At 57.1% G+C, this 57,671-nt stretch carries 54 protein-coding genes (2 of these 54 cut by a window edge); 27 read left to right on the top strand and 27 right to left on the bottom strand.

Annotated features, from left to right (window positions below; translation table 11 throughout):
- The 3 genes from AC2D8U_RS04215 to AC2D8U_RS04205 all read left to right on the top strand — a co-directional run.
- On the top strand, window positions 1–68 hold the final stretch of the coding sequence (locus AC2D8U_RS04215) for a pyrimidine 5'-nucleotidase (RefSeq protein WP_484617800.1). Its footprint begins 586 nt before the window's first position; 68 of the gene's 654 nt are visible here — the last part of the coding sequence; its start codon lies off the left edge, out of view; its stop codon occupies window positions 66–68.
- A gap of 134 nt (window positions 69–202) precedes the next feature.
- Window positions 203–763 (top strand): hypothetical protein, encoded by a 561-nt coding sequence (locus AC2D8U_RS04210; protein WP_484617799.1) that lies wholly within the window; start codon window positions 203–205, stop codon window positions 761–763.
- A 330-nt stretch (window positions 764–1,093) separates the two neighbouring features.
- Window positions 1,094–1,534, top strand: coding sequence for a YtoQ family protein (locus AC2D8U_RS04205; RefSeq protein ID WP_484617798.1), 441 nt, complete (start codon window positions 1,094–1,096; stop codon window positions 1,532–1,534).
- Between the two features lie 93 nt (window positions 1,535–1,627).
- Here the strand turns inward: AC2D8U_RS04205 and AC2D8U_RS04200 are convergent, their stop codons facing one another.
- The 7 genes from AC2D8U_RS04200 to folD all read right to left on the bottom strand — a co-directional run bounded on the left by AC2D8U_RS04200 (window position 1,628) and on the right by folD (window position 9,021).
- The gene (locus tag AC2D8U_RS04200) at window positions 1,628–1,948 is read right to left on the bottom strand and encodes a cytochrome C oxidase subunit IV family protein (RefSeq protein ID WP_484617797.1); all 321 of its coding nucleotides are present in this window, start codon (window positions 1,946–1,948) and stop codon (window positions 1,628–1,630) included.
- Between the two features lie 10 nt (window positions 1,949–1,958).
- Entirely contained in the window at window positions 1,959–2,624 is a 666-nt protein-coding gene (locus tag AC2D8U_RS04195; RefSeq protein ID WP_484617796.1) for a heme-copper oxidase subunit III family protein, read from the bottom strand.
- A gap of 13 nt (window positions 2,625–2,637) precedes the next feature.
- The gene (locus AC2D8U_RS04190) at window positions 2,638–3,303 is read right to left on the bottom strand and encodes a cytochrome c oxidase subunit 3 (RefSeq protein WP_484617795.1); all 666 of its coding nucleotides are present in this window, start codon (window positions 3,301–3,303) and stop codon (window positions 2,638–2,640) included.
- Window positions 3,300–5,102, bottom strand: coding sequence for a cytochrome c oxidase subunit I (gene ctaD, locus AC2D8U_RS04185; RefSeq protein ID WP_484617794.1), 1,803 nt, complete (start codon window positions 5,100–5,102; stop codon window positions 3,300–3,302). The genes AC2D8U_RS04190 and ctaD overlap by 4 nt, the downstream gene beginning before the upstream one ends.
- Entirely contained in the window at window positions 5,102–6,574 is a 1,473-nt protein-coding gene (locus tag AC2D8U_RS04180; protein ID WP_484617793.1) for a c-type cytochrome, read from the bottom strand. The genes ctaD and AC2D8U_RS04180 overlap by 1 nt, the downstream gene beginning before the upstream one ends.
- Before the next feature lie 208 nt (window positions 6,575–6,782).
- Window positions 6,783–7,871 (bottom strand): hypothetical protein, encoded by a 1,089-nt coding sequence (locus AC2D8U_RS04175; protein ID WP_484617792.1) that lies wholly within the window; start codon window positions 7,869–7,871, stop codon window positions 6,783–6,785.
- Between the two features lie 280 nt (window positions 7,872–8,151).
- Window positions 8,152–9,021, bottom strand: a complete 870-nt coding sequence (folD, locus tag AC2D8U_RS04170; RefSeq protein ID WP_484617791.1) for a bifunctional methylenetetrahydrofolate dehydrogenase/methenyltetrahydrofolate cyclohydrolase FolD — start codon at window positions 9,019–9,021, stop codon at window positions 8,152–8,154.
- A 158-nt stretch (window positions 9,022–9,179) separates the two neighbouring features.
- Between folD and AC2D8U_RS04165 the strand changes: the two genes are divergently transcribed.
- From AC2D8U_RS04165 to AC2D8U_RS04155, 3 genes are read left to right on the top strand one after another with little or no spacing between them, the layout of a single operon-like run.
- Window positions 9,180–10,958, top strand: coding sequence for an ABC transporter ATP-binding protein (locus tag AC2D8U_RS04165; RefSeq protein ID WP_484617790.1), 1,779 nt, complete (start codon window positions 9,180–9,182; stop codon window positions 10,956–10,958).
- Window positions 10,955–12,721 (top strand): ABC transporter ATP-binding protein, encoded by a 1,767-nt coding sequence (locus tag AC2D8U_RS04160; RefSeq protein WP_484617789.1) that lies wholly within the window; start codon window positions 10,955–10,957, stop codon window positions 12,719–12,721. Before AC2D8U_RS04165 ends, AC2D8U_RS04160 begins: the two co-directional genes overlap by 4 nt.
- Window positions 12,718–13,098 (top strand): nuclear transport factor 2 family protein, encoded by a 381-nt coding sequence (locus tag AC2D8U_RS04155; RefSeq protein WP_484617788.1) that lies wholly within the window; start codon window positions 12,718–12,720, stop codon window positions 13,096–13,098. The genes AC2D8U_RS04160 and AC2D8U_RS04155 overlap by 4 nt, the downstream gene beginning before the upstream one ends.
- Before the next feature lie 259 nt (window positions 13,099–13,357).
- On the opposite strand, the gene AC2D8U_RS04150 is transcribed toward AC2D8U_RS04155, so the two are convergent.
- From AC2D8U_RS04150 to AC2D8U_RS04135, 4 genes are all read right to left on the bottom strand, one after another.
- Window positions 13,358–13,918 carry a hypothetical protein gene (locus AC2D8U_RS04150; protein WP_484617787.1) on the bottom strand — a complete coding sequence of 187 codons (561 nt, stop codon included), beginning with the start codon at window positions 13,916–13,918 and terminating at the stop codon, window positions 13,358–13,360.
- Window positions 13,919–14,251: 333 nt separating this feature from the next.
- Window positions 14,252–15,544, bottom strand: a complete 1,293-nt coding sequence (locus AC2D8U_RS04145; protein ID WP_484617786.1) for an MBL fold metallo-hydrolase — start codon at window positions 15,542–15,544, stop codon at window positions 14,252–14,254.
- Window positions 15,541–16,395 carry a hypothetical protein gene (locus tag AC2D8U_RS04140; RefSeq protein WP_484617785.1) on the bottom strand — a complete coding sequence of 285 codons (855 nt, stop codon included), beginning with the start codon at window positions 16,393–16,395 and terminating at the stop codon, window positions 15,541–15,543. Before AC2D8U_RS04140 ends, AC2D8U_RS04145 begins: the two co-directional genes overlap by 4 nt.
- 104 nt (window positions 16,396–16,499) lie before the next feature.
- Window positions 16,500–17,132: a metallophosphoesterase family protein gene (locus AC2D8U_RS04135; protein ID WP_484617784.1), complete on the bottom strand. Its 633-nt coding sequence runs from the start codon at window positions 17,130–17,132 to the stop codon at window positions 16,500–16,502.
- A gap of 416 nt (window positions 17,133–17,548) precedes the next feature.
- Here AC2D8U_RS04135 and pabB point away from each other — a divergent pair, with 416 nt between their 5' ends.
- The 10 genes from pabB (at window position 17,549) to AC2D8U_RS04085 (ending at window position 30,586) form a co-directional block, all read left to right on the top strand.
- Entirely contained in the window at window positions 17,549–18,973 is a 1,425-nt protein-coding gene (gene pabB, locus AC2D8U_RS04130; RefSeq protein ID WP_484617783.1) for an aminodeoxychorismate synthase component I, read from the top strand.
- Between the two features lie 112 nt (window positions 18,974–19,085).
- Window positions 19,086–19,544 carry a TlpA family protein disulfide reductase gene (locus AC2D8U_RS04125; protein WP_484617782.1) on the top strand — a complete coding sequence of 153 codons (459 nt, stop codon included), beginning with the start codon at window positions 19,086–19,088 and terminating at the stop codon, window positions 19,542–19,544.
- Between the two features lie 35 nt (window positions 19,545–19,579).
- On the top strand, window positions 19,580–19,795 hold the full coding sequence (locus AC2D8U_RS04120; protein ID WP_484617781.1) for a DUF4266 domain-containing protein: 216 nt from the start codon (window positions 19,580–19,582) through the stop codon (window positions 19,793–19,795).
- On the top strand, window positions 19,786–21,117 hold the full coding sequence (locus tag AC2D8U_RS04115) for a DUF3570 domain-containing protein (protein ID WP_484617780.1): 1,332 nt from the start codon (window positions 19,786–19,788) through the stop codon (window positions 21,115–21,117). Before AC2D8U_RS04120 ends, AC2D8U_RS04115 begins: the two co-directional genes overlap by 10 nt.
- Before the next feature lies 1 nt (window position 21,118).
- Entirely contained in the window at window positions 21,119–22,015 is an 897-nt protein-coding gene (locus AC2D8U_RS04110; RefSeq protein ID WP_484617779.1) for an FAD:protein FMN transferase, read from the top strand.
- 184 nt (window positions 22,016–22,199) lie between these two features.
- The gene (locus AC2D8U_RS04105) at window positions 22,200–22,589 is read left to right on the top strand and encodes a hypothetical protein (RefSeq protein ID WP_484617778.1); all 390 of its coding nucleotides are present in this window, start codon (window positions 22,200–22,202) and stop codon (window positions 22,587–22,589) included.
- Between the two features lie 110 nt (window positions 22,590–22,699).
- On the top strand, window positions 22,700–23,296 hold the full coding sequence (locus tag AC2D8U_RS04100) for an NUDIX hydrolase (protein ID WP_484617777.1): 597 nt from the start codon (window positions 22,700–22,702) through the stop codon (window positions 23,294–23,296).
- 100 nt (window positions 23,297–23,396) lie between these two features.
- Complete coding sequence (asnS, locus tag AC2D8U_RS04095; RefSeq protein ID WP_484617776.1) at window positions 23,397–24,797, top strand: asparagine--tRNA ligase; 1,401 nt, start codon at window positions 23,397–23,399, stop codon at window positions 24,795–24,797.
- Between the two features lie 1,077 nt (window positions 24,798–25,874).
- Complete coding sequence (locus AC2D8U_RS04090; protein ID WP_484617775.1) at window positions 25,875–29,675, top strand: hypothetical protein; 3,801 nt, start codon at window positions 25,875–25,877, stop codon at window positions 29,673–29,675.
- Window positions 29,676–30,046: 371 nt separating this feature from the next.
- Complete coding sequence (locus tag AC2D8U_RS04085; RefSeq protein ID WP_484617774.1) at window positions 30,047–30,586, top strand: murein L,D-transpeptidase catalytic domain family protein; 540 nt, start codon at window positions 30,047–30,049, stop codon at window positions 30,584–30,586.
- A 22-nt stretch (window positions 30,587–30,608) separates the two neighbouring features.
- On the opposite strand, the gene AC2D8U_RS04080 is transcribed toward AC2D8U_RS04085, so the two are convergent.
- The 5 genes from AC2D8U_RS04080 to AC2D8U_RS04060 all read right to left on the bottom strand — a co-directional run bounded on the left by AC2D8U_RS04080 (window position 30,609) and on the right by AC2D8U_RS04060 (window position 35,172).
- The gene (locus tag AC2D8U_RS04080; RefSeq protein WP_484617773.1) at window positions 30,609–31,463 is read right to left on the bottom strand and encodes a hypothetical protein; all 855 of its coding nucleotides are present in this window, start codon (window positions 31,461–31,463) and stop codon (window positions 30,609–30,611) included.
- A gap of 66 nt (window positions 31,464–31,529) precedes the next feature.
- Window positions 31,530–32,030, bottom strand: a complete 501-nt coding sequence (ilvN, locus tag AC2D8U_RS04075) for an acetolactate synthase small subunit (protein WP_484617772.1) — start codon at window positions 32,028–32,030, stop codon at window positions 31,530–31,532.
- A 2-nt stretch (window positions 32,031–32,032) separates the two neighbouring features.
- Entirely contained in the window at window positions 32,033–33,751 is a 1,719-nt protein-coding gene (locus AC2D8U_RS04070; RefSeq protein ID WP_484617771.1) for an acetolactate synthase 3 large subunit, read from the bottom strand.
- Between the two features lie 291 nt (window positions 33,752–34,042).
- On the bottom strand, window positions 34,043–34,498 hold the full coding sequence (locus AC2D8U_RS04065) for a hypothetical protein (RefSeq protein ID WP_484617770.1): 456 nt from the start codon (window positions 34,496–34,498) through the stop codon (window positions 34,043–34,045).
- A gap of 35 nt (window positions 34,499–34,533) precedes the next feature.
- Window positions 34,534–35,172, bottom strand: coding sequence for a hypothetical protein (locus AC2D8U_RS04060; RefSeq protein WP_484617769.1), 639 nt, complete (start codon window positions 35,170–35,172; stop codon window positions 34,534–34,536).
- A gap of 122 nt (window positions 35,173–35,294) precedes the next feature.
- Between AC2D8U_RS04060 and AC2D8U_RS04055 the strand changes: the two genes are divergently transcribed.
- Window positions 35,295–35,939 carry a nitroreductase family protein gene (locus AC2D8U_RS04055; RefSeq protein WP_484617768.1) on the top strand — a complete coding sequence of 215 codons (645 nt, stop codon included), beginning with the start codon at window positions 35,295–35,297 and terminating at the stop codon, window positions 35,937–35,939.
- A gap of 30 nt (window positions 35,940–35,969) precedes the next feature.
- Here AC2D8U_RS04055 and AC2D8U_RS04050 read toward each other — a convergent pair whose 3' ends face one another.
- Window positions 35,970–37,073, bottom strand: a complete 1,104-nt coding sequence (locus AC2D8U_RS04050) for a hypothetical protein (protein WP_484617767.1) — start codon at window positions 37,071–37,073, stop codon at window positions 35,970–35,972.
- A 202-nt stretch (window positions 37,074–37,275) separates the two neighbouring features.
- On the opposite strand from AC2D8U_RS04050, the gene speB reads away from it, so the two are divergent.
- Complete coding sequence (gene speB, locus AC2D8U_RS04045) at window positions 37,276–38,199, top strand: agmatinase (protein ID WP_484617766.1); 924 nt, start codon at window positions 37,276–37,278, stop codon at window positions 38,197–38,199.
- A gap of 66 nt (window positions 38,200–38,265) precedes the next feature.
- On the opposite strand, the gene AC2D8U_RS04040 is transcribed toward speB, so the two are convergent.
- Window positions 38,266–38,604 (bottom strand): Grx4 family monothiol glutaredoxin, encoded by a 339-nt coding sequence (locus AC2D8U_RS04040; protein ID WP_484617765.1) that lies wholly within the window; start codon window positions 38,602–38,604, stop codon window positions 38,266–38,268.
- 200 nt (window positions 38,605–38,804) lie between these two features.
- Here AC2D8U_RS04040 and sodB point away from each other — a divergent pair, with 200 nt between their 5' ends.
- The 4 genes from sodB (at window position 38,805) to AC2D8U_RS04020 (ending at window position 44,530) form a co-directional block, all read left to right on the top strand.
- Window positions 38,805–39,386 carry a superoxide dismutase [Fe] gene (gene sodB / locus AC2D8U_RS04035; protein ID WP_484617764.1) on the top strand — a complete coding sequence of 194 codons (582 nt, stop codon included), beginning with the start codon at window positions 38,805–38,807 and terminating at the stop codon, window positions 39,384–39,386.
- Window positions 39,387–39,780: 394 nt separating this feature from the next.
- Window positions 39,781–41,715, top strand: coding sequence for a PrkA family serine protein kinase (locus tag AC2D8U_RS04030; protein WP_484617763.1), 1,935 nt, complete (start codon window positions 39,781–39,783; stop codon window positions 41,713–41,715).
- A gap of 20 nt (window positions 41,716–41,735) precedes the next feature.
- Window positions 41,736–43,007 carry a YeaH/YhbH family protein gene (locus AC2D8U_RS04025; RefSeq protein ID WP_484617762.1) on the top strand — a complete coding sequence of 424 codons (1,272 nt, stop codon included), beginning with the start codon at window positions 41,736–41,738 and terminating at the stop codon, window positions 43,005–43,007.
- 20 nt (window positions 43,008–43,027) lie between these two features.
- Window positions 43,028–44,530, top strand: a complete 1,503-nt coding sequence (locus AC2D8U_RS04020; RefSeq protein WP_484617761.1) for a SpoVR family protein — start codon at window positions 43,028–43,030, stop codon at window positions 44,528–44,530.
- 8 nt (window positions 44,531–44,538) lie between these two features.
- Here the strand turns inward: AC2D8U_RS04020 and fadR are convergent, their stop codons facing one another.
- Complete coding sequence (gene fadR / locus AC2D8U_RS04015) at window positions 44,539–45,258, bottom strand: fatty acid metabolism transcriptional regulator FadR (protein WP_484617760.1); 720 nt, start codon at window positions 45,256–45,258, stop codon at window positions 44,539–44,541.
- 276 nt (window positions 45,259–45,534) lie between these two features.
- Between fadR and nhaB the strand changes: the two genes are divergently transcribed.
- Together nhaB and dsbB are read left to right on the top strand one after the other, a co-directional pair.
- On the top strand, window positions 45,535–47,115 hold the full coding sequence (gene nhaB / locus AC2D8U_RS04010) for a sodium/proton antiporter NhaB (protein ID WP_484617759.1): 1,581 nt from the start codon (window positions 45,535–45,537) through the stop codon (window positions 47,113–47,115).
- A 49-nt stretch (window positions 47,116–47,164) separates the two neighbouring features.
- Window positions 47,165–47,689 carry a disulfide bond formation protein DsbB gene (dsbB, locus tag AC2D8U_RS04005; protein WP_484617758.1) on the top strand — a complete coding sequence of 175 codons (525 nt, stop codon included), beginning with the start codon at window positions 47,165–47,167 and terminating at the stop codon, window positions 47,687–47,689.
- A 265-nt stretch (window positions 47,690–47,954) separates the two neighbouring features.
- On the opposite strand, the gene AC2D8U_RS04000 is transcribed toward dsbB, so the two are convergent.
- The 3 genes from AC2D8U_RS04000 to AC2D8U_RS03990 form a co-directional block, all read right to left on the bottom strand.
- Complete coding sequence (locus AC2D8U_RS04000; RefSeq protein WP_484617757.1) at window positions 47,955–48,416, bottom strand: YcgN family cysteine cluster protein; 462 nt, start codon at window positions 48,414–48,416, stop codon at window positions 47,955–47,957.
- A 65-nt stretch (window positions 48,417–48,481) separates the two neighbouring features.
- Complete coding sequence (locus AC2D8U_RS03995) at window positions 48,482–49,456, bottom strand: lytic murein transglycosylase (protein ID WP_484617756.1); 975 nt, start codon at window positions 49,454–49,456, stop codon at window positions 48,482–48,484.
- 13 nt (window positions 49,457–49,469) lie between these two features.
- The gene (locus AC2D8U_RS03990; protein WP_484617755.1) at window positions 49,470–49,760 is read right to left on the bottom strand and encodes a YcgL domain-containing protein; all 291 of its coding nucleotides are present in this window, start codon (window positions 49,758–49,760) and stop codon (window positions 49,470–49,472) included.
- A 127-nt stretch (window positions 49,761–49,887) separates the two neighbouring features.
- Here AC2D8U_RS03990 and minC point away from each other — a divergent pair, with 127 nt between their 5' ends.
- Genes minC through minE form a run of 3 tightly spaced genes read left to right on the top strand, consistent with a single transcriptional unit; the run spans window position 49,888 to window position 51,636 of the window.
- The gene (gene minC / locus AC2D8U_RS03985) at window positions 49,888–50,562 is read left to right on the top strand and encodes a septum site-determining protein MinC (protein WP_484617754.1); all 675 of its coding nucleotides are present in this window, start codon (window positions 49,888–49,890) and stop codon (window positions 50,560–50,562) included.
- 4 nt (window positions 50,563–50,566) lie between these two features.
- Entirely contained in the window at window positions 50,567–51,376 is an 810-nt protein-coding gene (gene minD / locus AC2D8U_RS03980; protein ID WP_484617753.1) for a septum site-determining protein MinD, read from the top strand.
- A 2-nt stretch (window positions 51,377–51,378) separates the two neighbouring features.
- Complete coding sequence (minE, locus tag AC2D8U_RS03975; protein WP_484617752.1) at window positions 51,379–51,636, top strand: cell division topological specificity factor MinE; 258 nt, start codon at window positions 51,379–51,381, stop codon at window positions 51,634–51,636.
- A 225-nt stretch (window positions 51,637–51,861) separates the two neighbouring features.
- On the opposite strand, the gene fadD (AC2D8U_RS03970) is transcribed toward minE, so the two are convergent.
- From fadD (AC2D8U_RS03970) to AC2D8U_RS03950, 5 genes are all read right to left on the bottom strand, one after another.
- Window positions 51,862–53,532 (bottom strand): long-chain-fatty-acid--CoA ligase FadD, encoded by a 1,671-nt coding sequence (gene fadD / locus AC2D8U_RS03970; RefSeq protein ID WP_484617751.1) that lies wholly within the window; start codon window positions 53,530–53,532, stop codon window positions 51,862–51,864.
- Between the two features lie 244 nt (window positions 53,533–53,776).
- Complete coding sequence (rnd, locus tag AC2D8U_RS03965; RefSeq protein WP_484617750.1) at window positions 53,777–54,904, bottom strand: ribonuclease D; 1,128 nt, start codon at window positions 54,902–54,904, stop codon at window positions 53,777–53,779.
- Entirely contained in the window at window positions 54,904–56,577 is a 1,674-nt protein-coding gene (gene fadD, locus AC2D8U_RS03960) for a long-chain-fatty-acid--CoA ligase FadD (RefSeq protein WP_484617749.1), read from the bottom strand. Before fadD (AC2D8U_RS03960) ends, rnd begins: the two co-directional genes overlap by 1 nt.
- A 91-nt stretch (window positions 56,578–56,668) precedes the next feature.
- Window positions 56,669–57,538, bottom strand: coding sequence for an alpha/beta fold hydrolase (locus AC2D8U_RS03955; RefSeq protein ID WP_484617748.1), 870 nt, complete (start codon window positions 57,536–57,538; stop codon window positions 56,669–56,671).
- A gap of 75 nt (window positions 57,539–57,613) precedes the next feature.
- Window positions 57,614–57,671: the 3' portion of a class I SAM-dependent methyltransferase gene (locus tag AC2D8U_RS03950; protein WP_484617747.1), read on the bottom strand. Its footprint extends 767 nt past the window's final position; the window shows 58 of its 825 coding nt (coding positions 768–825); its start codon lies beyond the right edge, outside the window; it ends in the stop codon at window positions 57,614–57,616.

Genomic DNA, 57,671 nt, shown 5'->3' with positions numbered 1-57,671 from the left:
CTTCAGCCTGTTACAAAACTGAGCAGCTGGCCAGCTTCGTCGGCCAACTCAATCAGTTAAATCCCTAGTTCCCAGCCAACGGCAAAGCCGCCAGCCTGATATATACTGACAAGGTTTTAAATCCGAGCGAACGAGTCGGCTTTCTACCCGTTTGGGCGAGATTCTCCCGGCTCCCGGCCACTCTAGGAAGCCTTCTGTGGGGATGCATATGGTTCGGCACTACTATCTGAGCAATAGCCTCTGGGAGTTGGAGCTTGTCGAGCGACAGCTGGAGAAGCGTGGCCTGTCACCGGCCCAGATCCATGTGCTGAGCCAGAAACCCAGCCTGGCGGCCCGCTTCAAACTGCTCCCCCTCTCAGAGTTCTGGCTGTACGATCTGCCCCACTACCTCTGGCGGGGTCTGGCTCTGGGCCTGCTGTTATCCGCTGCCGTTCTGGCTGGGGTCGCCTATTCCGGCTGGGCCGAGGCGGTAGGCAGCTGGCTACCCTTCGTCATGCTGGCGCTGATGGTGCTGGGGTTTTGTACCTGGGAAGGCGGCCTGATCGGCTTGAACTCTCCCCATCACGATCTCGGCCGTTTTCACCAGGCGATCGATCGAGGCCAGCATCTGTTGCTGGTGGATGTCGACCCCCAGCAGGAGGCCAAACTGGCAGCCGTGATGGCCGAGCACCCCATGCTTGCCGATAAAGGCACCAGCGAAGGGGCCTGGCCGCCGCTGGTGAAAGTACAGCATTGGTGGCTCAGACGACGCCGTTCGCCATAACCCCATGATTGGCCCCATCTGAGGTCCCTGGGGCCAAGGCATTAAACGCTCTCCTCTTCGAAACCTTCCCATGCTCAAAACATTGTCCCGATTATCACCGGCACGTCAGACTGTAGCCCTTGTTTTTTCAAAAACTTATTTAAGACCAGCCCAGGGTTGGACACAGGCTGCAGGGCACTGGCAGACTGGGCGGCAGGGTTGAAACGGGCGCACTCCCGCACGACGCCAACAAAGGCTCACGCATTCGAAGAGATGCGACGAGACGCAGTGCAGACCGAGTAAATTCAACAACCGAATTGACGACAAAAATGATGAATACAGGTGGTGGTTATGGAATTAAATATCTATCTCTCCGGTGAGATCCATACGGACTGGCGTGAGCAGATCATTCGCGGGTGCCAAGAGCAGGGGCTACAGGTGACTTTCTCATCCGCGGTAACCGATCACGAAACCTCTGACAGTGCCGGCGATCTGCTGGGTACCCCAGAAACAGGCTTCTGGCGGGATCATAAGTCTGCCAAGGTGAACGCCATGCGGACCAAAACCCAGATCGAGAAGTGTGACATTGCCGTCGTCCGCTTTGGTGATCAATACAAGCAGTGGAACGCGGCTTTCGACGCCGGCTACTGCGCTGCCCTGGGCAAGCCCTACATCACCCTGCACAGCGAAGCGCTGATCCACCCTCTCAAGGAGGTGGATGCCGCAGCCCAGGCCTGGGCCGAGACCCCGGAGCAGGTGGTGGCGATGATCAAGTACATTGCCACGGCGTAATCCCTGGCAGCAACGCAAACAGGCCCCCGGCTCAGGGGGCCTGTTTGCGTCCAGAACAGCAATCTCCTTCCAGCCGAAGCGCCCGCCGCAGATCTAGCCTGCACCAAAGGCCAGGTGTGCCAAGCGGTTACCAAAGATGTAATGGCCCTCCAAGGCAAGGAGCATCACCAAAACCAGCAGCACTAACGGGGGCAGCAAGATGGCGTAGATCAAGGCCATCCGTTCCCACATCATGTGCATGAAGACCGACACGATAAGGCCCGCCTTCAGCACCATAAACAGGATGATCAAGGACCAGCGCAACATGCCCTGAACCTGCAGATAATCCACCATGTAGGACATGGCGCTGAGCAAAAACAGCAGGGACCAGATCTTGAAATAGAGTCCCAGCGGATGTTGTTGAGCCTGTTCCATAACGGACTCCTTACCAGAGGTAGAAGAAGGCAAAGATGAAGACCCAGACCAGATCGACGAAGTGCCAATAGAGTCCCACGGTTTCGACGATCCCGTAATCCCCCCCTTCGTAGTCTCCCCGCGCCACCTTCCTGGCAAAGATCAGCAACAACAGGACGCCGATGGAGACATGCAAACCATGAAACCCGGTGATCATAAAGAAGGACGCCCCGAACTGGGCGGCCCCCATTGGGTTGCCCCAGGGACGTACCCCCTCCTCGATCAACTTGGACCACTCAAACGCCTGCATCCCCACGAAGGATGCACCGAGGATGGCGGTGGCGATCATCAACCAGGCCGCCACCTTGCGGTTGCGCCGATAGCCATAGTTTACCGCCAGGGCCATGGTGCCGCTGGAGGTGATCAGGATAAAGGTCATGATGGCAATGAGCAGCAAGGGAACGGTGTGACCGGCGACGGTCAAGGAGAACACCTCTGCCGTCAGGGGCCAGGGCTCCACCGCCGCCAGCCTGGCACTCATGTAGCCCACCAGGAAGGTGGCGAAGATGAAGGTGTCGCTGAGCAGGAAGATCCACATCATCGCCTTGCCCCAGGACACCTTGAAGGTTTCCCTGTCGTGGGACCAATCCTGGATCACACCGGTCCACCCCGGCTTGCCTTCGGTTTTACTACTCATAACCGATCCCTCTCTAGGGTTTGATCTCGACACCACACAAAGCCGCCAGGGCCTGGTAGGTGCCGGGAGAGCTGGTAAGTAGCGCAAAAAGCACCAGCCACAATAACAGCAGGAAGTGCCAGTAGCGCAGCAGCAGGGAGAGGCTTTGCCTCGCCCGCGTCAGATCTTTATGCCACAGGGCATAGGCACTGCGAGGCCAAAAGAGCAGGCCCGCCAGCAGATGCAGGCCATGCAGGCCGGTCAACAGGTAGAAGAAGCTCGCCGCGACACTGCTGTCGACGCCGTAGTCCCGGGCAGCAAACTCTTGCCAAACCTGGAATTGGCCCAACAGGAACAGCCCCGCCGTCAGGGCGGCAAACAAGGCCAAGCCTCGAGCCAACAACAGGGCGTGACGGCAACTCCAGTAGGCCCCCTGAAGCAGGACGCTGCTGGCCAGCAGGGCCCAGGTATTGCGCCATAGCAGGCTGGGATCATACAGGGGCTGCCAGGGCTTTTCGGTCAGGGGCTGCCAGTCCCCTAACTGAGTGCGCATGATCATCGCCACCATAAAGAGCAGGAACATGGAGCCGATCACCGCGATCAGGAAGGACAAACCGGTACGGCGGATCCCATAGGGGGACCCCGAAAGCCGCTCGGACGCGTCGCCAGCAAGCCAGGGCTTTTCGGTCAGCAAACTCATGATCCCTCCGGGGTCGGCTTGGTCGGGGGTACCGATGAGAGTGTCTCAGGTCCGGAGGGCTCAGGATCGGCGTTCACTCCCCAATCATCGGTCTGCATCAGGTAGTCCCTGTCTGCGCCAGGAACGCTGTAGTCATAAGCCCAGCGGTGCACCACGGGAAGCTCGGGGCCCCAATTGCCATGGCCCGGTGGCGTCTGCGGGGTCGACCACTCCAAACTGGTCGCCTGCCAGGGATTGGATCCCGCTTCTTTGCCACGGGCATAACTCCAAGCCAAATTGAACAGAAACAGCAGTTGCGCCACCGCCACGATCAGCGCTGCCACCGTGATAAAGGCGTTGAGCGTCTCCGCTTCGGGGGGGATAAAGTCGTAGTTTTCATAGGCGTAATAGCGACGGGGAACGCCCAGCACACCTAGGTAGTGCATGGGAAAGTAGATGGCCCAGGTCCCCAGGAAGGTGATCCAGAAATGCAGCTTGCCCAGGCCGTCGTTGAGCATTTTCCCGGTGATCTTGGGATACCAGTGGTAGATGGCGGCAAAGATCACCAAGATGGGGGCCACCCCCATCACCATATGGAAGTGCGCCACGACGAAATAGGTGTCGGACAGGGGCAGATCCACCACCACGTTGCCCAGGAACAGGCCGGTCATGCCACCAAAAACAAAGGTCAGGATAAAGGCCAGGCAGAACAGCATGGGCACATTGAGCCGAATGTTGCCTTGCCACAGGGTCAGCACCCAGTTGTAGACTTTGATGGCCGTGGGTACTGCGATGATCAGGGTGGAGGCGGCAAAGAAGAAGCCAAAGTAGGGGTTCATGCCCGAGACATACATATGGTGTGCCCAGACCACGAAACTTAAAGCCCCGATCCCGACAATGGCCCACACCATCTGGCGATAACCAAAGATATTCTTTCGAGCATGGATGCTGATCAGATCCGAAACGATGCCAAAGGCCGGCAAGGCAACAATGTAGACCTCGGGGTGACCAAAGAACCAGAATAGGTGTTGAAACAGCACCGGGCTGCCGCCGCCATAATCCAGGGATTGTCCCAGGGAGATGATCTCAGGCATAAAGAAGCTGGTTCCCAGCAACTTATCGAACAGCATCATCACCGCCGAGACAAACAGCGCCGGGAAGGCCAGCAGCGCCAGCACCGTCGCGGTGAAGATCCCCCACACTGACAACGGCATCCGCATCAGGGTCATGCCCCGGGTCCGGGCCTGCAGTACCGTGGTGACGTAGTTGAGGCCCCCCATGGTGGCAGCAACGATGAAGATGGCCAGCGACACCAACATCAGGAGGATCCCGCCATCCACACCCGGAGTGCCGGGCAAAATGGCCTGGGGGGGATAGAGGGTCCAGCCCGCTCCCGAAGGTCCGCCGGTCACGAAGAAGCTCGCCATCAACACCAGCACCGCCAGGAAATAGAACCAGAAGCTGAGCATGTTGAGGAAGGGAAACACCATGTCCCGGGCGCCAATCATCAAGGGGATCAGGTAATTGCCAAATCCCCCCAGGAACAGGGCGGTCAGCAGATAGACCACCATGATCATGCCGTGCATGGTCACCATCTGGTAATACTCGCTGGGATCGATCAGGTTAAAGCTGTCGGGAAAGCCCAACTGCAATCGCATCAGCCCGGACAGCACCAGGGCCACCAGACCCACTGCGATGGCGGTCAGGGTATACTGCACCGCGATGGTCTTGTGATCCTGGCTAAAGACATAGGTCTGCCAGAATCCCAGATGAGGGTGATCCGGTTCGCCTGGGTGTCCGACGTTATGCTGCTCATCCATCACTTCAACCCCTCGATGTAATCCACCAAGGCCTCTACCTCAGCCTCGCTTAAGGGCACCGCCGGCATCACCGGAGGATACCCCTCAACCACCTCCTCGGCCGGCGCCACAATGGCTCGCCTCAGGTAATCGCGATCCGCCACCAGGGTATCTCCCCCCAGCAGTCGCCGCTCGCTACCCACCAGCCCCTGCCAGGCGGGGCCGATCATCGGCGCCGATCCGGTACTGTGACAGGCCAGGCAGCCTTTTCCTTCGGCCAGGGCGGCTCCATCCAAAACGACCGGGGCCTGGACGGCCCCCTGGGGCTCAGTCGCGCCATCGATACCCATTTCAGCCGCACTGTCTTGGTCCGCTCCTCCAGGCAACGATTGCCCGGCAACGCCTCCCATCTCGCGAATATAGGCGATCAGTTCGGCGATCTGCTGGTCCGAAAGCTCGTAGGGAGGCATCACATTACCGTACCCCTCCACCACCTTGATCCCGGGCTGACGAATGGACTCCGCCAGGTATGCATCATCCACGATTTCCGTGCTGCCATCGCTCAGTCGCTCGACCTTGCCCACCAAGCCCGACCAGCTGGGTCCCAGGGGACTGGCGGCAAAGCCATGACAGGCCAGGCATCCTTGTTCGGTGGCCAGGGTTTCGCCACGCAGGGCTTGGGGTGAAAGGCGCGAAGCCCCCTGCGCCTGGGTTTGTGCAAAGGTCGGCTGAGCCGCCAGCCAGGTATTGAAATCATCGGTACTGGCGAACTCGACCCCACCTCGCATGTTGTAATGGCCTACGCCACAGTATTCGGCGCAAAGGATCTCGAATCGGCCGATGCGGGTCGGGGTAAACCACATGGAGGACACAATGCCGGGCACCGCATCCATCTTGTTGCGTATCTGAGGAATGTAGAAGTCATGCAGGACATCGATGGAGCGCAGTTTGACATGAACCGGCTGATCAACCGGCAGGACAAATTCGTTGTGGTTGATGAGGCGGTCGTCCTGACTCGCCATATCCTGAGGATCCAGGCCAAAGGGATTGTTGGCGTTGATCAGCTTTACGCTGCTTCGACCCAACACCCCATCCTCCCCGGGGAAACGAAACCCCCAATTCCACTGCCTGGCCAGGACCTCGACCTCGATGGCGTCGTCGGGGACACTGACCACGTCTGAGTACACTGCCAGTCCCGGTGCCAGCATCGCCACGATCCCCACTGCAGTCAGCCCGGTCAACCAAAGCTCCAACTTTTTGTTTTCCGGCTCATAGGCGGCGGTGCGGTCGGGCCGATAACGAAATCGAAACACCGCATAGGCGGTAAAGAGGATCACGGCAATGAAGACCAGACCTGTCACAGCCACCGTGATGCCGATGGTCAAGTCGATGTCTCCCCAGTTAGAGGCAAGCTCCGGCAAGACCCAGGGGCCCCAGAAGTGAAAAATGACAGACAGGATCAGGATCAGAACCAGAGTGATGGCGATGATCATAGGCGCATTGACTCCCCAACTGTGGTTTACGACAGTGAGGCGCCCCGATTGGGTATACAGCCTGGACCGTCGACTATGCCACGGGCATTCTGTAACCAACATAGAGAATAGGCTTGGCTTTTGCCAAATCAATCAGCAGATAAAACGGTTTTGGCGAGGAGATTGGGAGGAATGGGCTGCGACAGGTCTGTCGCAGCCCAATTAACACTTAACGTCGAGTGTAGAGAGCGAAAGCCGGATCGGCCCGCAAGGTATCCATGGAGCCACGCAGGCCAAAATCATAGCCACACAGCTTAAAGTTGCCTCTCATGGCAACGTCATAGACCATATCCGACGTATCCAGTGGAGAGAAAAAGGCATAATAGATCCCATCCCCATACGCCTCCACTTTGACCGGCCGGTATTCGTTGCCGTTATTAAAGCGCGCGACCCGGCAGCTGCGATCGCCTTTGGCAGTAAGCAGGGACCATAACTCACCTTGAGAGTCTGGACTGCCAGGCCAGCGGACGATCAAACCGTCGTTATTGATCAGCAACTCGTAATTGTCCGGCATGGTGACACCGTGTTGATAGGTGGGTTCACTGCTTGTTGGCTCTGCCGCGACCGGAACTTCCGCCTCACTGCTTGAACTCAGGGCCCCACCGAGAACCCGAACCAACAACACCAAGGCGATCAACACCACCAGCCCCAGACCAATCAGTTTGCCATGCTTGCGCCCCTGAGCAATCAGCGGCTGCAGGTGTCGCTGCCAGTCGATACCGGCATTGATCGGTGCATCCCAGTCATGCTCTGCCACCCCAGAGGTGGTGGGCGCCACAGGATCAGGTTGAACCTGACCGTCGAGGGATGGCTCAACCCGGGAGATGGCCGAATAGCTTGGCGCGCCAGCTTCGCTCTTGATGGCTGGCCCCTGGTATCCCTGCACATAGCTGCCCTGACCGGCGCCCCGACGGCGTGGCAAGCGAGCAAGCCAAAGCGCTGCGCCCAGGGGCAGCAGCAATAACCACCAGCTCCAGCTGGCACCAGCGCTGGCATAGTGGCCCAGGGCAAACAGGCTAAACAGGGCAGGACCTGGGGCCGCTAACGCCGGAGATTGCCCGGCATCGGCCAGGCGACGACGACCGCTGGCATAACTGAGCCCGGCACCGGCCAGGGCGACCAGACTCACCAGAGTCGGCGCAAACCCAGCGCCATAAAACAGACCGGCCAGCAACAGCAGGCTCAGAACCAATCCCAAATGGATCAGGGCGGTACGGGCGCCATTTTCGCGTCCCGCCAAACAAATTAGTGTATGCACCACAGACACAGGTGCCCCCTTTTAGTAGAACGAATTCTCCGCAGGTTATCCTAATTCCAAACCCGGCGTCATGATCTTAAAAACGGTTTGGGCAAAGAAACAGCGCCTTTCGTCCATTGTCTGGGCAAACAGTGACTTGTCTATGCAATGGTTCAGCCCTAAACAGGGTTACCTAGGGTTTAATGGCTCTCCTCGAAGCGCCAAACTTGACCAGGTTGTGCCAATAACAAAACGGGCGCCGAGGCGCCCGCTGGTTCTTCACAGTGCACAGCTGCAACAGCTAGCCCTGTTGCTGATGGTAAGCCTGGAGCGTATTACGCAGCAGGCAGGCGATGGTCATGGGTCCCACACCACCAGGAACCGGAGTGATGGCACTGGCGACCTCGGCCACCGGCTCAAACTCCACATCCCCCACCAGACGGAACTTGCCATCGCGCTCGACGCGGTTGATCCCCACATCGATCACCACCGCCCCCTCTTTCACCCAGTCCGCCTTCACCATCTCGGGACGGCCGACGGCAACGATCAGGATATCGGCCTGGCGACACAGGGCTTCGATATTCTGAGTGCGGGAGTGCACCAGGGTAACGGTACAGTGCTGCTGCAGGGTCAGCAGTGCCGCGGGCTTACCCACGATGTTGGAGCGGCCCACGACGACAACGTGCTTGCCGGACAGTTGATCGCCCAGGGTCTTCTGCAACATGATCAAACAACCCAGCGGGGTGCAGGGGACCAGCACCTCTTCGGCACCACTGAGCAACAGTCCCATGTTCTGGGGGTGAAAGCCATCCACGTCCTTGGCCGGATCGATGGCGCCAATCACCTTCTGCTCATCGATGTGCTTGGGCAGGGGCAGCTGCACCAGGATCCCGTGGATGCTGTCATCCCGGTTCATGGTATCCAGCAGAGCCAGCAGAGCCGCTTCAGAGGTGTCGGCATCCAGCTTATGCTCGATGCTGCGGATCCCGGTCTGTTCGCACTTCAGCAGTTTATTGCGCACATACACCTGACTGGCGGGATCTTCTCCCACCAGCACCACGGCCAGGCACGGTTGGGGCTTGCCATCCTGAGTCAACAGGCTGACCTCCTGCTTCACTTCGGCCAGCACCTCGGCAGACAGGGCCTTTCCGTCAATTAAATTCGCGCGCATTTCCATTTTCTCAGCAAACCAACAATGGCCTATAGATTAATGCAGAGATCCGCCAGATCCCAGTGCAAACCTCTGTTTTGACTTGATAACCAAATCGTGATCTTTTGACCGTAAAGGCCTGTGCTATTATCGGCAGTCGCGCTGTTTCAGGATGAACCATGACGCTGTTTTTTCGCCTCGGCTGGTTTTTCCGCCGCCACAAACTGACCTACGCCCTGGCCCTGGTGATGCTGCTGCTGGTGGCCCTGATGAACATCGCCGTCCCCTACCTGATTGGGCAGACCCTGGATGGCTTGCTTCACAAGGCCGAACTGGGAGGCACCCTTGACGGCCCGCTGTTTGGTTACCTTCCCCACCTCTTGATCCTGGGCCTGGCCATGTACCTGCTTCGCTTTGGCTGGCGGGTGGTACTGTTCGGCGCTTCCTACCGCCTGGGCGGCGATCTTCGACATCAGCTGTATCGGCGCCTCACCCGTCAGGGCCAGGCCTTTTTCAATACCCACAGTACCGGCGATCTGATGGCCCGGGCCACCAACGATGTGGATGCCGTGGAGATGGCCGCCGGCGAGGGGATCCTCACGGGCTTCGATGGGATCCTCACCTTTGCCCTGATCCTGGTGGTAATGATCACCCTGATCGACTGGCGCCTGACACTGGTGGCGCTGCTGCCCTTTCCTTTTATGGGCTGGGCGTTCTACCGGATCTCCAAACTGCTGCACCGTCACTTTCATCGCTCCTTGGAGCGTTTCTCCGAGCTCAATGAAACCACCCAGCAGGCGATTGCCGGGATCCGCCTGGTCAAGGCGATGGGACGTGAGCCGATAGAAAGCCAGCAGTTTAACCGGATCACCGACGCTGCGGCGGAGAAGACCTTCCAGGTGGCGCGGGCCGAAGCGATGTACGATCCGGTGATCTTCATCTGCCTGGCGTTCACCACCCTGCTCTCCCTGGGCTTTGGCACCTGGCTGATCCTGCACGACCAGCTGACCATAGGCCAACTGACCAGCTTCTCCCTCTATCTGGGTCAGTTGATCTGGCCGATGTTTGCCTTTGGCTGGCTGCTCAATATCGTCGAGCGTGGCAGTGCCGCCATCGGCCGACTGGAAGCCCTGTTTAACACCCCGGACAGCGTGCCCGATCGGGGGCGCCTGCCCTTGGGCGGTGCCGATCTGCAGATCCAGCAGTTGAGCTTTGCCTATCCGGATGAGCCGCCACCGGGACGGATCGCACTGCAACTGGACTCAGTAACACTGCCTCAAGGCAAGGTACTGGGGATCGCCGGCCCGACGGGATCCGGTAAAACCACCCTGATCCGTCTGTTACAGAGGCAGTTCGACACAGGCGATGCCCTCAGCCTGGGGGGGCACCCTCTGAATGAGTACGCCCTGTCCGAGTTGCGCCGGGCCTTTGCCCTGGTGCCTCAGGATCCCTTCCTGTTTAGCATCAGCATTCGCGACAACATCGCCCTGGGCAATCCCGAAGCCGGCGAGGAAGCGATCCGCCAGGCCGCGCGGATGGCGGCGGTGGAGCAGGAGATCCTGCGCTTTCCCGAGGGGTTCGACACCATGGTGGGTGAGCGGGGAGTGACCCTCTCCGGCGGCCAGCGTCAGCGCATCGCCATCGCTCGGGCCCTGCTGTCCGATGCGCCGATCCTGATCCTCGACGACGCCCTCTCCGCCGTCGACATGGACACGGAGCAGAAGATCCTCGCCCAACTGCGCCACCACAGGCCACAGCAAAGCCGCATCATCATCAGCCACCGCCTCTCCTCCATCAAGCAGGCCGATGAGATCCTGGTGCTGCGTCAAGGCCAGGCACATGAGCGGGGCAGCCACCACCAGTTGCTCAGTCAGGATGGCTGGTATGCCCGCATGTGGACCTACCAGCAGATGGAAGCCGCTCTGGATCAGACGGTTGGACAGGAGGCCACGCCATGAGCCGCACTAACGGGCATAAGGGCACCTTCTCACTGCTGGCCGGTTACATCTACCGGGATCCCCGGCTGCTGGCCAACTCCATCGTCCTGCTGTTGCTGGCCACGGCACTGGATGTGGCCGGTCCCCTGCTGGCCAAGGTGTATATCGATGACCACCTGCTGATCGGCGATCTGGATCCGGCATCGCTGCTGTGGCTGCTGGTGCTGTATCTGGCCTGCCAGCTCGGCGCCGGCGCCTTCCGTTTCCTCCAGGCATTGAGTTTTACCCGCATGGCCCTCAACGCCGTCACCGAGATCCGCAAGCGTACCTTTGCCCGGGTTGTCCGCCTGCCCATGAGCTACTTCGATCACGCCCGTACCGGTGCCCTGATCAGCCGGATCACCAACGACACCGAGGCGATCAAGGATCTCTATGTTCAGTTCCTCTCCAACGTCCTGGGCAATGCCGTCATGCTGTGCGGGATCCTGGTGGCCATGGCGATCCTGGATCTGCGCCTGATGCTGATCGCCCTGGCCCTGGTGCCGGCGGTGATCACCATCATCTACCTCTACCAGAAGATCTCCGGCCCGGCGGTCGCTCAAAGCCGGGCGCTGCGGGCCGAGATCAACGGCAGTCTGAACGAATCCATCGGTGGCATGAGCCTGATCCAGAGCAGTAACCAGGCGGGTCGCTTTCTCGAACAATTTGGCCAGATCAATGACGGGTACTACCGAGCGCGCCTGCGCACCATCTTCGCCAGCGGCCTGCTGCTGCGGCCCGCCATCGATCTGCTGAGCATCGGCAGCATCGTCGGGATCCTCTGGCTGTTTGGTCACCAGGTGGTCGAAGGGATCGCCGAGATCGGCGTACTCTACGCCTTCCTCAACTACCTGGCCCGTTTCACCGAGCCCCTGGCCGAGATCACCCAGCGTTTTAACCTCTATCAGCAGGCAATGGTGGCCGGGGACCGGGTTGCCACCCTGCTGCACGAGCCCGAGCAGCACTACGGCCAACAAACCGGCGCCCTGGCCAGCGGTCGCATCGACATTCGCGATCTGAGCTTTGGCTACCAGCCTGAAACGCCTGTGTTGAAAAACATCGATCTCTCTGTTCCCGACGGGGGCTTCTACGCCATTGTTGGTCATACCGGCTCAGGCAAAAGCACCCTGCTCTCCCTGCTGCTGGAGTTCTACCCCGCCCCGCCCGGGACGATCCTGCTTGGGGGCGACGATCTGCACCGGCTCAGTCAAACCGCACTGCGCCAGGGGATAGGCCTGATCCCCCAGGAGCCCTTTATCCTCTCCTCCGATCTTCACGCCAACATCGATATGGGTCGGGGCCTGAGCAGCGAAGCGATCGAACAGGCCGCCCGCAAGGCCCACCTCCATGAGGCGATCTCTGCCCTGCCCCAGGGCTACAGGACCAAGCTGGGTGAGGGGGGCCTGCGCCTCTCCACTGGCCAGCGCCAGCAGCTGGTGATCGCCCGGGCCCTGGCAGCGAAACCGAAAATTTTGTTGCTCGACGAGGCGACCGCCAGCATCGACAGCGAAACCGAGCAGGTGGTGCAACAGGCACTGGCAAGGCTACGAGGCGAGATCACCATCATCGCCGTGGCCCATCGTCTCTCCACCATCAAGCAGGCCGATCAGATCCAGCTGCTGTCCCAGGGACGTATCGCCGAGCGAGGCAGCCACAGTGAGCTGATGGCCCTGCCCGGCGGCACCTACCGCGCCATGTACGAACTTCAGCAGCAAGCCGCCCGAGTGGAGGCGATGGCCCAATGACGTTAACACAGCAGTTGATCGCACTGGAGTTGCGGTTGCAGGCACCGACCACCCGCTCTTGCCTGGAGGAGCTAAACCGACTGATCGCCGACGACTTCGAGGAGATCGGCTCGACCGGGCTGCGCTTTGGCAAGCAGGCGGTGCTGCAGTGGCTGCCCCTGGAGCAGCAGGCCCCCATCAGTTTTGTCAGCCAAGCCTTCGAGCTACGAACCCTGGGGAAGGATCTGGTCCAGCTACTCTATCAGTCCTGGATGCAGATCGAGGGGCAGGATCCCAGCCATTCCCTGCGCACCTCAGTGTGGCGGCGTGGGGAGACCGGGTGGCAGATCTGCTTTCACCAGGCTACCCCCTGCGCGCCGTTCCCGTTAACCCCATAGTCACAGGGGCCGCGCAACGGAGCGCCAAAAAGCGCTCCTCTGGCCAAATCCGATCAGGAGGAATAAATCACACCCGCAGGCGCTTCAATGATGCCATCTCCGCACTGCTGCTCTTTTCCGTTGCGCCGGTTATCGGAGAGATCCTGCACCAAGCGGACGGTTCGCCCGAACAACACCTCCGCCTCACCGGGCCTATGGCTTTAAACCTCTATGACGCCACGGCCCGCCGTGGCGTCATGGCGCACGTCAGACGAACTCCTCAATAGAGATCGATCATGAAGAGGCAATCGAAGGTAATGGGCTGACCCACCGCCCCGGCAAACGCACTGAGATCCACCATGCCGGAGAGACGCGATGTCCCCATGGCCCCGGCGAATCGCCCAGTGCCGGAGAGAATGGCATTGCCCGTGCCCGCAGCGCCTGTGATGTGGGTGATGTTTTGTCCCGACGGCGTCACCGTATTATGAAATACCGGTTGGACACTGGTGTTACCCCGGGTGATGAGGGTGCCCTGAGGCAGATAAAAGTAGGTGGTGCCCACCAGAGCCAGCCCGGTACCGGTCGGGGTGATATTGGACAGACAATCCGTGGCCGTGCCGATCAAACGTTGATTCTTACCATCATAGAGCTGCACATCGAAGCAGATCGCCGGGTCCATCGCCCCATCACCGTCGATGTCCGGTACCGTACTCTCATACATGTCACCACTGCCCACGAGATTCAGGACAAAATGCTTTCCCCCACCGGCATTTGCCTCAGGGGATAAAGAGACAATAACCATCAGGACAGCCAGTACTGCAAGCGAATAAACCGATCTCATAACAACCTCACTCATTCCGTACTTCTCGCCGAACGCGACACGGAACACTGTCAGATCTTAGTGCAATTAAAACGCAACACCGATGCCGAAACCGAAGATAATTGCAACTTACATCAATGACTTACACGAATTTGAAAAATGAGTTCGATTAACTTGCTCCATAAACAGATGCTTAGCGACACCTGTGATTGCCCGTTCCCCCTCGACTCTTGTGTAACACCATGTTGAGCCGAACGGAGAAGGGCTTTGGCCAAGAATGGTTCTGGCGCTTGTCGGACGGCTCCGGTTCCCAACACGATCGTGCCTAGGCCGGTCCCAAAGCGCGAACCTGTATTAGAGATCTATGGACCCGCCATTTTCAAGCAGAACAACATTGTCAAAGTACTGAGAAAACTGCTCACCATTGAGGGTGTGTATTGGCACCAGTTTCTTCGGCTTAAGCTCACGAGCAAACGCCTGAAGATGATCCCGATACGCATGACCACTGGTATGGATATAGTGCCAACTTTGACCAAACTCTCGCTCTACCTCGGCGAAACTCGGCTGTTTGTCTTGATACCCCTGCCACATCGAGTAGATCAGGCGGGGCGATACGCCTCGCTCTGCAAACGCCCTCAAGTAAGGCGTCATCGCATGGGTAGACAGCCGAAACACACAATCTTCTCCCCTGCCTTCAAGCTTGCTGAGGTTCAGATGCCGCTTAGCGTGTCTTAAGAAATCTTCCCCATAGGCTCGCGCAATACGCTCCCTTTGGCCTCTGGGAAAGATCACACGGAGATGATCGCCCTCATGGGGTGGGAGCCCGGGCGCATGACGCTTCAGCGATTCCAACAGATACATCTGATAGAGATCGATCACCAGTCGACGACCCGTCCTTTTCGTCGCATTGTAAAGGCTCACGAGGCGATCAATATTGCTGCCGGAAGCGGCCACAAATATCGGCTGTCCACCGGGCCTCAGTTCCTCGATCAACGCTGCTTCCACCTCGGCTTCACTGGCAAACCGTTGGGAGTGACATTGATCCAGCGTCGTCCCCTCCATCAGCATCAGATCCGGTTGTTGCACCCGGCCCTTGATGTAGTCACCAAGCTGTTGCTTACGCCCATGTCCCCGAAAGTCACCGGTATAAAAGAGGGTCTTTCCCGCAACCTGAACCAACAGGCTACAGGCGCCAAAGGCGGAGTGATCCATTAAAAATGCCGTAATGGTAAAGGGCCCGATCTGAAAGGGCTTACCTGGCCGAAACACCTCGCAGTGCGCCAACCGATTCAATCTCATTTCGTCGGCATAAAAGAGGTTGCAGACCTCCAACAATGAGCGTGTCCCATCAGAGAGATAGACCGGCGTCTGAGGGGAAAGATGATCCAGCAATCCATAATGATCCGGATGGGCATGAGACACCAGAAAGGCCAAGGGAGCCTTGGCATCGCCCTGCTGAATATCGAGCAGGATCCCATTCTCAATGGAGGGGGTCTTGACCGCATTCGGCTCCAACGATTTGCCACCGGGCGCCATCAAGGGCGCACCATAATCCAGGACCACGCTGTCATCACCATGGCTGATCTTAATGCAGCTGCCACCTATGGTGTCGGCCCCCCTGAGCAGGGTAACCCGGGTCGGCTTCATAGGCTGAGCTCGTTAGTTCGAGAGTGGCTGCGAGAGTGACGGCAAGCGAGGCGGCGAGCGAGGCGGCGAGCCGAGCGCTCTGTCATGATCTGAAGCGTCACCCCCTGCGCTCTCAATTTTTCCTCATGCGCTTGCCAGGTATTGTTTCTATCCTTGTCGGCCTGATGGAAGATCAGCAATCGTGGCACAGGATCGATGGCCAGTTCCCGCTCTCCCTTCGCCACCGCCAGGATCAGGGGATCCACCGTCTTGCCGGCGTGTTCGGTTAACGTCATCAGGATCCGGCAAGCATTGGTATAGGCTTCGACCAACTCCTCCTGGCGCCACGGTTCAACAAGAAAGTCCTGATAGTGTGCCAACTGGTCGAGCACTTCTGGGCGCTCACCGTTCGAGCGACAGCGAGTGTCATCGGACAGTTTTGCCTCCCAGAACACCAGGTTGATCTGATCATCAACATCCTCCAGCGCAGCCAGATCGATCCGGTAACCGCTGCCGGGCAGGCCGACTTCGAGATCAATAACCGTCCCGTTCGCTGCGGTGATCTCCTCGACAAACTGTTTTTCAACTCCCTGGTAGCCCTTAGCCCGGCCGATCCAGGCCTCGAGGGTTTCTCCACCGACATAGTGAGTCTCCTGCTCAGGAGCCAAGGGGTTATGGATCCGCGTCTGCTCACCGGTCAAACGGGTGTAAGCCTGGCCCTGCTGCTGCGGGAAAACATACTTAACGTGTTGCTCACTATAGAGGGTGGCCTGGCGATCAAAGGCTACCTTGGCGATAGCCTGCCCCAAGTGATAGAAGTTGACGTAGTTCTTACGAACCGCGAGTCGCAGTCCGGTTTCACCCAGGATCATACCCGCCGGTTGTAGGCGATTTTTTAGTTCAGACCACCAAAGAGGGTCCTGTTCCGCGAGCCTATTTATATCAAATGCGCGTGAAAACTTTGCTGACATGCTGATTATTTCTGGTCTTTTGTTAGATTAATAATATTGTGATTGGGTACTGGGCCAGATACGTTATTTCCCGGATTGGACACAATCACATTCTGATATTTGCTGTAACGCGCCTGGGCGCCATGAACGTGCCCACACAAGAGGTAACGGGCCTGCAGTAGACCATATTTCAATGCGGCCTTAAGTTCACTACAGCCCCAGTCCAGGCCATCCTGCTTGGCGACCTTCAGACCGGTAGGGGGCACATGGTGCAGCAAGACATCACAGCCGGAGAATCGCGCCAGATCCGGTTCGTGATAACCGGCACAGCCGAAGGTCCACCCCTTGAGCTTCACCACAGCTCCGTCGGTATAGATTGGCGAGTCATTGACCTGCTGTAACCACTCGGATGCCATTGATAAATCTTGAGTATCATCCAGATCATCGTGGTTACCGGAACACACGAAACTCGGGCATGGCAACTGCTTCAGCCAGGTAAGGAGCCCAGTCGCCTGTGCCTCCTTAGAGAGCACCTGATGGATAGAGTCATCAAGCAGATCGCCCGTAATACATACCGCCTCATAATGGTGGGCATTCTCGAGCACCCACGCCATCTGGGTCTGGTTAAAGTGCAGATCGGACACGTGTAAAATTCTCACGTCAGCATTTTCCTCACCATACGTTCGCATTTTATTAGAGATTGCTAGTCAACAAATGATTCTCTTCCCCTATATATTCAAACCAAAGGCCCAGAAGTTAAGCAACGCAAGTGAATACATCTGCAATTCGTGACAAACATCACCAATAACTTAAATGACCGATTAATTTGACAGCACGCTTATACCAAGTGGATGGAGATGAACGCCACTCCCTCTTCCAGCCAGGCGACACGCTTAACACCTCCTCACTGTGACCATGGTGCAGAAAACACCACTCTGGCGCATTCGCGGTTAAACTGGTCGAGATGGCGCACAGCATAACGACGACAACTGACCGTTCTCCCATACAGACGGGGTGGCTTATGCTATCCTCGCGCCCCAGTGAACTGACCTTCAACCAATTCTGAACCTGTTGCATGCCTTTGATCCGCCGTTCTATTGACCCAACTGCCCTGCACGCCACCACCGGCGTCGATCCCCTGTGTCCCCTCGCCCTGTTTGCCCCGCTGGCCCAGCGCCCCTGGGCCATGCTGCTTGACTCGGCGGCGAGCCGAGCAGGGAATAACCACCCGGATGCCCGGTTTGATCTGATCGTGGCCGATCCCATCGCCACCCTCACAACCCGGGGTACGACGACTCAGGTCGTCAGCGCAGGGGAGTCCTTCGAGAGCCAGGCCGATCCCCTGCTGCTGCTGCAACAGGCTCAGCGCCGCTTGCTGGGCCCCCTGTGCGATCGGGAAAAAGATCTGCCCTTCACCGGCGGCGCACTGGGCCATTTCAGCTACGATCTGGGCCGACGCTTCGAGCGTCTGCCGAGCCAGGCTGCCGATGACATCAATTTGCCTGAGATGGCCGTGGGGATCTACGACTGGGCACTGGTGATCGATCACCAAAAAGAGGTGATTGAACTGATCGTTCGCGGTGATGAGGCGGCCTGGCAACGGCGCTGGGATTGGTTGCTTCAACAACCTGAGAGCCACGAAGAGAAGGAGGCATTTCAACTTACCGGCCCCTGGCAGGATCAAACCGATCGCCAGCGCTACCAGCACAGCTTCGAGCGGGTTCAGCAATACCTGCGCAGTGGAGACTGCTACCAGATCAATCTCACCATGCGCTTTAACGCCCCCTATCAAGGGGATGAATGGCAGGCCTATCGGCAATTGCGCCAGGGCAACCAGGCCCCCTTCTCAGCCTTTATCCGCCTGCCCGATGCTGCCCTGCTCAGTCTGTCGCCGGAGCGCTTTATCCAGGTGAATGGCCGCAATGTGGAAACCAAACCCATCAAGGGCACCCGTCCCCGCCACGCCGATCCCCTGCAGGACGCCTCGGCCGCCGAGGAGTTGCGTCACGCTCCCAAGGATCGTGCCGAGAACCTGATGATCGTGGATCTGCTGCGCAACGATCTGGGCAAGATGGCCGCGCCGGGCAGCGTTCGGGTTCCCAGCCTCTTTGCTATCGAAAGTTTCCCTGCGGTTCACCACCTGGTCTCCACCGTCACCAGTGAGTTGGCCGAGGGCGCAACGGCGCTGGATCTGCTGCGAGCCGCCTTTCCCGGCGGCTCGATCACCGGGGCGCCCAAGATCCGGGCGATGGAGATCATCGAGGAGCTCGAGCCAAGCCGACGCAGCCTCTACTGCGGCAGCATCGGCTACCTGAGCCAGAATGGCCATATGGACACCTCCATCACCATCCGCAGCCTCGTCGCCATGAGAGGGGCCAAAGATCGGCAACTCTACTGCTGGGCCGGTGGCGGGGTGGTCGCCGACAGCCAGTGCGATGCCGAGTATCAGGAGATCTTCGATAAACTCAGCCGGATCCTACCCCTCCTGACCATGGATTGAGCCCCAGTCAGAAAAATTTACACAACTTATTGGCAACAAGGAGTTCTAATGCAGTAATTCTTTCGGTATTACTGCATTAGACCGTACTTGTTGTACAAGGAGTTGTCGCTTGATGAACCGGATCCTCAGCCTGGGCTTTCTGCTGCTTTGCTCCGCCTTTGCCCAGGCCCAACCTGCCCCCGATTTTCAGCTGGACACGGGTCAGCCCTTGACCGAGCTGTCCAAAGAGAAACTCGTCTACCTGGACTTCTGGGCCAGCTGGTGCGGTCCCTGCCGCTACAGCTTCCCCTTTATGAACGAACTGCACGGTGAACTGTCGGCGCGAGGGCTGGCGGTGATCGCCGTCAATGTCGATGTGGATCCCGAGGATGCCAAACCCTTCCTGGCCAAATATCCGGCCAACTTTCCCATCCATTATGATCCCGATGGCACCATCGCCGAAGCCTACGCCGTACCCGGCATGCCCACCAGTTACCTGATCCGCGACGGGCAGATCCTCAAGCGCCATATAGGCTTTCGCAAAAGCGAAGTCGAGGCATTAAAGGCCGAGATCGCTGCGCTCCTGCCCTGATCCGCAAACCGAGCCACCGCAAAAAGGACATTGCGATGAAATCACACTTCCTGCTCCTCACCGCCGGCCTGTTACTTGCCGGCTGTGCCCAGCTTGGGGTGGAGCCCTGGCAGCGGGATCGCCTGGCCGATCCTCGTATGACACTGGAAGCCAACGCCATCGACAAGAGCTTCGATGACCATATCTACTTCTCCAAGGAAGCCAGTAGTGGCGGTCGCGGCACGGCGGGCGGGGGGTGCGGATGCAACTGAGCCAAACCCAAAACCCATCCACACCGGTCGGCCAGGCAACCCGCTTCGCCAATATCTCAGGAGCATTGGCTCTGGCCAGCAGCGCCCTGGTTGCCGCGCCAGCCCAGGCCGACTGGCTGGGCGAAGACGGTCAGTGGCAATTGGATACCGCCTTGCTGGCTTACGCCGAGGATGGCGATCGGGTCCAGGCGCTTGAAGGGAAGATCCAGGGGGTACGTACCAATGCCGATGAGCAAAGCCTCTCCCTGGCATTGACCTGGGACGCGCTCACCGGGGCGTCAGCCACCGGCGCCGTGCCACAAAATGCGCCCCAGACCTTTACTCGCCCCTCGGGCAAAGGCGAATACGTTACCGCCCCGGGCGATACCCCACTGGATGACTCCTTCCGCGATACCCGGGTTCAGCTCAACGCCGGCTGGGCCCAGGCGGTTGGACGAGACTGGGAGTTTGACGTCATCAGCCACCTATCCAAGGAGTATGACTATCTCTCCCTGGGCCTGAGCGGCGGCATAACCCGGCTGTTTGATCGGAACAACACGGCTCTGCGTCTAGGCGCCTCTTACTTCGCCGACACCTTTGAACCCGAAGGGCGGATCCCCATAGCCCTGGCGGCCATGCCACTGAGATCGGATTTTAACGATGAATCGGCCTTTATCGACGCCTTCAACGCCACGCGGGGCAAGGCCAATGAGGATAAAACCACCGCCGAGCTGACACTGGGCCTGACCCAGGTGATCAATCGCAGCCTCGTTATGCAGCTGAACTACAGCTATGCCCAAGTAGACGGCTACCAGACCGATCCCTTTAAACTGGTCAGCGTCATCAACAGCGAGGGAGTGGCCCTGCGCCACCTCTACGAGTCCCGGCCCGATCAGCGCACCAAGCACGCCGTGTTCTGGCAGGCCAAGGTCCACCTGGGAGGCCCGGTGCTCGATGCCAGCTATCGCTTGATGAGCGATGACTGGGGGATCGACTCCCATACTTTGGATCTGCGCTATGACTACCGCTTTGGTAACGGCCACTATCTGGAGCCACACCTGCGCTACTACCGCCAAGCCAAGGCCGATTTCTATCGCCCTTTCCTGGCCGAGGGGGAGCCACAACCTATTTATGCCACGGCCGACTACCGTTTGGCCGACATGGATACCCTGACCCTCGGCCTCAAGTACGGCTTCCCCATTGGCGAAACTCAGGAGGCCTCCATACGGCTGGAATACTACATGCAGTCACCCAAGGGTGAGGCAGGTCCTGGCCAGTTGGCAGATCTGGAATTATACCCAGAGGTCAACGCGCTGATGGTCCAGCTCAGTTACCGTTTCTGATATGAGCGTACGACTTACCCGCACCGCCCATCACTGGCATGGCCACTTTATCGCCATGGCCAGTGACTGTGAGCTGCTGATCGATCCCTGTCCTGAGCCCCAGGCCCGACAGCTGCTTCACCAGGCTCATGCCATCACCGAGCAAATCGAAGCCAAGTACAGCCGTTATCGCCATGACAGCCTGTGCAGCGCCATCAACACGTCAGCAGGCAGGCCAGTTGCCATCGACGCCGAGACCCATGGCTTGCTTGAGTTTGCCCATCATTGCTATCGCCTCAGCGAAGGCCTGTTTGATCTCACCTCTGGGATCCTGCGCCGTGTCTGGCAGTTTGATGGCAGTGATGCTTTACCGGATCCTCAAGCGATTGAGGAGTTGCTGCCCCGGATCGGCTGGGACAAGGTGCGTTATAACCGGGACAGCCTTACCCTGCCCGCTGGCATGGAGCTGGATTTTGGCGGGATCGGCAAGGAGTACGCTGTCGACCGGGTCGCAGCCCAGATGGCACTGAAGGCACCAAACTTGTCGGTGCTGGTCAACTTTGGCGGCGATATTGCCGTCTCCGTGCCAAGGGAAACGCCCTGGCAGATCGGGATCGCCAACACCGCCATCCACACTCGGGCCGATGCCCTGCTCTCGATCCGTCAGGGCGCGCTGGCCACCAGCGGCGATAGCCGGCGTTTCCTCCTCAAGGAGGGGATCCGCTACAGCCACCTGCTCAACCCCAGGACAGGATGGGCCACCCAGGGGGCCCCCGCCCAACTCACCGTGGCCGGACAAACCTGCCTGCAGGCTGGCCTGCTCAGCACCCTGGCGCTACTGCATGGCCCCCAAGCCGAAGCCTTTATCCAAGCACAGCAAGTCCCCTACTGGCTCAGCCCGAATTTGGGGTCAGAGTAAAAACTCCCTTACCTAGTTTTTACTCTGACCCCAAACTGCACCATAGAAACTTTGCCGGTCACTATTCCACCACTCGTTAAGCTCTCGTTAATCTCCATCCAGGCATGATTCCATTCGAACCTTACACAGGTCCGTGAAAAATCCATCGTCACGCACTGGATCGATACCGTTGGAGGAGCGACACATGAAAAATCGCATTTTACTGGGTGTACTGGCTGCGGCCATTGTCAGTTTCCACAGCGTTGCGGCCCCTTACAGCTGCGAACAGTTGAACGCCGATCTTAAAACTGAACCCTCAGCCGAGTTACGGGCCGAGCTCGGCAGCCTCTATGAGAATCAGGTCGAACCCATGCAGTGGCAGGAGTATGGCACCTCCTTTTTCGAAGAGGCCGGTGTCGAGCAACGGCGCGAGGCCATCGCCCGCATGCTGTCCGCCTGCCAGCAACCCGCGAACGCGCAGCGCAGCGTCACTGAAGTGATGCACTTGGCACAACGTGCGGCCATGCTCCAACACATCCCAACTGAGCAGATTGAGCAGTATCGGCAGAGCCGCATCGCCCCCCGCCAGTTCTAACTCTAACTCTGGGGTCAGAGTAAAAACTGGGGGAGTTTTTACTCTGACCCCAGACTCGGGAAGCAAAGTCTGGCAAGCTGGTAGGCACGACCATTTCCATCAGGGCTGTTATGAACCGGCAGGAGTTTCTTACCCGATATCAACTGGGCCCTCTGCCCGAGCAAGAAGACCCTCTGAGTCAGGAGTTTCGTCATCACCCAGATTTGAGGGATGCGGCGGTGCTCATTGCCCTGGAGGAGATCGAAGGCCGACTTCATCTGCTGCTGACCGAGCGTACCGCGGATATGCCAACCCATGCGGGCCAAATCGCCTTCCCCGGCGGCAAGATGGATCCTTGTGATCAAACGCCCTGGGATACGGCGCTGCGCGAGTCCTGGGAGGAGATCGGCCTGCCTGCCTGCCATGTCCAGCGCATTGGCGTAATGCCCGTATTTCATACCATCAGCCGCTTCCGAATCTATCCTCAGGTGGGCCTGATCACCAAGCCCTTCAAGCCCGTCCTGTCCGAGCGGGAGGTTGCCCGATTGTTTCATGTTCCACTCGAGGATTTCTTCGGCCAGCGCCACCGTTGGCAACTTCCGGTCCGGCGGCAAGGAAGCCATCATGGCGTTTACTTTATGCCCCATCGGGTCTGGGGGGCGACAGCGGCTATGATTGAACAACTGGTCCGGCAACTCGGCTTTGCCCAAGCACCGCCGGGTCCCTGAAAACGCCCCTTGAGAAACTGGCATTTCAAGGTAAGATGGCGGGTTCCCGGCAAAAGCCGAAAAGTTATTATTATTCGACTCGTTGGAGATTTTTCCGAGTATGACCCTGGCAACCATTGCTGACGTCCTGAAAGGCGATCACGCTGTCGGCTCCGAAGTGACTGTGCGCGGCTGGATCCGCACCCGTCGCGACTCTAAAGCTGGCATCTCTTTCCTGGCTGTTTATGACGGCTCCTGTTTTGACCCAATCCAGGGCGTAGTCCCCAACGAGCTGCCCAATTACAATGACGAAGTGCTGCGCCTGACCGCTGGCTGCTCCGTCGAAATGACCGGTGAAGTGGTAGAGTCCCCTGGCAAAGGCCAGAAATATGAGATGAAAACCACCGCTGTTAAGGTGGTTGGCTGGGTCGACGACCCGGATACCTACCCAATGGCCGCTAAACGTCACTCCATCGAGTACTTGCGCGAAGTGGCGCACCTGCGTCCACGCACCAACATTACCGGTGCCGTGATGCGCGTGCGTAACAGCCTGTCCCAGGCGATCCACCGTTTCTACCACGAGCAGGGCTTTATCTGGGTTGCCACCCCGATCCTGACCGCCTCTGACTGTGAAGGTGCCGGTGAGATGTTCCGCGTCTCCACCCTGGACATGAACAACCTGCCACGCCAGGAGAATGGCGAGGTGGATTTCGACAAGGACTTCTTCGGTAAGGAAACTTTCCTCACCGTATCCGGTCAGCTCAATGCTGAGACCTACGCCTGTGCCCTGGGCAAGGTGTACACTTTCGGTCCAACCTTCCGTGCCGAAAATTCCAACACTTCTCGCCACCTGGCTGAATTCTGGATGGTGGAGCCGGAAGTGGCCTTTGCCGATCTGGATGATGTCGCCAAGTTGGCCGAAGGAATGTTGAAATACTGCTTTAAAGCGGTACTGGAAGAGCGCATGGACGATCTGCAGTTCTTCGAGCAGCGGGTCAATAAGGATGTGATCAACCGTTTGAAGGCCTTCGTTGAAGCGGACTTCGCTCAAGTCGATTACACCGATGCCATCGAGATCCTGCAAAACTGTGGCCGTGAATTTGAATTCCCTGTGTCCTGGGGGATCGATATGTCCTCCGAGCACGAGCGCTATCTGGCAGAGGAACACTTCAAGGCCCCTGTCGTGGTGAAAAACTACCCGAAAGACATCAAAGCCTTCTACATGCGCATGAACGACGACGGCAAGACCGTTGCCGCCATGGACGTGCTGGCCCCGGGCATTGGTGAGCTGATCGGTGGTTCCCAGCGTGAAGAGCGTCTGGATAAGCTGGATCTGCGTATGGACGAGATGGGCCTGCCCAAAGACGAGATGTACTGGTACCGCGATCTGCGCCGCTACGGCACCATCCCACATGCCGGCTTCGGCCTGGGCTTCGAGCGCTTGGTGAACTATGTCACCGGTGTCCAGAACATCCGTGACGTGATCCCCTTCCCACGGGCTCCACGCAGCGCCAACTTCTAAGCTCGGCATTAAGCATAGAAAGGCCGCCCAGTACAACTGGGCGGCCTTTTTTAGGCAGTGTACCAACGAACTGTTGCGCATTTTATTGTCATTCTGAGTTTATGGACTCCAGTGCCACTCGCCTTGTCGCGTTAGCGTGGTGCCGTGCAGGACGCACCAATGCCGTGGCAGCATGGATGTTGAGGAGCGGCCAAGCAAAGAGGGCAAGCCCTCTTTGCACTCTCCCTTTGCCGACCTTCGTCGCTAATCCTCTCTTTGAGGGATAGATCCTGCGGCATGATTTTGCGGAGAGCATCGCGAGTCGGCTTTATGACTGCGCAGTCCATGCTCTGTCATAAAGCCCGGCTACGGCATCCCTGCCTACGCGTTCAAACCTTCGGTTTTCATCCCTCTCTCCGCGCATCACTTCGGCTTTGTCACTGCGCCGCCCCGGCTTCGCGTCAAAGTCCGGCTGCGGCATCCCTGCCTGCGCGATCAAGCCTTCGGCCCTGTCTCAATCCCTTTCTTTCGGGCCACTCAAAGTCGGCGTGAAAGCAGGTGGCACAGCATCTTTAGCTTGCAAAACAATATGATGGGTATGTTCAACGGTTTACTCAGACACAGCCTTTTTTCTGAACCAAACTTACGCAGCAAGACGCAACGTACTGATGCTGCTGGTAAGCCTCTTCGCCTTCGGGACCAAATGGCCGTTAAGACACCCGCATCTCTCCCCTATTCTGCCTACGAGGCAAAGACCCACCAATGGGCGAAAGCAGGGCGCCGGGTCGAACAATAAGTTCACACATCTTCGAAAAACTCCCTCTTGACAGTTCCTTACGGTACTGACCCAAAAAAAGCGGGCATACTGTTCACAAGTGCTTAACACACATACATTGACAACGTTAAGCACATCCACCCAGTTCTTGCGACATTGGCATCTTGATGAAGAAACACGGCATGGAACTCAGATGCCAAGAGCCCCGTGCGGACGCTAAGGACTGAGTCAGATCTGCTACGGAAAGCACCGAGCAATTGACGTCCTATAGATGTGCAGACCGTAACAGCCTCATCACATCACGCTACGGATCAAGCAATGCTATGAAAGAAAAGAGCAGAACAAGGAAACCGGCATGGACCCGAATTGGCCTTGCCGCTTTGGCCTCGATAAGCCTATCTAATTCGGTAACGGCAGCCAGCCTCATCCCCCCAGATCGCGAATTCGCGCCTGAGATCACCACCCCACTCCTATTCGATGATTTTGAAACCGGCGTCCTGGCCGATCACTGGCAAATTTCCAGTGACACCCTGGTTCAGGTGGCCACTGGCGCCGCCAAAGATGGTCAGTACGGCGTCAGATTACGTAAAAGCGCCACCCTCGAAGCTCACTACTCGCTACCAGCCGCTGAGACGGTACAGATCAGTTACGATCGCAATGCCGTCGAGATGGTAACGGGCGAGTATCTCAAGGTTGAATGGCGCACAGATCAAGAAGGCTGGCAGGAGCTGGAAGTCGTAACCGAGCCGGGCTGGCTCGAACAACAGTTCAGCTTCCCATTGAGTGGCGAGCAATCGGTATCCCTGCGTTTCACCACGGTTTCCGCAAAGTTCGCACACCAGGGGCGTCTGGATAATATCAGCCTTCAAATCCAAACTTCCGGTGGCTGGTTGCCCCTGGCACCCAGCCATGCCGAGATGGCGCCCTGGCCATTCAATGGGGTGAGCGAAGCACACATGAGTGCCGTCGCCAAAGTTTCGGGCCAGTACGCCGTAGCGTCACGGGACAGCGCAGAGGTAGAGATCCGCGATATTCGCGAGTCTCTGCTGCACTCACTCGACCGCTTGCAGATGGAGAGTGCCTACCCGGCACTGGCCGCCGATGCCCGGTTGTGTGGCATGAACTTCACCCCTTCCGGACGACACCTTTTCCTGGCACTGTGCAGTCCGACCCAAGATGCGGATGCACTGCTGGCCTTCAACACCAACACCCTTGAGCTGTCGCTGTTTGCCACCCCGCAACTGACTCGAGAGGTTCACACCGTCGCCATGAGTTACTTCAAGGGCGCGCTCTTCGTCGGCAGTGATCAGGGCCTTTTGCGTTTCGACGCCGGGCGCAATGCGGTCTTTGAGGCCAGTCAAACCTTGGCAACGCCGACCCTTGTTTTCAGCACGACCGAGCCCGTACTCTCCAGCGCCCTGGATCTGGCGGATGAACAACTCTACCTGTTAACCTCCGCCGCCCTCTACCGCTTCGATCCCACCCTCCTCAGCGGCCTTCAAGTCGCCACTGTCGTCGATGCCAAGGCCATCACCCTGGCACGCACTCTGGGGGATGACAGCCAGGCCGGTTTGTATCTGCTCAAGGACGAACAGGGCTTTTCGGCCCTGTACAACAGCCCTTTATCACAACTGCGCGGCGCCTCGGCGCTCAGCTTTGAGCACTATGGCGATCTTACCGCCACGACCCACCAAGTCAGTGCCACCCCGGATGGCCGCCTGCTCCTGGTCGATGGCGGCGCCAGCATGCTGGCGGATCAGCGCGATACCCGCCTCGACTTCGAGGAATGGATCGCCGATGAGCTTCAACAGTATGTCCGGGCCATCAAGGGCCTGGTCGCCAGTGGCACCCTGCCCAATACCAATGATCTGGCACCGGAAGGTTTCCTGGTGCGCAAGATCTTCCAGGAGGGCAGTGGCCCCAGCAAGGAGCCCATTGCCGATAACGTGGGCTGGGCCCTGTATCTGCTGATGGCCGCCGATCTGGTCGCGCCGGATCCGGAGATAGAGCCGCTGATGGAGCTGTTGATCCAGCGCCACGCTGGCCTGCACCCGGACGGCCTGGCCACCGATTACACGGTTGATGGCCATTATGTCCGAACCTACTACATCGACGGGACGCCCAACTTCAAGAACAACGTGCAGCAGGTCTACATCAGCATGAAGTTCCTGCCGGCGGTCTATAAGGCAGTCGAGCTCTACCCGGATAACCCGAATTTCGCCGCCTATAAGGAGCACATGCGTCAACTGATAAAACGCTCCAGCGATACCATTCGCGCCAATCAGGGGATCACCTGGCAAAACGATAACCATGGGCCCTTGTTGATCAACAACGGCATGAGCAACGAAACCTGGCTGTTTGGGGATATCGGTGCGGCGCAGGATCCCATGGCCAGCCAGGACTATAACCACTATGTCTACGACCGAAGCAACATGGCGTACGACCACTGGCTCACCGGGGAGCCGGTGATCAAGGCCTCTCACTCCGCCTTTATCATCATGGGCAGCGCCATGATCCTGAATCATCATATGGAGGACCCAGGCTGGGCGGAGCAAAACCGGAACTATTACGCCATCACCCAGGCCGCCGGTGATGATATGGGAGCGCCCTACTTTGCCGGCTTCTCCGCGGGCAACAATCCCTATAACGGCAGCAGCTACTACAACGACGGACCCAGCGATCACCCCGGGGACATGCTCCACTTCCCCGCTGTCCTGGGTTTCGGTTTGCACGGTCACACCGATGCCGTGGTTGGGGCCTACATGGCCTACCGGGATGGCCGCCGCCAAACCATGACCAATACCGCAGGTGGCTCCCCTCAGACCATGCTGACCCGTTGGGCCGCTTCAGATCCCAGCTACGTGATGCCTTCGGTGGGTATTGCTGACTTCTGGTACGGTGCCATCGGCCTCGCGGAAACGGTCGCACCGGGAACCGTCGCCAAGCTGCGCAACGAGTTCTTCATCCCAGAGCTCAGGGTGTCTCAAGATGCCGAAGGACGGGACCGGCTCGATTACTCCCGCATCACCCCGCGCCACGTCTTTGGCCAAAACAGTGATGGCAGCGAAACCTCCTACGGCTTCCAGCTGTCGCCCTTCACCCTGCCCGCATCGGCCAGCCATATCGGATATCGCGTTGAGGATCCGGAAGGTGAGTGGCTGGAGCTGGATGACGTCCTGGAGCAGCGCTTTGGCAACAACCAGTTTGAACAGGGACTGGAGGGTTGGGCGCAGCGAGGTACGGGCAGCGTAACCATTATCACCGAAGCACAAGGGGCCCTGGTGGGCAACAGTGCGAGCCTCTCCGCGTCAGGAAGCGATGAGGTACAACTGTGCCAGAGCCGCTGGATGGCGCCGGATCTACCCGGCACCCGCTATGTGGTGCGTGGCAATTCGACCGCCCTTTCCGGGACCGGTAACCCAGGGCTTGTGGTGCACTGGGACAGCGATAACAACCTGGACAACGGCATCGAGCGAACGGACAGCAGCCTTGGTGTGGTGGGCAACCTGATGGGGGTCTCCACGGAAAAACCCGCGCTGGCGGACTACCTGCACCTGTGCTTTAGCCTGGGCAGCGCAGACGGAGACACGGTTCAATACGGATTCGACAACCTGTCTTTGATCCGGCTCGGTGCCGATGCTCAGATCGCCAATGGTAATTTTGCCGAGGGGATCACTGGCTGGCAGATCAAAAATGGTGGGGTCGTCTCTCTGACATCCGATCCGAATGAGGTACTGGAGGGCGACACCTCCATCAAGTACAGCATCGCCCAGGGCGTTGGCGGCTGGAAGCGCCTGATTCGCTCCTTCGACTTCAGTCAGGATCCCCTTGGCACTCGCTACGTCTTCAGGCTCGATACCGACGCCCTGGGGATGAGCGACAATGCCGAGTTTGAGGTGTACGCCGAGCTCTACGATGAGACGGGGAATTTGCTCCTCAACCGATCCGATATCGGCGACATTCTTCCAGGAAGCCAAGGGGAGATCCGTTTTACCCTGCGCAAACGCCCCGAGATCGATCATATCGTGCTGGGTCTGCAGATGCGCAGGCCGGATAAGACCCTCGCGGGCACCGATGTGGTGATCATCGACAACCTGCGCCTGGATAAAGAGCAACTCTTCTAAACAGGGCATTCGCTCCGGCGGAGCAAGGATCCTGGGCTTTTCGCCCGGGATCTTTTCCCGCTTGGCACCGAGGCATCACTCCGATCCCGGCGACACAGCGTCGGGCTAGCTGGGTTAGTGCCCTGCTCCCCTGTCAATCCAAGAACGTGATTCAGCACCCATCCTGGCGTACAAACATCCACCCACACTAGGTCAAATCTTGCACTTCTTGATAGAGTACCACCCATCCACTGATGACTGCACCCTTAACGAGCCCTAGAAGATACATGTTTCGTACCGTTACCAAAGTGTTACTGCACTTATGCATCCTTTTTCCTCTGTTTAGCGCCCATGCGAGTCCAACCGTACAAATACCTGCCTTAGAAGCCCAGGTGGAAGCACAGGGTCTGCTCGCCAGATTGGGATTGGATGATCGCCTCTCCCCGGCCCTTCTCGCCGATGCTGTGCAACGCTACGAACAGACCGAAGGCAAACAGAAGCCGCTACTGACCATCATCGACTACAGCAAGCCTTCAACGGACAAGCGCTTCTTCGTGATCGATATGGAGCAGCAAACCCTGTTGTATGACACCTATGTCTCCCACGGCGTTAATTCAGGTGTGCTGTTCGCCCGTGATTTCTCCAACACGGTCAACTCCCGGCAAACCTCCCTGGGCAGTTTCCTCACCGACGACACCTACTATGGTGGGAACGGTTACTCCTTGCGCCTCGATGGGCTGGATCCCGGGATCAACGACAATGCCCGCCGTCGTTATATCGTGATCCACGGAGCGGATTATGCCGATCCGAACTTTATCGCACGCACAGGCCGCCTGGGACGCAGTTGGGGCTGTCCGGCACTGCCTCCGGCACTGGCACGGGAAGTGATTGACACCATCAAGGGTGGCAGCGTGATCTACGCCCACGGCTAAGCCTCTTCGACTCGCGACTTTGTCACTCCAAGCCCAGAGGTTGCCGATTTCGCTCTAGGTAAAACAGCATGCGGATGGCGTGTTCAACCTGAGCCCCGATACGCCGATGGTAGAAGTCGTCATAAACGTGAGTCGGCTGACCACACTCCTTTGAGTGCAGATCGCCAAAACGGCAGGCACTATAGCGCGAAAAACCGGGCTGACTCTCGGGGGAAGGGGTTGTTAACCAGTAGCGACGCCAGGGGATCCCGCCCAGACCTGCCTCCTGCATTGCCCTTCGCGTGTCCTGCGCCGTCATTACCAATGCCTGCTGCGGAGTGAGCGGGGAGCCGTACCACTTCGCACAGCGAGCGGGATCCACCGCCAATTCCGGCGCCCTGTGCGGCTGATACCCATCGAAAGGGTCTTTGCGCCAGGCCACATGATAGATCGGGGCGACATGAGCCGGTACCGCCATGTCCTGCAGGTAGTGCAACACCTCCCCCAGCGCCCGCCAATCCGGCTCGTCACTGTTCAGGCTTGCCAGCAGTGCCGCCTCGGTACGCTCGAAGTCAGCGTGCAAGGAGCGCTCCATGGCCAACCAGCCCGAGGCCAAAGCCCTCGGTTGACCCTGAGCATAGGCGGCATCGTAGAAATGCCAGTTCCAGGTCCGACGAAGGGTCGGCGCATCGAGCCAACGATTGGCCTTCTCTATCCGGCGATACACCTCAGGCGTAATGGCCAGCGCCTTATGCGCCAACAGCCGCTGACACTGAGTAAAGCCGTCGACCGTTAGCCGGGTAGGAAGCTCATGCTGGGGCGGATTAAAGCCCCAACCCTGCGTTGCCCATAACGAAAAGCTCACCGCCAGCCCGAACCGCCATCCTCTTCTTAGCATTTGCCCCCCTAAAATGAAAAAAGCCCGCCGCAGCAGCGACAGGCTTTAGTGCAAGCATCCAGCGGATCAGGCCTTGAGGGATCGCTCACCCCGGGCGATCCCGACGACACCACTGCGCGCAACCTCGACAATCTCGGTGAACTCACCCAAGGCCGCCAGGAAACCATCGAGCTTATCGCTGGTGCCCGCTAACTGGACCGTATACAAGCCCTGGGTCACGTCGACGATCTGACCTCGGAAGATGTCCGCCATCCGCTTCACCTCATCCCGCGCCGACCCCTTGGCTTTGGCCTTAACCAGCATCAATTCCCGCTCAATATGTGCCGCTTCAGAGATGTTACTCACCTTGAGAATGTCGATCAGCTTGTGCAACTGCTTCTCGATCTGCTCTCGGGTGGCCTCGTCCACCACATTGGTGGTGATGGTCAGGCGGGACAGGGTTGCATCATCGGTTGGTGCAACCGTCAGGGACTCGATGTTGTAGCCACGCTGGGCAAACAATCCTACTACCCGGGACAGGGCACCGGGCTCGTTTTCCAAAAGGACGGAAACAATACTTCTTTGCATGATCAGGTCCTCTCCGTTTTGCTCAGCCACATCTCATTCATCGCCCCGCCGCGGATCTGCATCGGGTACACGTGCTCGGTCTCATCGACACTGATATCCACAAATACCAAGCGATCTTCCAGTGCCAGGGCATCGGCTAACTGCTGCTCCAGGGTATTGGGATCGGTGATCCGAACACCGACATGACCATACGCTTCGGCAATGGCGGCAAAGTCGGGCACAGAGTCCATATAGGAGTGGGAGTGGCGCCCCTGATAGATCATGTCCTGCCACTGCTTCACCATTCCCAGGAAACGGTTGTTGAGGTTAATGATCTTCACCGGGATGTCATACTGAAGCGCGGTGGACAGTTCCTGGATGTTCATCTGGATACTGCCATCCCCGGTCACACAAACCACCTGGGCATCCGGCAAGGCAAACTTTACTCCCATGGCGGCGGGCAGGCCGAATCCCATGGTTCCGAGGCCACCGGAGTTAAGCCAGCGTCTTGGCTTATCAAAGGGGTAGTAGAGCGCGGCAAACATCTGGTGCTGCCCTACGTCGGAAGCGACATAGGCATCCCCGTTAGTGAGCTTGTACAGGGTTTCGATCACCTGCTGTGGCTTGATCCGATCACTGTTGGTTTCATAGCTCAGGCACTGACGAGCACGCCAGGTGGCGATCTCATCCCACCAGGGCGCCAACACCTGTGCGTCCCGATCCGCGATCTTCTCCGGCAACAGTTGCAGCATGGTGGAGAGCACCTCGTCGGCCGAACCCACGATGGGAATGTCCACACCTATGGTTTTCGAGATGGAGGAGGGATCGATATCGATATGCAGGATCGTGGCATCGGGACAATATTTGGCCACGTTATTGGTGGTGCGATCATCGAAACGGACGCCCACGCCAAAGATCAGATCCGTATTATGCATCGCCAAATTGGCTTCGTAGGTACCGTGCATCCCCAGCATGCCCAGGGCGTTGGCATGGGTTCCGGGGAATGCCCCCAATCCCATCAGTGTGGTTACCACGGGAAGCTGAAGTTGCTCTGCCAGACTCAGCAGTTGCTGCTCACAGGCGGAGATCACCGCGCCGCCGCCAACATAGAGGACAGGCTTCTTGGCCGCCAGCAGTGCCTGCAGGCCCCGCTTGATCTGCCCTTTATGCCCCTGTTTGGTCGGGTTGTAGGAGCGCATGGCGATCGCATCCGGATACTGGTAGGGATAGAGGTTTGCCGGATTGAGCATATCCTTGGGGATATCCACCACCACGGGTCCTGGACGTCCGGACGAGGCCAGATAGAAGGCCTTCTTGATGATTTCAGGGATCTCTTCGGTATTTTTCACCAGGAAGCTGTGCTTAACCACTGGCCGGGAGATCCCCACCATGTCGCACTCTTGAAACGCATCATTGCCGATCAGGTTGGACATCACCTGCCCCGACAGCACCACCATGGGGACAGAGTCGTAGTAGGCGGTCGCGATCCCGGTGATCGCATTGGTCGCCCCGGGGCCGGAGGTCACCAGCACCACCCCGACATCGCCCGTGGCACGGGCATAACCATCGGCCATATGCACCGCCGCCTGCTCATGGCGAACCAGCACATGTTCAATACGGCTTTTCTCATGCAGGGCATCGTAAATATCGAGGACAGAGCCACCAGGGTAGCCAAAGATGTGTTTGACACCTTGATCGATCAGCGAACGGACGATCATATCCGCGCCGGATAACAGTTCCATGTTGCCTCCAATGCAAACATTTAGGGCTTATTCGTAGCCTAAGGATTTAAGAGGCCTGGCTTTGCGCCAAGCGGTCGCCAAGGCGACCCACCACAATACGTGGCTGTGTAAACATTAACCCGGATTGGCGCGGGGCGATAGGGGGGGATCCACTTATGACAACAGTGGGGATCGCTATGTTCGGCATATAACAAACAATATAGGCTAAGACTTTGTATTCACTGGGGAAAGACGGAATAAACCCTGTTTAGGAATGAAATACGCCCAATTCGCCCATGGCAAAACTGGCGCTTAACCTGGCGATCTTTGATGTCGCTCCATACGGATCTCGGTAGCCCGCCCCGAAACGCACCCAAAAAGCTCGGAGGAAACCCGCTCCACCTCGACAAATCCCCAGCGAGAGAAGATCACCGGGTTGGGGGACTGGGCCACACACCACAGGCTCAGATGATCACCGGGCGCACAACACCTAAGTATCGCCTGCAGCAAACGCCGCCCCTCCCCCTGTGCAGGAAGCATAACCGCCAGTTTACGCAGATAAAGGCAGCTACCCTGGCGCCGGATCTCAACGCCCCCTCTCAGTTGCCCTGAGACGAACCAGCCCAGTGGTTGCCATGACTCGGCTGGTGAGTCCTTGGGGGCGGTCGGGACAAGCCAGTAATGGTCGCGCAGGGGACGAAAGGCCTGGTCGATCAGACGATCAAACGCCCCCTGTTCACTGTCATCAAGAGGTCGTAATTGGCTCACATGCCCGTTTGAACCGGTATCAAGGTGCAAGGCCATCAGTGCAGCGCATTGCCACAGCCCAGATAACTGCGCTTTCCGGTATCGAGCATCACCTTGGTAGTAAATCTCTCCCCGCTCATGCTGTCACGGCACTCACCGGGGTAAAGCTCCACGGTCCAGGCTTGCCCCTGGCTGTCCAAAACGTAGAGGGTCCTTTGGCTAAACAGCGTGATCTTCTCCACCGTCACCGGGACCTCGACCTTGTCGTAGCCCTGCCAGAAGCGCATCTGCTCGCCAGCGATCTCCAAGATCCAGGGAGGCTCTTGTCCCATCGCCCTGAAATCTACGCCATTAAGCTTGGCGTGTTCCCATTGGGCTTTGGCTCGATTATTTCGGCAATCGCCCGGATCACCCAGCGCCCCTGTTAAGCTGGCCAGTTCACCGTCAAGGGTTAAAGAGAGCGTTTCATCGGAAAAAAGATGAGGCGTATCATGGCTGCGTTTGAGAAACCTAGTCTGTTCTGGCAGAAACACCACGGCCTCGTCACCCTCGATACGTGTCACAAAACTCTCGTTGCCACACTCCATAACCAGAGTGGTGGCGTCCGTATCCCAGATGTTGACTGGAGTGGCCGGTTGACAACCGGTGAGCAGAGCCGCGATGGCGAAGACATAACCCTTTTTGTGAATACACATACGACTTCCTTTTGGCTTATGTGAACCCGATCCCGCTTACTCCTTCCCTGGCTCTTGCAACTGGGATCCGCTAGAACGATAGTTTGTCTCATCATACCCAATAGCAATGAAAAGAGGCAGTCATGATCCACACTTTACAGCAGGCCCTTGAACAGCGTTACGCCACCAAGGTATTTGATCCAAAAGGGATCGCTGAAGAAGATAAGATTGAAGCACTGCTCAACACCCTCTGCCTGGCTCCGACCTCCATCAACAGCCAACCCTGGCACCTGTATATGATCACGGCCCAGGAGGAGAAAGCCCGGTTAGCTGGCGCAGCCTGGGACAATAACAAGCCAAAATTCAACGATGGCTCTCATCTGTTTCTGTTCTGCGCCAAAACGGAGTTTGGTGAGCCGGAAGTTCGGGCCATCGAAGAAAGCGTGGCCAAGACCCGCGGTGGGGAAGTTAACGAAGCGCGCATCGCCATGATGACCAACTACGTCAATGGCATGACGAGTGAACAACGCGCGGAATGGATGAAGCGCCAGGTATACTTGGTTTTCGGTCAGTTTTTGCTGTCCTGTGCCCTGCTCGAACTCGACTCCTGCCCGGTCGAAGGGTTCCTGCCAGAACAGATGGACGAATTGATGGCACTCAAGGAGCAAGGCCTGACTTCGGTTGTGGCCGCCGTAGTGGGCCAGCGCAGTGCCAACGACTTCAATGCCCTGGATAAGGCATCCAAGGTTCGCTTCCCCCAGACTCAGATGATCACTCAGATCCGCTAAAGCGGCCTCGCCGGTCCCCCGTGGACCGGCTTACTCCTCGGGAAACTGCTCCGCCCACTGGCGAAACTGAGCGGAGCGCAGGAAGGCCTGGCCCTGCTCTGGGTACAGTTGTGTCACCATTTCTTTGTTAACTGGCACATCAAACCTGTGCACCATGCCATCGAGACCGGCGATCGCGATACTGTGATCGCCAATCAGGATCCCTAACTGCATCTGTAGCCAATACGCGGGGAAATAGTTAGGCTCATTGATCAACGCCAACCGAGCATAGCGCCTTGCCTCGACCAGTTCGTTGCGTTGTAACGCCCGTATCCCCATCTCCGCCTGCAGGGCAATATCCTGCTGAAGGTCGTGTGCCATACGACCAAACTCAACCCGACAATTGCGTTCCATGGTCTGGAGACACAAGGTCGTCTCCAGCAAGGTATAATCGCCCGCCAGCAATTGTGCCTTATCCAGATCGGTCAGGTCGTCGAGCCAGTTCAGCCCCTGACTCATCAAAGCCCTGAGCAGCAGATCCCTCACCAGCACGTCCCTGCGAGTCAGCGGCAGGGTATTTCGATAGCCATCGAGCACACTAGAGGTATCGCTTTCGCCGCGATTATAGGGACCAAGGAGGGAAAAAAATTCAACGAACCCTGACTCCATACCCATCTGGCTTGTCATTAGACGTTGATATAACGCCTCCATCAACTTCACCTGGCTCAATTGAAACAGCCGGTTTCCCATGTCTTCAATCTGGAGCCCCTCTCCGTTCAGGGAGATATCGAAGTAGAAATACTCGACACTGTAATCGGAATGAACCAATCGAAACTGCAAGCGATGCACGCCTGGTCCCAGCACTGGGCTTGGCTCCCGTAGCTGCCATTGTCCATCCTGAGCGTGGAGCAACAGCTCTGCCAACCACTCCTCGTTGAGCGTGCGCCAGCCAGGGTCGTCCTTATACTGGGGGTCAATGGCCGCTAAAGGGTGGGGCGGAGAAAACACCCCCTGCAGGTAGGCGAGATCCGAGTGGTTCAAGGCGTCGGCCAGTCGAATGGCGGCGGGCGCAGGCTGCAACGGGGAAACGGTCTGCGGAGAGGGCGTACTGGCACAACCGGTAAGCAACAGGAAAGCAACAAGGGCACGGCGCATGGGACCTCGGCTGGCAAAACGGAAAACCCTTTGACCTTATGCACTGGCTGCAGATCTGTCCAATTGCTTAAAAGCTCCGCAAACGGTACGCGGGTCGTTCAACCGACGCCCCCTCTGGATGACAATTTCGTGCGGGCGGGCGACAATATGCATCCTACCCAACACTTCCTGTCTCTCGACGCGACACTATTATTGGAACTTTATGGCTACCCTAGCGGATAAACCCGATTACTCACTTTACGCCAACGCCTTTGGATTTTTGCGCCAGCCGCTGAATTTCCGTCCCCAGGACAGTGACGCGGATCTGGTGATCACCGGGGTACCCTTCGATCTGGCCACCACGGGACGCGCCGGTGCCCGCCAGGGACCGGAAGCCCTGCGCAAGGCTTCGGTTAACCTGGCCTGGGAAGGTGCCCGCTGGCCATGGGACTTTGATCTGCGTGACAAACTCAAGATGGTGGATTGTGGCGATCTGGTGTTCGATTGTGGCAATCCCCAGCAGATGATGGATGGCCTCACCGCCCACGCCGACAGCCTGCTGGCCCAGGGTAAAGTCCTGCTGACGTTTGGTGGTGATCATTTCATTACCCTGCCCCTGCTTCGAGCCCACGCCCGCCACTTTGGTAAGCTGGCTTTGATCCATTTCGACGCCCATACAGACACCTACAGTGCCGGTGGCCAGTTCGATCACGGCACCATGTTCTATCACGCACCCAAAGAGGGTCTGGTGGATCCCAATCATTCGATCCAGATCGGGATCCGCACCGAGTATGTGCGGGAAGGCCATGGTTATCAGGTGATCGAAGCCGATAAAGCCAATGAGCTCAGTGCTAATGAGATCATCGCGAACATCAAGGCTCGAGTCGGCGATCTTCCCATCTACTTAACGTTCGATATTGACTGTTTAGATCCTGCCTACGCTCCGGGCACCGGCACGCCGGTATGTGGGGGTCTGACCTCAGACAAGGCGATGAAGATCCTGAGGGGCCTGGTCGGCCTGAACATCGTCGGGATGGATCTGGTCGAAGTAGCACCCGCCTACGATCATGCCGATATCACCGCTCTCGCCGGAGCGACCCTGGCCACCGAAATGCTGCACCTTCAAGCCCTTCGCCTGAAAGGTTAACAAGCAACACGAGCCATCAAAAAAGCGGAGCCAGAGGGCTCCGCTTTTTGCTGAGGCTATTACTGCTTAAACCTGATCACCCTGGGCATACTTGGCGGCCGTTTCTTTGATCAGCTGCTGCAATTCACCTTTCTGGAACATTTCCATCATGATGTCGCAGCCACCAATCAACTCGCCATCGACCCACAACTGAGGGAAGGTCGGCCAGTTGGCAAAGGCAGGCAATTCGGCTCGAATGTCCGGATTTTGCAAAATGTCTACGTAGGCAAACTTCTCACCACATTGCATCACGGCCTGGGCGGCTTGAGAAGAAAAGCCACAGCTTGGCAGCTTTGGAGAGCCCTTCATATACAAAATAATTGGGTTCTCTTCGATCTGGCTTTTGATCTTGTCGATGGTTTCCATATTTCACGGTTCTCACTGGGTTCAATCGTGACATTTTACGCTATTCGTACCGTGTCACAAAACACCAAATTTTGTGTGGGTAAAAAAATCGCCATTCAAACGCTTGAAGTCATTGAAGTTGATGCGCGTCACGTTTTGGTAAGGTAGACTGACCGCCAGCACATAGATACAAGAACAATCAGCCTGATTAGGAGATACACATGGCTTTTGAATTACCCGCCCTGCCCTACGCCAAGGACGCCCTGGAACCCCATATCTCTGCCGAAACTCTGGAGTTTCACTATGGCAAACACCACAATACCTATGTGGTCAAACTCAATGGCCTGATCGCAGGGACCGAGCTGGAAGGCAAAACCCTGGAAGAGATCGTTAAGTCTTCAGATGGCGGCGTGTTCAACAACGCCGCTCAGGTATGGAACCACACCTTCTACTGGCACTGCCTGGCTCCAAATGCCGGCGGCAGCGCGCAAGGGGCCATCAGCGAGGCGATTGACGCCGCATTCGGTTCTTTCGAAGCCTTCAAGACCGAATTTACCAACTCTGCCATCAATAACTTTGGCAGCGGCTGGACCTGGCTGGTGAAAAAAGCCGATGGCTCCGTTGCCATCGTTAACACCAGTAACGCCGCCACCCCTCTGACCGACGACGTGACTCCGCTGCTGACCGTCGATGTCTGGGAGCACGCCTACTACATCGATTACCGCAACGCCCGTCCAAACTATCTGGAAGCGTTCTGGAATCTGGTCAACTGGGACTTCGTTAACAACAATTTTGCTAACTGAATTTCACTCCCGTGAGAACCTTAAGGGACCCTGCCGGGTCCCTTTTTTGTCGCAGATCCGCGCAACAGGCTCAGTTCAATCCCCTCCCCTTAACACTTTCCCGACACATTTAGATCCACGCTGCGCTGGCATAATGGTCATTATTTGCGCGATAGTAGTCTGTGACGGACCGCACTTTGATGGCCTCGAAAGCGCTGGATGCAACCGTCTCTCGGAATAATGGGTCTAATGCCAATAAGATCCAGATAGCGATTCCGCTAGCCCATCAAAGAAACGCAGTCGATTTATTTGTTCTTGTTTTATTTTAATCGGTTAGGGAATTAGCGTCTAAGCTATGGAAGAGGGTGGTTCCGGGGGTCACCTTCTTTCACACACACAGATTTGGGGGTGGCCAATGAGCATCTTTGAGCATTACCAACACCGTTATGAGCAGACCCGAGACGAGGATTACAGCCTTCAGGACTTCCTGGCACTGTGTAAGGATGATCGTAGCGCCTACGCAACCGGAGCCGAACGCCTGCTGATGGCAATCGGTGAGCCCGACATGGTGGATACGGCATTGGATCCGCGTCTGTCGCGCATCTTCAGTAACCGGGTTGTGCCGCGTTACCCAGCCTTCTCCGAGTTCTACGGAATGGAAGACGCCATCGAGCAGATCGTCTCCTATCTCAAACACGCCGCTCAGGGTCTGGAAGAATCCAAACAGATCCTGTACCTGCTGGGACCCGTCGGGGGGGGTAAGTCCTCCCTCGCCGAAAAGCTCAAAAAGCTAATCTGCAAAGTTCCTGTCTACGTATTGACCGCCAATGGCATGCGCAGTCCGGTGAATGACCACCCCTTATGCCTGTTCGATCTGGAGGAGGATGGCGAGATCCTCAAATCCGAATATGGCGTGCCCAAACGTTATCTGCGCAATGTAATGTCCCCCTGGGCTGCCAAACGCCTTCATGAGTTTGGTGGCGATATCAGTAAGTTCAGAGTCGCCAAAGTCTACCCTTCGGTGCTGGACCAGATCGCCGTGGCGAAGACTGAACCCGGTGACGAGAACAATCAGGATATCTCCTCGCTGGTGGGCAAGGTCGACATTCGCCAACTGGAGCATTTTGCCCAGGACGATGCCGACGCCTACTCCTACTCCGGCGCCCTCTGTAAAGCCAACCAGGGGATCATGGAGTTCGTGGAGATGTTCAAGGCCCCCATCAAAGTACTGCACCCCCTGTTGACCGCTACTCAGGAAGGTAACTATAACGGTACCGAAGGCCTCTCCGCCCTGCCCTTCTCCGGGATCATCCTGGCCCACTCCAACGAGTCCGAATGGCAGAGTTTCCGCAATAATAAGAACAATGAAGCCTTCCTGGATCGGGTCTACATTGTCAAGGTGCCCTACTGCCTGCGGATCTCCGAAGAGCAGAAGATCTACGAAAAGCTGTTAACCAACTCGGAACTCAGTTCGGCCCAATGTGCCCCGGGCACACTGGGGATCCTCAGTCAATTCAGTGTCCTCTCCCGGCTTAAAGACCCTGAGAACTCCTCCATCTACTCCAAGATGCGGGTCTACAATGGCGAAACCCTCAAAGACACAGATCCTAAGGCAAAGTCCCATCAGGAATATCGCGATTTCGCCGGTGTCGACGAAGGCATGAACGGTCTGTCCACGCGCTTTGCCTTTAAGATCCTCTCTCGTGTCTTCAACTTCGACCATGCCGAGGTTGCCGCCAACCCGGTTCATCTCTTCTATGTTCTGGAGAAGCAGATTGAGCGGGAGCAGTTCCCCGGCGAGTTGGCCGAAAAGTACCTGGAACACTTGAAGGGATACCTTATCCCGAAATACGTGGAATTTATCGGCAAAGAGATACAGACCGCCTATCTGGAGTCTTACTCTGAGTACGGCCAAAACATCTTTGACCGCTATGTCACCTATGCCGATTTCTGGATCCAGGATCAAGAGTACCGGGATCCGGAAACCGGACAGCTGTTTGACCGGGCCGCCCTCAATGCTGAACTGGAAAAAATTGAGAAACCTGCAGGGATCAGCAATCCCAAGGACTTCCGTAATGAGATCGTTAACTTCGTACTCAGGGCTCGGGCCAATCACGGTGGCAAGAACCCCAACTGGACCAGTTACGAAAAGTTACGCTCGGTGATCGAGAAGAAGATGTTCTCCAACACCGAAGATCTGCTGCCGGTGATCTCCTTCAATACCAAGACCTCTCAGGATGAGCAGCAAAAGCACGACGACTTCGTCGATCGCATGATGGAAAAAGGATATACCCGCAAGCAGGTTCGGCTTCTTTCCGAATGGTACCTGCGTGTCCGCAAGTCCAGTTAACGACAGTAGAAGGAGCGGGTATGGCGCATTTTATTGACCGACGACTGAACGCCAAAGGCAAAAGCACGGTGAACCGCCAGCGCTTTTTGCGGCGTTATAAGCAGCAGATCAAGAAGGCCGTTTCTGACTCGGTGACCAAACGCAGCGTCACCGATGTCAGCAGCGGAGAGAAGATCAGCATTCCGGCCAAAAACATCTCGGAGCCAGTCTTCCATCATGGAAGTGGTGGAGATCGAGAACGTGTCCACCCGGGTAATGACCAGTTTACCCGGGGAGATCGGATTGAGCGACCGCCCTCCGGGGGCGGTGGCGGGGCAGGCAAAGGGGACGCATCGGACTCGGGTGAAGGGCAGGACGACTTCGTGTTTGATATCTCCAAAGATGAGTATCTCGACCTGCTGTTCGATGATCTCGCCCTACCGAACCTTCAGCGCAACAGCCTGGACAAATTGGTGGAGTTTAAAACCTTCCGCGCCGGGGTCACCACGGATGGCGTCCCCGCCAATATCCATATTGTCCGTTCCCTGCGCCAGTCACTGGCACGACGAACCGCGATGAGTGGCAGCAAACGACGTCGACTCAAGACATTGGAGCAGGAGCTGACCGCACTGGAGGACACCCCAGGCTCCTGCGCCGATACGATTGGCCGCATCAAGGAGGAGATGAAGGAGCTAAAACGCAAGATCGATGCCGTACCCTTTATCGATACCTTCGATCTGCGCTACAACGCCTTCGTCCAACGACCGGTCCCAACCTCCAAGGCGGTTATGTTCTGTCTGATGGACGTATCCGGCTCCATGGATCAGGCCACCAAGGACATGGCCAAGCGCTTCTACATCCTTCTCTATCTTTTCCTCACCCGAACCTATAAGGCGTTGGATGTGGTGTTCATTCGTCACCATACTCAGGCCAAAGAGGTCGATGAGCATGAGTTTTTCTACAGTCAGGAAACCGGGGGAACCATCGTCTCCAGTGCCCTGAAACTCATGAACGAGATCCAGGCCGAACGTTATCCGGCCGACGAATGGAACATCTATGCCGCCCAAGCCTCGGACGGTGATAACTGGGCCGACGATTCGCCTCAGTGTCGAGAACTGCTGGATAAGAAGATCCTGCCTGTGTGCCGCTACTACACCTATATCGAGATCACGAATCGGGCCCATCAGACTCTCTGGCGGGAGTACGAAGCCCTGTCTGAAAGCAATCCACACTTTGCCCTGCAACACATACGCTCCGTGGAAGACATCTATCCCGTATTCCGCGAACTGTTCAAAAAACAGCAGGCTGCTTGAAATTTTTGGGGGAGGCTCGGATGAACGATCGCACACCACTACCTGACGGTCCGGATTGGACCTTTCCACTGCTGGAGCAATACAAGAACGAGATCGCCCGTATTGCCCAGCACTATCGACTCGATACCTATCCCAACCAGATCGAGGTGATCACCGCCGAGCAGATGATGGATGCCTACGCCAGCGTGGGCATGCCCATAGGCTATGCCCACTGGTCCTTTGGCAAGAAATTCATCGAAACCGAACGCCATTATAAACGGGGTCAGATGGGGTTAGCTTATGAGATCGTCATTAATTCCAATCCCTGTATTGCCTACCTGATGGAGGAAAACACCATCACCATGCAGGCCCTGGTGATGGCCCATGCCAGTTATGGCCATAACAGCTTTTTTAAGGGTAACTATCTGTTTCGTACCTGGACAGATGCGGACTCCATCATCGACTACCTGGTCTTTGCCAAAAAATACATCGCCGAGTGTGAACAGCAGCACGGTATCGATGCGGTCGAGGATATCGTCGACTCCTGCCATGCTTTGATGAATCTGGGGGTCGATCGCTACAAGCGGCCCAGCGAGATCTCGTTACGGGAGGAGAAGCAAAGGCAAAAAGAGCGGGAGGAATACCTCCAGAGTCAAGTAAACGATCTGTGGCGCACCCTGCCCCGCCAAGCCGAGTCAGAGAAAAACATTGAGGAGGAGCGCTTTCCTGCCGAGCCTCAGGAGAATCTGCTCTATTTTATTGAGAAAAATGCCCCCCTGCTGGAGCCCTGGCAACGCGAACTGGTCCGCATCGTTCGTAAGATCTCCCAATACTTCTACCCGCAAAAGCAGACTCAGGTGATGAACGAAGGCTGGGCAACCTTCTGGCACTACACCATCTTGAACCACCTCTACGATGACGGGCTGGTGACCGACCGTTTCATGTTGGAGTTTTTGCAAAGCCACACCAACGTGGTCGCACAACCTCCCTATAACAGTCCCTACTACAATGGGATCAATCCCTATGCTTTGGGCTTTGCCATGTTTCAGGACATCCGCAAGATCTGCGAAGATCCAGATGATGAAGACAGAGAGTGGTTCCCCGATCTGGTCGACACCAACTGGCTCGATGCGGTGCATTTCGCCATGGAGAACTTCAAGGATGAGAGCTTTATTGCCCAGTACCTGTCACCTCGCCTGATGCGTCAATTCCGACTGTTTCAGATCCACGACGATGACCGTAAAAACTATCTGGAGATCGGGGCCATCCACGACGAAAACGGTTACCGTGAAGTCAGGGCGTCCTTGGCCAAGCAATATAACCTGAGCAATCTTGAGCCCAACATTCAGATTTGGAACGTAAAGGTTCGAGGCGATCGGAGCCTGACACTGCGTTACACCCCTCAGGACCGTACGCCGCTGGCAGACAGCCACCATGAGGTGGTCAAGCATTTACACCGACTCTGGGGTTTTGATGTTCGATTGGAAGAGGAGAAGGAAAATGGCAGCGCAGAGTTACTCTCACGCTGCCCTAACTCAGATTGATCGCACGATCACATCTTGGATTCGGCAATGTCCTTAGGCATGTCGGCACGGATCATCTGCCAGATCCGTCCCGACTCCATGCCATAGTGACGCACCAGCGGCAATACGGCTTCCACGTCGCCTTTCTGGGCCAGCAGATCCAGGTCCCGGTAGTAGGCCCGGGCCACATCACGCCCCTCTTTATTACTGAAGTAGTAACGTCCCACTCGTGAGTAAAGACCCCGGAACCCATTGAGGATCAGAGAGTAGATAGGATTACCCGAGGCAAATGCCAAGGAGTGGTTGAGCCGGTAATCGTAATCAGCGAAGGCTGTGCCATCTTCCGGTAAGGAGGTGGCTTCCGCCAACAACTCACGCACCTTCGCCGGGTTATTCCGCACGGCGGAGCGCGTGTAGATCCCGCTGATATTGGTTCGAGCCGCCAGCAGCTGATCCATCAACTCTGGTACGCCGTCTTGATCCAGGCGGGCAATGGTCTCAAGGATATTGAGGCCAGAGGTCTCCCAGAAGTTATTCACCCGGGTTGGCTTACCATGTTGAATGGTCAACCAGCCATCTCGAGCCAGCCGTTGCAGCACTTCGCGCAGAGTCGTTCGGGTCACTCCAATCAGCTCCGACAGCTCACGCTCGGCTGGCAAAATGGAGCCTGGTGGGAACTTATTGTTCCAGATTGATTTGACGATATATTCTTCGGCAAAACCCGCAGGGCTTTGGGCTTTAATAATCATTGTACGGCAGCCTGTTAATCTTGTTATCGCACTTTTAGTTGTCTGCTGATCATACCAGACAGGCGTGAAATGGAAAGTGTCGCAAATGTGCGGCGATTATCCCGGTAACATCACAACAACGAGACGAGTTCATTCACTTTCTTTGCTTACTTCATAAGCAGACACGCGGCCTTTGTAATGTTCTCTTTGCGTTGGCCCGGCAAATCGTTAAAATCCCCGACGATCATTAACGCTCCCGCAATCTGGGCGCATTAAAACTAACAATTCGAGGACGCTATGGCGCTGACGCTACGGCAAGCTTTTATTCACAACTTTCTGGGTAATGCCCCAAAGTGGTACAAGGCGGCCATTTTAATCTTTTTATTGATTAATCCTGTTCTGTTCTACGCAGATCCCTTCATTGCCGGTTGGGTCCTGGTGGTAGAATTCATTTTCACTCTGGCCATGGCGCTCAAGTGTTACCCACTTCAACCCGGGGGCTTGCTCGCCATTGAAGCCGTGGCCATCGGCATGACCTCCCCGAACCAGGTACTCCATGAGCTGGAAGCTAACCTGGAAGTTATCCTGCTGCTGGTGTTCATGGTGGCGGGTATCTACTTTATGAAGCAACTGCTGTTGTTTGGCTTCACCAAGCTGGTGACTAAACTGCAGTCGAAACGTCTCCTCTCCCTCTCCTTTTGTGCCGCGGCCGCGTTTCTCTCTGCCTTCCTGGATGCCCTGACCGTGATTGCCGTAGTGATCAGTGTGGCCGTTGGCTTCTATGCCATCTACCACAAAGTCGCTTCGGGTAAAGAGTTTGGTCAGCACCACGATCACAATCAAGATAGTGAACTTCGGGTGGGTAAAGATGATCTGGAGCAGTTCCGCGCCTTCCTGCGTAACCTGATGATGCATGCCGGGGTGGGCACAGCCTTAGGGGGAGTCTGCACCATGGTGGGGGAACCACAAAACCTGATCATCGCTGCACAGGCGGGTTGGGACTTTGGTGAATTTTTCCTAAGAATGGCCCCGATCACGCTGCCAGTACTGTTCGCCGGCTTGCTGACCTGCTACCTGGTGGAACGGTTTGCCGTATTCGGTTACGGTGCAGCCTTGCCGGAGGCTGTGCGACAGATCCTGGTGGATTATGCACGCCACGAGGATGAAAAACGTACCAACCGGGAAAACATGCAGCTCATTGTTCAAGCCCTGGTCGGGATCTGGCTGATCGCCGGTCTGGCACTTCACCTCGCCGCCGTTGGCCTGATTGGTTTGTCGGTGATCATCCTCTGCACCGCCTTCAATGGCGTGATTGATGAACACTCTCTGGGCAAGGCATTTGAAGAAGCCCTGCCCTTTACCGCCCTGTTAGCCGTGTTTTTTGCCATCGTCGGCGTGATCATCGATCAACAACTGTTTCACCCGGTTGTCAGCTGGGTACTCACCTTCGAAGGCAACAACCAACTGGTGATGTTCTATCTCGCCAATGGCTTGCTCTCCATGGTTTCTGACAATGTGTTTGTCGGTACCGTTTACATCAATGAGGTGAAGTCTGCCCTGCTGGCCGGAGAGATCACGCAAGCCCAGTTTGAACAACTCGCCGTAGCGATCAACACTGGCACCAACCTGCCTTCGGTTGCGACTCCCAATGGTCAGGCCGCCTTCCTGTTCCTGCTGACCTCGGCCCTGTCGCCCCTGATCCGTCTCTCCTACGGCAAGATGGTGATCATGGCCCTGCCCTATACCATAGTGCTGGCCCTGGTGGGTCTGCTGATGATCGAAGTGGGCTTCCTCAGCGAAGCAACTGAAGCCATGTATCAAATGCACTGGATCAACCCAGGCCATGCCATCCAAGGCGCCGCACCGGGCGGACACTGAACCTGACACGGCGCCTTAAGGCGCCGTTTTACTCTCAAGAGATAACAACATGCTTGCCACTCTTTCTCTTTTCAGCCAGCAACGCACCAGTTGGCTACTCCTGCTGCTCTCCTGCATCGGCCTGTTTGGCACGGCCCTTTTCTTTCAACACCAGATGCAACTGGAGCCCTGCCTCTACTGCATCTATATTCGTGTTGCCGTTATCGCCCTGGCATTCAGTGCCCTGATTGGCCTGTTAGCGCCACGCACACCCCTTATCGCCACTCTGGGATACCTCACCTGGTTAGGCAGTGCAACTTGGGGTCTATGGTTGTCGTTAGAGTTGGTCAAGAAACAGGCAGGCAACCACAATGCCGGGCTGTTTGGCCCCACCTGTGACTACATTCCCAACTTCCCTGCCTGGATGCCCCTCCACCAGTGGTGGCCCGAGCTGTTTCAACCCAGAGGACAATGCAGTGATGAGGCTTGGCAATGGCTGGGAGTCACCATGGCCCAGTGGATGGTGGTGGTGTTTGCCATCTACCTGTTGCTTTGGATGCTATTCGCCTTCGCCAGGCTCAAAGGAAGGCATTAAGCGCCAGGGCTAACGGGAAACACGCGTGTCACCTGACCTAGGGCATTCCGCTGTTTGAGCTCCAAGAGGTGCTCACGCTGTCGGGTGATTTTGACGCACTCTGGCTCGATGGGTAGGGCAATACATATCACGGCCAGTGTCCTGTGCCTGAAAACTGGGGTAGGACGCAAAGGTTCAGCCAATCCCTCTGCCATCCTTTTCTTGGCAAGCGACAGGCACAACAGGGTGACATACCCGCCTCCTGTTGTTATCCCAACGTCCCCCGTCAGTCTATCTCGTCTGCTGGCCAGGTGACGATACAGCCCACCAGGATATGGCTCTCTGTGCCCACGTCCCGCTCATCCAGTACCTTGTTGCGAACTGACATGCCGGCAGCGTGCATGGCCGAGGCGCTCCCGGTTAACAACGGGTGCCAACTGGGCAGATCACGTCCTTCGTGCAAGCGACGGTAGGCACAGCTGGGGGGAAACCAGTACAGCTCGTCCAGGTTTTCCAACGAGACCTTATAGCAGTCCGGTACGTATTTAAATCGAGTCGGATACTTACTGCATTGGCAAGATTTGTGGTTAAGCAGTTGGCAGGCCACATTGGTGAAATGCACCTCTTCCGTATCGTCATCGATCAGCTTGTTCAGACAACATTTACCACAACCATCGCACAGGGCTTCCCACTCAGCGTCGTTCATCTCACTCAGGGATTTATGCCAAAACGGCGTCTGCTCTGTCATCGCGACTCCTCCAGAAAAAACACGCCCTCAAATTCGAGGGCGCGTAGTATACATGAAGTCGGGTTCTACTGGGCGTCGAACTTGATCCGGTCGGCCAAATACCCAACCGCTACCGCAAAGTAGTTGCTTCGATTCCAGCGCATCAGGGTGTCATAGTTGTCGTAGGTCAGGTAGATACGACCCGACTCGTCATCAGGAAACACCAGGGAGGCTGTTAAATCCGACCGCTTGGGCAGATCGCTGCCATCGAACCGACGGACGCCCAGTTCCTGCCACTGGGCCAAGGTTTTCTTCACTTCCCGTCCCCGATGCTCCTCCGCGACAGGAGCGTTTAAGCTGACCTGACGGGCCCAGGTCTGATCCCCCTGCCACCCCTCCTGTTTCAGGTAGTTGGCTGCCGAGGCAAACACATCCGGTAAGGTATGCCAGATATCCTTGCGCCCATCGCCGTCGTGATCGACCGCATAGCGCAGGAAGGAGGTGGGCATAAACTGGGTCTGGCCCATGGCACCGGCCCAGGAGCCTTTCATCCGATCGGCACTAATGTGGCCATCATCGATGATCTTCAGTGCTGCCATCAGTTGCTCTTTGAAGAAGGCTTCGCGTCGTCCTTCAAACGCCATGGATGCGGTGGCGCCGACCACGCTAAAGTTACCGGTATAGCCGCCAAAATTGGTTTCAATGCCCCATAGGGCAACAATGAAACGGGGCTGAACCCCATAAGCCTCGCCCACCTCATTGAGCAACGTCCTATGCTCTGCATAGAGGCGTCGTGCCTGCTTGACCTTCCACTCGGGGACCGCCTGGGGCAGATAGGTATCGAGGGTCTTCTTCTGCTCAGGCTGATTGCGATCAGCGGCGATGGCGCGTTTGTACAGCTTAATCCCCTCAAACGCTTCATCAATCGTTTGTTGAGAGATCCCAGCCACTTTCGCCTCGGCTTTCAGGCCATCGACGTAGTTTAAAAACTCGGACTGCTCTGCGCCCATAACCGGAGCGCCAGAAACCAGGGCGAGTGCAAGACAGATCCGTTTCAGCATTCAAGACTCCTAATCAATCACGTGAACTGTTATCGAGCCCAAGCTCAGCACGGTGTTGTTTCAACAGATCTTCCCTCGGTGGCGGAAGCTGCAGGAAGAACCCTTTGTCTTCCAACTCACGGCGCACACTGGCCAGATCCGACTGGCCCAGTTGCTTGAGTTTAACTAAAGGTAGGAGCATCACAAATTCCGGCGGACCAAACAGGTCCATCAATGCCTCAGGCACCTCGGAAAAGTCATCCCGCCGATTAATAAACAGGTAAGTGTCGGCTTTTCGACGACTTTTATATACTGCACAAATCATGGTTTTCTAGTTAGTTGTCCCGATTTATCGGTTGCGGCTATCGAGCCTCGACTATAACATGCTGACTCACGAAATAAATCCGGTGCAGCCCCCACGGCAACACCCGGCCCAGTGGTTTGAGGCCCCCATGCAGATCCCTTCTATCGAGTTCAAAGGTGGCAGTTTCACCCTATCGGTTCTTCGCTTAGCCGGCACTCATATCGACCAACTGGATGCCCAGCTGAAAGAACATGTTCAGCGGGCCCCAAAGTTGTTTTGCGACATGCCTGTCCTGCTCGATCTGCATGCGCTATGTCCCAACTCCCTGACATTGGAGCAGATACTTGACGCGGTGCGGGCCAACGAGCTGGCCCCCATGGCCATGCTCGATACCCAACCCGGCTATGAGCAACAGGCCAAATCACTGGCCCTACCCCGCATCCGCCCAAACAATCAGGCGCCAAACTGCCAACCCGGGATCAAAGTGATCGAACGCCCGGTCCGTTCGGGACAACAGATCTACGCCCAGGGAGGCGATCTTATGGTGTTGGGTGCCGTCAGTAACGGGGCTGAGTTGGTGGCCGATGGCAGCATCCATGTCTATGGGCCGATGCGGGGCCGCGCATTTGCCGGTGTCACCGGCAATCCCAATGCCCGCATTTTCTGCCACGATCTTCAGGCTGAATTGCTTGCCATCGCCGGACGTTACCACCTTGCCGAACAGCAAGACCCCCAGTTTTGGGGCCAGGCAACCATGGTCCATCTCCATGAAGACACACTCAAGCACAGTGCCTTGCCCAAATTTAACAAGGAAACTCACTGACATTATGTCCAGAATTATCGTCGTGACCTCAGGTAAAGGTGGGGTCGGAAAAACTACCACATCCGCGTCCATCGCCATGGGATTGGCTCAAAGGGGTCACAAAACCGTGGTGATCGACTTCGACATCGGCCTGCGTAACCTCGATCTGGTCATGGGGTGCGAACGCCGAGTGGTCTATGACTTTGTCAATGTGATCAATGGCGAAGCCAACCTCAACCAGACCCTGATCAAAGATAAGCGTTGTGATCGGCTCTATATCCTTCCCGCCTCTCAGACCCGGGACAAGGATGCCCTGACCATGGAGGGAGTCCAGACCGTACTGGACGAACTCAAGCAAAAGTTCGAATTCATCATCTGTGACAGTCCAGCGGGGATCGAGCATGGTGCCATGATGGCCCTCTACTTCGCCGACGAAGCCATCGTCACCACCAACCCGGAAGTATCCTCGGTGCGTGATTCAGATCGGATCCTGGGGATGTTGCAAAGCCGCTCCCTGCGTGCCGAGCAGGGTCTTGAACCGGTTAAAGAACACTTGTTGTTGTGCCGCTACCTACCCAGTCGAGTCGACGCCGGCGACATGCTCAGCCTCGATGATGTCGAAGACATCCTGGCCATTCCTCTATTGGGCTTGATCCCTGAGTGTGGTGCCGTCCTCAAGGCATCAAACCAAGGTACACCTGTGATCCTGGATGGAGAAAGTCCCGCCGGCCAGGCCTACGAAGACACGGTCGCCCGCCTGCTGGGGGAAAAACGCCCGCTGCGCTTCGTCACCGAAGAGAAGAAAGGCTGGCTGAAAAAACTGTTCGGAGGTTAACCATGGCATTGCTGGATTACTTTAAGAAGGACGAAAAGGGTGCCAGTGCCCGGACCGCCAAAGAGCGTCTTCAGATCATCGTGGCCCACGAGCGCAACCACCGTAGCGGCCCCAGTTACCTGCCCCAGTTGGAGCAAGATCTGTTGGTCGTGATCGGCAAATATGTCGCCATCGATCGGGATCAGATCCAGATCCAGTGGGATCACAAGGACGACCAACTGGCCGTTCTAGAGGTGAATGTGACGCTGCCCAACAGCTAAATCTGACGCAGGGGGGGACTGTCACCCTGCGCCATCTTCCCCGCCGCGAGTTGCCAAGCCCACCGCTCCTCAGTGATCTATCCCTTGGCTGTTGTGCGCTCCTACGCCACCGAGCTCAGCTTTTGGGTAGATTGGCCAGTACGCGCCTGCATGGCCCGACACAGGCGCACAGCCAAGGCAACGCACCGAGGCGGGAAGCCCGCACACCGGCCTCCCAGTCACAGCCTATGCCGCCCGGCCCTCATCACGCAGCGCACGACGCAGGATCTTGCCGACATTGGTCTTGGGCAGCTCCTCGCGAAACTCAACAAAGCGCGGCACCTTGTAGTTCGTCAGCTGCTCCCGGCAGTGGGCCAGCAACCCCTCCTTGTCCAGGCACTCTGACTTGGGCACCACGAAGATCTTAACCGCCTCACCGGACTTCTCATCCGGTACCCCGATGGCCGCCACCTCGGCCACCCCCTCGTGACGCATCACCACCTCTTCAATTTCATTGGGGAACACATTGAATCCGGACACCAAGATCATATCCTTGAGCCGATCGACCAGGGTAAAGTAGCCCTGTGCATCCTCAACACCTATGTCTCCGGTCGCCAGCCAGCCCTCTTTAAGCACCTCATCGGTGGCATCAGGCCGCTGCCAATAGCCCAACATCACCTGGGGTCCCCGGATCTGCAGCTCACCCCGCTCCCCCAGTGGCACCACATCGCCAAAGGGATCCACCAGGCGGATCTCTGTGGACGGCAGGGGCAGGCCTATGGTGCCGTCATAGCCCTGACTGGTGTAGGGGGCCACCGATGCCACCGGTGAGCATTCGGTCAGACCATACCCCTCCAGCAGACGGGTACCGGTCAGGCTCTGCCAACGTTCGGCAACCGGGCGCTGAACCGCCATGCCGCCGCCAAGGGAGATCTTGAGCGAGGAGAAGTCCAACTGATCAAAACCCGGGCAATTGAGCAGGGCATTAAACAGGGTATTGACCCCGGTAATGGCGGTAAATCGCTGGTTTTTTAAGGTTTTAATAAAGGTGGGGAGATCTCGGGGATTGGTGATCAACACATTGTTGGCACCCAGCTTCATAAACAGCAGACAGTTCGCCGTGAGGGCAAAGATATGATAGAGGGGCAAGGCGGTGATCACCGTCTCCTGACCCTCCCGCAGCAGGGGACCGATGTAGGCACTCAACTGCTCAAGGTTTGCGACCAGATTGCGGTGGGTCAGCATGGCCCCCTTGGCCACCCCAGTGGTGCCGCCGGTGTACTGGAGGAAAGCCAGATCCTCCGATTCAATTAGGGGCCGCATATACTGCAGGTGCCGCCCCTTGGCCAGGGCACTGCGAAACGGCCTAGCATGGGGCAAATGGTATTTCGGCACCATCTTCTTAATGTGCTTAACCACAAAATTGACCAGGGTACGCTTGGGCAAAGCAAGTTGATCCCCCAGGCTGGTCAGGATCACATGACGGACCGACGTGTGATCCACCACCTGCTCCAGGGTATGGGCAAAATTGGAAACGATGACGATCGCCTTGGCACCAGAGTCCTTGAGCTGATGCTCCAGTTCCCTGGCGGTATAGAGAGGGTTAACGTTGACCACCACCAATCCGGCCCGCAGTGCCCCAAACAGCGCGACCGGGTATTGCAGTAAGTTGGGCATCATTAACGCGATGCGGTCTCCCGGCTGTAAACTGAGATCCGACTGCAGGTAGGCTGCAAAATCTCGGCTCAATTGTTCCAGAGTTCGATAGGTCAGGCTCTCCCCCATGTTGGAGAAAGCCGGCCGGTCCGGAAACCGCTCCACGCTCAACTCCAGCAACTCCACCAGCGACTCATAATGATCAGCGTCAATCTCGGGGGGTACATCCTTCGGGTAACTGGCCAGCCACAGCTTCTCCATTTTGCCTCCTTGCGCGTCCCTCCCACTGCGGGAGAAGGATCTCTAAACGGGTCCGTATTGGTATCAAACGATCGTTTGAATACCATCCGTTTACTATGTCATGAACTTGTGGCTCAGAAAAGTACCTTTTTCAGCTCAAAGGTTGCACAACCCGGAACCCCGCAGTAGGCGGGCAGGCCACCAGAGAGGTGGCCTGCATACAAAAAGCCCGGCACAGGGCCGGGCTTTTAGAGTCCTACGGGATCTACTGACGGGGCACCAGCTCCTGCTCAGGCAAGGCATTGGCGCACAACTGGCCACGCCAGCCCTGAAGGATCTCCGGGAGATCACCAAATTTCCCTTTCCACAACCAGGTCAGGTACTGAGTCACCAGCTTCTTCGATGCCAAAAACTCAGGGGCAACTTGATGTTCCTCGGCAACCTTCAGCAAGGTGGTACGGGCCAAGGCCAGGGCATCGCGAAAATCCGGATCCAGCCCCAGGGGATCGATCGCCTCCGGTGGGTTATCCACGTCGGCCCGGGCGATGCATCGAAGGATGGATCGACCATGGCGAGCCAAGGTGCGTTCATCCATCCCTTCGAGCTTGGACAGGTACGCCATGGAGCGTGGTGCCCGGCGAGCCAGGTTGAGCAACAGGGGATCCTTGATCACAAAGTTCAGTGCCAAGTCGCGCTGCTGGGCCACCCCGAGTCGCCAGGCTGCCAGTTCTTTGAGTACCGCAAGTTGCATTGGCTTGAGCTGCCACGCATTTTTTACCTTAAGGTAGGCCTTGGCCGGATCATCCGGTTTCAGCCGGCCGCGACAGGCCCGTTCGCCCTCCTGCCAGAGCCACTCCAACCGATCAGCCTGCTCGATCGCCGCACGCATGGTGGGGTAGATCTGGTGCAGGTAGTAGACATCGGCAGCCGCGTACTCCAGCTGTTTGGTGCTCAATGGCCGCTTCAGCCAATCGGTCCGGGATTCCCCCTTGTCCAGCTCGATGTTCAGGTAATGCTGGATGAGCTTTCCATACCCCATGGCGCCCCCCAGGTTGAGCAAGACGCCGGCAACCTGGGAGTCGAACAAGGGCTTGGGGATCACGCCACCCCGATGGGCAAAGATCTCCAGATCTTCACTGGCCGAGTGCAACACCTTGACCACGGACTCATCCAGGATCAGCCGCCACAAAGGACCCAGATCCTCAATGGCTAAGGGATCGATCAGCGCCAGGTTAGACCCGTCGTACAGTTGGATGAGACCCAGCTGGGCGTTGTAGGTCCGGGTACGAACAAACTCGGTGTCCAGGGCGACATACTCGGCCTGACGACACTGTTCACACAGTGCAGCCAGGGCGTCATCATTATCGATCCATTGCCACTGAGGCATCTCCATCAAGCGTTCTCCTTCACTTCATCACGCAGTTCACGACGCAAGATCTTCCCCACAGGCGTCTTGGGCAGTTCATCTCGGAACTCAACCAATTTCGGCACCTTATAACCCGTCAGGTGCTGGCGACAGTGGGTAATGATCTCCTTGTCGGTCAGGCTCGGATCTTTCTTCACCACAAAGATCTTCACCAACTCACCGGACACCTCGTGGGGAACCCCCACGGCGGCCACTTCCAGTACCTTGTCGTTCAAGGCCACCACATCTTCCACCTCGTTGGGGAAAACATTGAAGCCGGACACCAAGATCATATCTTTCTTACGGTCAACAATGAAGAACTGACCCTGCTGATCCATGTAACCAATGTCACCGGTCAGCAGCCAGTCACCATCCATGGTCTTGGCAGTCTCCTCCGGACGCTGCCAATAGCCTTTCATGACCTGAGGGCCACGCACCTGCAACTCACCGATCTCGCCCTGAGGCAGCACGGCGCCCTCTTCACTGACCACCCGCATGTCGGTGGAAGGCAGCGGCAGACCAATGGCCCCGGTGTACTCCTCCTGATCGTGACGACCGCCGGCCACTACCGGTGAGGCTTCGGTCAGGCCATAGCCCTCCACCAGAGGGATACCTGTGATCGCTTTCCACTTCTCCGCCACGGCACGCTGCACAGCCATGCCGCCACCCACAGTGAGGCGGAACTTGCTGAAGTCCAGGGTGGCAAACTCTGGGTGGTTGATCATGGCGTTGAACAGGGTATTGACCCCGGTCAGGGCGGTAAACGGATACTTCTTCAGCTCGCCGATGAAGTTGTCCAGATCCCGCGGGTTGGTGATCAGCAAATTCTGGCCACCCAGCTTGAGGAACAGCAGCAGGTTCACGGTGTTGGCAAACACGTGGTAGAGCGGCAGTGGGGTGACGATCATCTCTTTGCCTGGCTGCAGTGCCGGGCCGTAAACGGCTTCACTTTGCAACATGTTGGCGATCAGGGAGCGATGGGTCAGCATGGCGCCCTTGGCCACCCCGGTCGTGCCACCTGTGTACTGCAGGAAGGCGGTATCCTCGGCCTTCAGTTGAGGTTTCACGTACTGCAGATGCTTACCCTTGGCCAGCACACGGCGCATGGAGACGGCACCAGGCAGGTGGAACTTGGGCACCATCTTCTTGACGTACTTCACGACGAAGTTGACGATGGTGCGCTTCGGGCCGGAGAGTTGATCACCGATCTTGGTCAGGATCACGTGTTTCACCGGGGTCTCGTGGACCACCTGCTGGAGGCTCGAGCCAAAGTTGGTGACCGCGATAATGGCACTGGCACCCGAGTCCTTAAGCTGATGTTTGAGTTCCCGTGGGGTATAGAGCGGATTGACGTTTACCGCGATCAGACCCGCACGCAGAATGCCGAACAGGGCAATGGGATATTGCAACAGGTTGGGCATCATCAGGGCGACCCGCTCACCGGGCTGCAGCTTGAGTTCATTTTGCAGATAGGCGGCAAAAGCACGGCTCTGCTCCTCCACACTGCGGAAGGTCAACACTGCCCCCATATTGATGAAGGCAACCTGATCGGCATAGTCTCGACAGCTTTGTTCAAACAGCTCCAGCAGGTTCTCATACTGGTCCGGATTGATCTCACTCGGTACGTTTTCGGCGTAGCTGTTTAGCCAGGGCTTATCCACGCTGTTCTCCTTGGTTGGAACAGTACTGCATATGGGGTACTGCAAAAATATCGGGCGGGGACACATTGTCCCCGCAACAACACGTCTCGACTCAGTCGCGACGCAAAAAATCGTCTATCACCGATGCCACTATTTCGGGCTCGGTCATATGGGCATGGTGGCCGCCAGGGATCTCGACCTGGGTCACATTAGCAACCCAGTGACGGCGCCTCTGCCACGCCACCTTGAGTGTAGAAAATCCCTCGTGGGCCAAAAGCACGAGTGTCGGCGCCTGGATGTTTTCCATAATGCTTTGGCCCTGGGCCTCGCTCATTCGCCAAGGGCTTTGACGTTTCAAGCGAGGATCCGAGCGCCAGGCCCAACCTGTGTCGGTTCGAGACAGGTTGCGGAGTAACATAGGTTCCATCAGCGCCGAGCTCACGCCATTGAGTTGACTGCGGGCCCGCAGGGCGGCTTCCAGCCGTACCGGTTTGGCCGACGTCGCCCGCCTGCGGCTGGCGAATCCCTCCCGCAGGCGCGCTACCGTGTCACTCGGCTCACTGGTCAAGGGCCCCATGGCTTCAACGTTGAGCAGCGCACGCACCTTCTCTGGATAAACGCCCGCATACAGGGAAGCCAGGATCCCACCCATGGAGTGGCCCAGCAGAACCACCGGCTCACAAGTGAGCTGTTCGATCCACTGATCCAGTTCATGGAGGTAATCCAGGAAGTGATAATCGCTCGCTGCCCCCCGGTGTCCGGAAAAACCGTGTCCAGGCCAGTCCAACGCCAGTAACTGATAGCCCATGGGAACCAGTCTTGAGGCCAAAGGCCGAAAGCTTTCGCTGTTATCCAGCCAGCCATGGAGGGCAAGGATCACTGGATCCTCCGCGTTTCCCCACTGCTGTGCCGCCAACGTGATGCCATCTAACTTAAACCGGCGCTCTACAGGCGGCGCCAAGGTTGCCACAGCTTGATTCATCTGTCCTGACTCGCTTCACATTTTATTCCGCCCAGTTTTCTGGTTGGGCCAGTTATAGTTACGTTAAAGATCACTTTAGAAATCAGGCTTAAAGAATTTTAGGGTCATACGATCCGATTCCCCTATGGCCAGA

This window comes from Ferrimonas sp. YIN67, assembly GCF_057219095.1.
This window is presented reverse-complemented; position numbering and strand designations above follow the sequence as displayed.

Coding starts and splice junctions, on each gene's coding strand:
- AC2D8U_RS04210 (WP_484617799.1), top strand. CDS start 203: ATGCATATGGTTCGGCACTACTATCTGAGCAATAGCCTCTGGGAGTTG.
- AC2D8U_RS04205 (WP_484617798.1), top strand. CDS start 1,094: ATGGAATTAAATATCTATCTCTCCGGTGAGATCCATACGGACTGGCGT.
- AC2D8U_RS04200 (WP_484617797.1), bottom strand. CDS start 1,948: ATGGAACAGGCTCAACAACATCCGCTGGGACTCTATTTCAAGATCTGG.
- AC2D8U_RS04195 (WP_484617796.1), bottom strand. CDS start 2,624: ATGAGTAGTAAAACCGAAGGCAAGCCGGGGTGGACCGGTGTGATCCAG.
- AC2D8U_RS04190 (WP_484617795.1), bottom strand. CDS start 3,303: ATGAGTTTGCTGACCGAAAAGCCCTGGCTTGCTGGCGACGCGTCCGAG.
- ctaD (WP_484617794.1), bottom strand. CDS start 5,102: ATGGATGAGCAGCATAACGTCGGACACCCAGGCGAACCGGATCACCCT.
- AC2D8U_RS04180 (WP_484617793.1), bottom strand. CDS start 6,574: ATGATCATCGCCATCACTCTGGTTCTGATCCTGATCCTGTCTGTCATT.
- folD (WP_484617791.1), bottom strand. CDS start 9,021: ATGCGCGCGAATTTAATTGACGGAAAGGCCCTGTCTGCCGAGGTGCTG.
- AC2D8U_RS04165 (WP_484617790.1), top strand. CDS start 9,180: ATGACGCTGTTTTTTCGCCTCGGCTGGTTTTTCCGCCGCCACAAACTG.
- AC2D8U_RS04160 (WP_484617789.1), top strand. CDS start 10,955: ATGAGCCGCACTAACGGGCATAAGGGCACCTTCTCACTGCTGGCCGGT.
- AC2D8U_RS04155 (WP_484617788.1), top strand. CDS start 12,718: ATGACGTTAACACAGCAGTTGATCGCACTGGAGTTGCGGTTGCAGGCA.
- AC2D8U_RS04150 (WP_484617787.1), bottom strand. CDS start 13,918: ATGAGATCGGTTTATTCGCTTGCAGTACTGGCTGTCCTGATGGTTATT.
- AC2D8U_RS04145 (WP_484617786.1), bottom strand. CDS start 15,544: ATGAAGCCGACCCGGGTTACCCTGCTCAGGGGGGCCGACACCATAGGT.
- AC2D8U_RS04140 (WP_484617785.1), bottom strand. CDS start 16,395: ATGATCCTGGGTGAAACCGGACTGCGACTCGCGGTTCGTAAGAACTAC.
- pabB (WP_484617783.1), top strand. CDS start 17,549: ATGCCTTTGATCCGCCGTTCTATTGACCCAACTGCCCTGCACGCCACC.
- AC2D8U_RS04125 (WP_484617782.1), top strand. CDS start 19,086: ATGAACCGGATCCTCAGCCTGGGCTTTCTGCTGCTTTGCTCCGCCTTT.
- AC2D8U_RS04120 (WP_484617781.1), top strand. CDS start 19,580: ATGAAATCACACTTCCTGCTCCTCACCGCCGGCCTGTTACTTGCCGGC.
- AC2D8U_RS04115 (WP_484617780.1), top strand. CDS start 19,786: ATGCAACTGAGCCAAACCCAAAACCCATCCACACCGGTCGGCCAGGCA.
- AC2D8U_RS04110 (WP_484617779.1), top strand. CDS start 21,119: ATGAGCGTACGACTTACCCGCACCGCCCATCACTGGCATGGCCACTTT.
- AC2D8U_RS04105 (WP_484617778.1), top strand. CDS start 22,200: ATGAAAAATCGCATTTTACTGGGTGTACTGGCTGCGGCCATTGTCAGT.
- AC2D8U_RS04100 (WP_484617777.1), top strand. CDS start 22,700: ATGAACCGGCAGGAGTTTCTTACCCGATATCAACTGGGCCCTCTGCCC.
- asnS (WP_484617776.1), top strand. CDS start 23,397: ATGACCCTGGCAACCATTGCTGACGTCCTGAAAGGCGATCACGCTGTC.
- AC2D8U_RS04090 (WP_484617775.1), top strand. CDS start 25,875: ATGAAAGAAAAGAGCAGAACAAGGAAACCGGCATGGACCCGAATTGGC.
- AC2D8U_RS04080 (WP_484617773.1), bottom strand. CDS start 31,463: ATGCTAAGAAGAGGATGGCGGTTCGGGCTGGCGGTGAGCTTTTCGTTA.
- ilvN (WP_484617772.1), bottom strand. CDS start 32,030: ATGCAAAGAAGTATTGTTTCCGTCCTTTTGGAAAACGAGCCCGGTGCC.
- AC2D8U_RS04070 (WP_484617771.1), bottom strand. CDS start 33,751: ATGGAACTGTTATCCGGCGCGGATATGATCGTCCGTTCGCTGATCGAT.
- AC2D8U_RS04060 (WP_484617769.1), bottom strand. CDS start 35,172: ATGTGTATTCACAAAAAGGGTTATGTCTTCGCCATCGCGGCTCTGCTC.
- AC2D8U_RS04055 (WP_484617768.1), top strand. CDS start 35,295: ATGATCCACACTTTACAGCAGGCCCTTGAACAGCGTTACGCCACCAAG.
- AC2D8U_RS04050 (WP_484617767.1), bottom strand. CDS start 37,073: ATGCGCCGTGCCCTTGTTGCTTTCCTGTTGCTTACCGGTTGTGCCAGT.
- speB (WP_484617766.1), top strand. CDS start 37,276: ATGGCTACCCTAGCGGATAAACCCGATTACTCACTTTACGCCAACGCC.
- AC2D8U_RS04040 (WP_484617765.1), bottom strand. CDS start 38,604: ATGGAAACCATCGACAAGATCAAAAGCCAGATCGAAGAGAACCCAATT.
- sodB (WP_484617764.1), top strand. CDS start 38,805: ATGGCTTTTGAATTACCCGCCCTGCCCTACGCCAAGGACGCCCTGGAA.
- AC2D8U_RS04030 (WP_484617763.1), top strand. CDS start 39,781: ATGAGCATCTTTGAGCATTACCAACACCGTTATGAGCAGACCCGAGAC.
- AC2D8U_RS04025 (WP_484617762.1), top strand. CDS start 41,736: ATGGCGCATTTTATTGACCGACGACTGAACGCCAAAGGCAAAAGCACG.
- AC2D8U_RS04020 (WP_484617761.1), top strand. CDS start 43,028: ATGAACGATCGCACACCACTACCTGACGGTCCGGATTGGACCTTTCCA.
- fadR (WP_484617760.1), bottom strand. CDS start 45,258: ATGATTATTAAAGCCCAAAGCCCTGCGGGTTTTGCCGAAGAATATATC.
- nhaB (WP_484617759.1), top strand. CDS start 45,535: ATGGCGCTGACGCTACGGCAAGCTTTTATTCACAACTTTCTGGGTAAT.
- dsbB (WP_484617758.1), top strand. CDS start 47,165: ATGCTTGCCACTCTTTCTCTTTTCAGCCAGCAACGCACCAGTTGGCTA.
- AC2D8U_RS04000 (WP_484617757.1), bottom strand. CDS start 48,416: ATGACAGAGCAGACGCCGTTTTGGCATAAATCCCTGAGTGAGATGAAC.
- AC2D8U_RS03995 (WP_484617756.1), bottom strand. CDS start 49,456: ATGCTGAAACGGATCTGTCTTGCACTCGCCCTGGTTTCTGGCGCTCCG.
- AC2D8U_RS03990 (WP_484617755.1), bottom strand. CDS start 49,760: ATGATTTGTGCAGTATATAAAAGTCGTCGAAAAGCCGACACTTACCTG.
- minC (WP_484617754.1), top strand. CDS start 49,888: ATGCAGATCCCTTCTATCGAGTTCAAAGGTGGCAGTTTCACCCTATCG.
- minD (WP_484617753.1), top strand. CDS start 50,567: ATGTCCAGAATTATCGTCGTGACCTCAGGTAAAGGTGGGGTCGGAAAA.
- minE (WP_484617752.1), top strand. CDS start 51,379: ATGGCATTGCTGGATTACTTTAAGAAGGACGAAAAGGGTGCCAGTGCC.
- fadD (WP_484617751.1), bottom strand. CDS start 53,532: ATGGAGAAGCTGTGGCTGGCCAGTTACCCGAAGGATGTACCCCCCGAG.
- rnd (WP_484617750.1), bottom strand. CDS start 54,904: ATGGAGATGCCTCAGTGGCAATGGATCGATAATGATGACGCCCTGGCT.
- AC2D8U_RS03955 (WP_484617748.1), bottom strand. CDS start 57,538: ATGAATCAAGCTGTGGCAACCTTGGCGCCGCCTGTAGAGCGCCGGTTT.